54 protein-coding genes (2 of these 54 cut by a window edge) are annotated in these 57,671 nt (G+C 44.9%); 27 read left to right on the forward strand and 27 right to left on the reverse strand.

From position 1 onward, the window contains the following. The 5 genes from ABDV94_RS17820 to ABDV94_RS17840 all read left to right on the forward strand — a co-directional run. Window positions 1-979, forward strand: the final stretch of a protein-coding gene (locus tag ABDV94_RS17820) for a 3-hydroxyacyl-CoA dehydrogenase/enoyl-CoA hydratase family protein (RefSeq protein WP_343748570.1). The gene continues 1,427 nt to the left of window position 1, outside the view; 979 of the gene's 2,406 nt are visible here — the last part of the coding sequence; the start codon falls outside the window, past its left edge; the stop codon is at window positions 977-979. A 45-nt stretch (window positions 980-1,024) separates the two neighbouring features. Continuing rightward, window positions 1,025-1,375 carry a four helix bundle protein gene (locus ABDV94_RS17825; protein ID WP_343748571.1) on the forward strand — a complete coding sequence of 117 codons (351 nt, stop codon included), beginning with the start codon at window positions 1,025-1,027 and terminating at the stop codon, window positions 1,373-1,375. A 78-nt stretch (window positions 1,376-1,453) separates the two neighbouring features. Then, window positions 1,454-2,632, forward strand: coding sequence for an acetyl-CoA C-acyltransferase (locus ABDV94_RS17830; RefSeq protein ID WP_343748572.1), 1,179 nt, complete (start codon window positions 1,454-1,456; stop codon window positions 2,630-2,632). 162 nt (window positions 2,633-2,794) lie between these two features. Beyond that, window positions 2,795-3,817 (forward strand): AI-2E family transporter, encoded by a 1,023-nt coding sequence (locus ABDV94_RS17835; protein WP_343748573.1) that lies wholly within the window; start codon window positions 2,795-2,797, stop codon window positions 3,815-3,817. Then, complete coding sequence (locus ABDV94_RS17840; protein ID WP_343748574.1) at window positions 3,817-5,013, forward strand: WG repeat-containing protein; 1,197 nt, start codon at window positions 3,817-3,819, stop codon at window positions 5,011-5,013. Before ABDV94_RS17835 ends, ABDV94_RS17840 begins: the two co-directional genes overlap by 1 nt. A 153-nt stretch (window positions 5,014-5,166) precedes the next feature. Here the strand turns inward: ABDV94_RS17840 and ABDV94_RS17845 are convergent, their stop codons facing one another. The 14 genes from ABDV94_RS17845 to ABDV94_RS17910 all read right to left on the reverse strand — a co-directional run bounded on the left by ABDV94_RS17845 (window position 5,167) and on the right by ABDV94_RS17910 (window position 19,722). Further along, window positions 5,167-6,720, reverse strand: a complete 1,554-nt coding sequence (locus ABDV94_RS17845; protein WP_343748575.1) for an OstA-like protein — start codon at window positions 6,718-6,720, stop codon at window positions 5,167-5,169. A 58-nt stretch (window positions 6,721-6,778) separates the two neighbouring features. After that, complete coding sequence (locus tag ABDV94_RS17850; RefSeq protein ID WP_343748576.1) at window positions 6,779-8,050, reverse strand: adenylosuccinate synthase; 1,272 nt, start codon at window positions 8,048-8,050, stop codon at window positions 6,779-6,781. Next, window positions 8,047-8,400: an STAS domain-containing protein gene (locus ABDV94_RS17855; RefSeq protein WP_343748577.1), complete on the reverse strand. Its 354-nt coding sequence runs from the start codon at window positions 8,398-8,400 to the stop codon at window positions 8,047-8,049. The genes ABDV94_RS17850 and ABDV94_RS17855 overlap by 4 nt, the downstream gene beginning before the upstream one ends. Next, a complete protein-coding gene (locus ABDV94_RS17860; protein ID WP_343748578.1) occupies window positions 8,400-8,855 on the reverse strand; it encodes a transcriptional repressor in 456 nt (151 codons plus the stop codon). The genes ABDV94_RS17855 and ABDV94_RS17860 overlap by 1 nt, the downstream gene beginning before the upstream one ends. Window positions 8,856-9,264: 409 nt before the next feature. Then, a complete protein-coding gene (locus ABDV94_RS17865) occupies window positions 9,265-10,227 on the reverse strand; it encodes a hypothetical protein (protein ID WP_343748579.1) in 963 nt (320 codons plus the stop codon). Between the two features lie 97 nt (window positions 10,228-10,324). After that, window positions 10,325-12,535, reverse strand: a complete 2,211-nt coding sequence (locus ABDV94_RS17870) for a bifunctional (p)ppGpp synthetase/guanosine-3',5'-bis(diphosphate) 3'-pyrophosphohydrolase (protein ID WP_343748580.1) — start codon at window positions 12,533-12,535, stop codon at window positions 10,325-10,327. A gap of 132 nt (window positions 12,536-12,667) precedes the next feature. Further along, a complete protein-coding gene (locus ABDV94_RS17875; RefSeq protein ID WP_343748581.1) occupies window positions 12,668-13,402 on the reverse strand; it encodes an SIMPL domain-containing protein in 735 nt (244 codons plus the stop codon). A gap of 64 nt (window positions 13,403-13,466) precedes the next feature. Then, the gene (locus ABDV94_RS17880) at window positions 13,467-13,901 is read right to left on the reverse strand and encodes a hypothetical protein (protein WP_343748582.1); all 435 of its coding nucleotides are present in this window, start codon (window positions 13,899-13,901) and stop codon (window positions 13,467-13,469) included. A gap of 195 nt (window positions 13,902-14,096) precedes the next feature. Then, the gene (gene fahA / locus ABDV94_RS17885) at window positions 14,097-15,380 is read right to left on the reverse strand and encodes a fumarylacetoacetase (protein WP_343748583.1); all 1,284 of its coding nucleotides are present in this window, start codon (window positions 15,378-15,380) and stop codon (window positions 14,097-14,099) included. A 94-nt stretch (window positions 15,381-15,474) separates the two neighbouring features. Next, the gene (locus ABDV94_RS17890) at window positions 15,475-16,137 is read right to left on the reverse strand and encodes an SGNH/GDSL hydrolase family protein (RefSeq protein ID WP_343748584.1); all 663 of its coding nucleotides are present in this window, start codon (window positions 16,135-16,137) and stop codon (window positions 15,475-15,477) included. A gap of 121 nt (window positions 16,138-16,258) precedes the next feature. Continuing rightward, window positions 16,259-17,035, reverse strand: coding sequence for a dienelactone hydrolase family protein (locus ABDV94_RS17895; protein ID WP_343748585.1), 777 nt, complete (start codon window positions 17,033-17,035; stop codon window positions 16,259-16,261). Between the two features lie 178 nt (window positions 17,036-17,213). Then, on the reverse strand, window positions 17,214-18,254 hold the full coding sequence (locus ABDV94_RS17900; RefSeq protein ID WP_343748586.1) for a DUF4407 domain-containing protein: 1,041 nt from the start codon (window positions 18,252-18,254) through the stop codon (window positions 17,214-17,216). Window positions 18,255-18,496: 242 nt separating this feature from the next. Then, window positions 18,497-19,240: an aspartyl/asparaginyl beta-hydroxylase domain-containing protein gene (locus tag ABDV94_RS17905; RefSeq protein ID WP_343748587.1), complete on the reverse strand. Its 744-nt coding sequence runs from the start codon at window positions 19,238-19,240 to the stop codon at window positions 18,497-18,499. Beyond that, a complete protein-coding gene (locus ABDV94_RS17910; protein ID WP_343748588.1) occupies window positions 19,237-19,722 on the reverse strand; it encodes a hypothetical protein in 486 nt (161 codons plus the stop codon). The genes ABDV94_RS17905 and ABDV94_RS17910 overlap by 4 nt, the downstream gene beginning before the upstream one ends. A gap of 259 nt (window positions 19,723-19,981) precedes the next feature. On the opposite strand from ABDV94_RS17910, the gene ABDV94_RS17915 reads away from it, so the two are divergent. Further along, window positions 19,982-23,080 carry a PKD domain-containing protein gene (locus ABDV94_RS17915; RefSeq protein ID WP_343748589.1) on the forward strand — a complete coding sequence of 1,033 codons (3,099 nt, stop codon included), beginning with the start codon at window positions 19,982-19,984 and terminating at the stop codon, window positions 23,078-23,080. A 461-nt stretch (window positions 23,081-23,541) separates the two neighbouring features. On the opposite strand, the gene glyA is transcribed toward ABDV94_RS17915, so the two are convergent. The 3 genes from glyA to ABDV94_RS17930 form a co-directional block, all read right to left on the reverse strand. After that, window positions 23,542-24,816 (reverse strand): serine hydroxymethyltransferase, encoded by a 1,275-nt coding sequence (gene glyA / locus ABDV94_RS17920; RefSeq protein WP_343748590.1) that lies wholly within the window; start codon window positions 24,814-24,816, stop codon window positions 23,542-23,544. A gap of 143 nt (window positions 24,817-24,959) precedes the next feature. After that, window positions 24,960-25,718 carry an NlpC/P60 family protein gene (locus tag ABDV94_RS17925; RefSeq protein WP_343748591.1) on the reverse strand — a complete coding sequence of 253 codons (759 nt, stop codon included), beginning with the start codon at window positions 25,716-25,718 and terminating at the stop codon, window positions 24,960-24,962. After that, entirely contained in the window at window positions 25,715-26,293 is a 579-nt protein-coding gene (locus tag ABDV94_RS17930; protein ID WP_343748592.1) for a DinB family protein, read from the reverse strand. The genes ABDV94_RS17925 and ABDV94_RS17930 overlap by 4 nt, the downstream gene beginning before the upstream one ends. Window positions 26,294-26,390: 97 nt before the next feature. Here ABDV94_RS17930 and ABDV94_RS17935 point away from each other — a divergent pair, with 97 nt between their 5' ends. After that, window positions 26,391-29,966, forward strand: coding sequence for a T9SS type B sorting domain-containing protein (locus ABDV94_RS17935; RefSeq protein WP_343748593.1), 3,576 nt, complete (start codon window positions 26,391-26,393; stop codon window positions 29,964-29,966). Window positions 29,967-30,057: 91 nt separating this feature from the next. Then, on the forward strand, window positions 30,058-30,621 hold the full coding sequence (locus ABDV94_RS17940; protein WP_343748594.1) for a hypothetical protein: 564 nt from the start codon (window positions 30,058-30,060) through the stop codon (window positions 30,619-30,621). Window positions 30,622-30,624: 3 nt separating this feature from the next. On the opposite strand, the gene ABDV94_RS17945 is transcribed toward ABDV94_RS17940, so the two are convergent. The 3 genes from ABDV94_RS17945 to lpcA form a co-directional block, all read right to left on the reverse strand. Continuing rightward, complete coding sequence (locus ABDV94_RS17945) at window positions 30,625-31,047, reverse strand: TerB family tellurite resistance protein (RefSeq protein ID WP_343748595.1); 423 nt, start codon at window positions 31,045-31,047, stop codon at window positions 30,625-30,627. 463 nt (window positions 31,048-31,510) lie between these two features. Further along, the gene (locus ABDV94_RS17950; RefSeq protein WP_343748596.1) at window positions 31,511-33,289 is read right to left on the reverse strand and encodes a hypothetical protein; all 1,779 of its coding nucleotides are present in this window, start codon (window positions 33,287-33,289) and stop codon (window positions 31,511-31,513) included. After that, window positions 33,282-33,851, reverse strand: coding sequence for a D-sedoheptulose 7-phosphate isomerase (gene lpcA, locus ABDV94_RS17955; RefSeq protein WP_343748597.1), 570 nt, complete (start codon window positions 33,849-33,851; stop codon window positions 33,282-33,284). The genes ABDV94_RS17950 and lpcA overlap by 8 nt, the downstream gene beginning before the upstream one ends. A 114-nt stretch (window positions 33,852-33,965) precedes the next feature. On the opposite strand from lpcA, the gene ABDV94_RS17960 reads away from it, so the two are divergent. Beyond that, window positions 33,966-34,388 (forward strand): hypothetical protein, encoded by a 423-nt coding sequence (locus ABDV94_RS17960; RefSeq protein ID WP_343748598.1) that lies wholly within the window; start codon window positions 33,966-33,968, stop codon window positions 34,386-34,388. Window positions 34,389-34,431: 43 nt separating this feature from the next. On the opposite strand, the gene ABDV94_RS17965 is transcribed toward ABDV94_RS17960, so the two are convergent. After that, complete coding sequence (locus ABDV94_RS17965; RefSeq protein ID WP_343748599.1) at window positions 34,432-35,676, reverse strand: sensor histidine kinase; 1,245 nt, start codon at window positions 35,674-35,676, stop codon at window positions 34,432-34,434. A gap of 90 nt (window positions 35,677-35,766) precedes the next feature. Between ABDV94_RS17965 and ABDV94_RS17970 the strand changes: the two genes are divergently transcribed. After that, entirely contained in the window at window positions 35,767-36,549 is a 783-nt protein-coding gene (locus ABDV94_RS17970; RefSeq protein WP_343748600.1) for an SDR family oxidoreductase, read from the forward strand. 164 nt (window positions 36,550-36,713) lie between these two features. Here the strand turns inward: ABDV94_RS17970 and ABDV94_RS17975 are convergent, their stop codons facing one another. Further along, a complete protein-coding gene (locus ABDV94_RS17975; protein ID WP_343748623.1) occupies window positions 36,714-37,670 on the reverse strand; it encodes a phosphoribosylaminoimidazolesuccinocarboxamide synthase in 957 nt (318 codons plus the stop codon). A gap of 25 nt (window positions 37,671-37,695) precedes the next feature. After that, on the reverse strand, window positions 37,696-38,709 hold the full coding sequence (locus tag ABDV94_RS17980) for a PhoH family protein (RefSeq protein ID WP_343748601.1): 1,014 nt from the start codon (window positions 38,707-38,709) through the stop codon (window positions 37,696-37,698). Between the two features lie 102 nt (window positions 38,710-38,811). Here ABDV94_RS17980 and ABDV94_RS17985 point away from each other — a divergent pair, with 102 nt between their 5' ends. The 12 genes from ABDV94_RS17985 to ABDV94_RS18040 all read left to right on the forward strand — a co-directional run bounded on the left by ABDV94_RS17985 (window position 38,812) and on the right by ABDV94_RS18040 (window position 49,149). Then, the gene (locus ABDV94_RS17985) at window positions 38,812-39,660 is read left to right on the forward strand and encodes an SAM-dependent chlorinase/fluorinase (protein WP_343748602.1); all 849 of its coding nucleotides are present in this window, start codon (window positions 38,812-38,814) and stop codon (window positions 39,658-39,660) included. Window positions 39,661-39,764: 104 nt separating this feature from the next. Next, window positions 39,765-40,088, forward strand: a complete 324-nt coding sequence (locus tag ABDV94_RS17990) for an antibiotic biosynthesis monooxygenase family protein (RefSeq protein WP_343748603.1) — start codon at window positions 39,765-39,767, stop codon at window positions 40,086-40,088. Between the two features lie 71 nt (window positions 40,089-40,159). Continuing rightward, window positions 40,160-40,915, forward strand: a complete 756-nt coding sequence (locus tag ABDV94_RS17995) for an ABC transporter permease (RefSeq protein ID WP_343748604.1) — start codon at window positions 40,160-40,162, stop codon at window positions 40,913-40,915. Window positions 40,916-40,919: 4 nt separating this feature from the next. Next, on the forward strand, window positions 40,920-42,728 hold the full coding sequence (locus tag ABDV94_RS18000) for a Gldg family protein (protein WP_343748605.1): 1,809 nt from the start codon (window positions 40,920-40,922) through the stop codon (window positions 42,726-42,728). Between the two features lie 4 nt (window positions 42,729-42,732). Continuing rightward, entirely contained in the window at window positions 42,733-43,773 is a 1,041-nt protein-coding gene (locus tag ABDV94_RS18005) for a hypothetical protein (protein WP_343748606.1), read from the forward strand. 300 nt (window positions 43,774-44,073) lie between these two features. Then, window positions 44,074-45,192: a DNA polymerase III subunit beta gene (gene dnaN / locus ABDV94_RS18010; protein ID WP_343748607.1), complete on the forward strand. Its 1,119-nt coding sequence runs from the start codon at window positions 44,074-44,076 to the stop codon at window positions 45,190-45,192. 95 nt (window positions 45,193-45,287) lie between these two features. Continuing rightward, a complete protein-coding gene (locus ABDV94_RS18015; RefSeq protein ID WP_343748608.1) occupies window positions 45,288-46,046 on the forward strand; it encodes a DUF4476 domain-containing protein in 759 nt (252 codons plus the stop codon). A gap of 140 nt (window positions 46,047-46,186) precedes the next feature. After that, window positions 46,187-47,134 (forward strand): 1,2-phenylacetyl-CoA epoxidase subunit PaaA, encoded by a 948-nt coding sequence (paaA, locus tag ABDV94_RS18020; RefSeq protein WP_343748609.1) that lies wholly within the window; start codon window positions 46,187-46,189, stop codon window positions 47,132-47,134. Window positions 47,135-47,145: 11 nt separating this feature from the next. After that, window positions 47,146-47,433, forward strand: coding sequence for a 1,2-phenylacetyl-CoA epoxidase subunit PaaB (paaB, locus tag ABDV94_RS18025; protein WP_343748610.1), 288 nt, complete (start codon window positions 47,146-47,148; stop codon window positions 47,431-47,433). An 89-nt stretch (window positions 47,434-47,522) separates the two neighbouring features. Continuing rightward, window positions 47,523-48,275 carry a 1,2-phenylacetyl-CoA epoxidase subunit PaaC gene (paaC, locus tag ABDV94_RS18030; RefSeq protein ID WP_343748611.1) on the forward strand — a complete coding sequence of 251 codons (753 nt, stop codon included), beginning with the start codon at window positions 47,523-47,525 and terminating at the stop codon, window positions 48,273-48,275. Continuing rightward, a complete protein-coding gene (paaD, locus tag ABDV94_RS18035) occupies window positions 48,269-48,757 on the forward strand; it encodes a 1,2-phenylacetyl-CoA epoxidase subunit PaaD (RefSeq protein ID WP_343748612.1) in 489 nt (162 codons plus the stop codon). The genes paaC and paaD overlap by 7 nt, the downstream gene beginning before the upstream one ends. 50 nt (window positions 48,758-48,807) lie before the next feature. Then, window positions 48,808-49,149 (forward strand): hypothetical protein, encoded by a 342-nt coding sequence (locus ABDV94_RS18040; RefSeq protein WP_343748613.1) that lies wholly within the window; start codon window positions 48,808-48,810, stop codon window positions 49,147-49,149. Here ABDV94_RS18040 and ABDV94_RS18045 read toward each other — a convergent pair whose 3' ends face one another. Next, complete coding sequence (locus ABDV94_RS18045; RefSeq protein ID WP_343748614.1) at window positions 49,150-49,821, reverse strand: hypothetical protein; 672 nt, start codon at window positions 49,819-49,821, stop codon at window positions 49,150-49,152. Window positions 49,822-49,894: 73 nt separating this feature from the next. After that, window positions 49,895-51,523, reverse strand: a complete 1,629-nt coding sequence (gene pruA / locus ABDV94_RS18050) for an L-glutamate gamma-semialdehyde dehydrogenase (RefSeq protein WP_343748615.1) — start codon at window positions 51,521-51,523, stop codon at window positions 49,895-49,897. Between the two features lie 138 nt (window positions 51,524-51,661). Between pruA and ABDV94_RS18055 the strand changes: the two genes are divergently transcribed. After that, window positions 51,662-52,930 carry a tetratricopeptide repeat protein gene (locus tag ABDV94_RS18055; protein ID WP_343748616.1) on the forward strand — a complete coding sequence of 423 codons (1,269 nt, stop codon included), beginning with the start codon at window positions 51,662-51,664 and terminating at the stop codon, window positions 52,928-52,930. On the opposite strand, the gene apaG is transcribed toward ABDV94_RS18055, so the two are convergent. Beyond that, the gene (apaG, locus tag ABDV94_RS18060) at window positions 52,931-53,323 is read right to left on the reverse strand and encodes a Co2+/Mg2+ efflux protein ApaG (RefSeq protein WP_343748617.1); all 393 of its coding nucleotides are present in this window, start codon (window positions 53,321-53,323) and stop codon (window positions 52,931-52,933) included. Between the two features lie 207 nt (window positions 53,324-53,530). Between apaG and paaE the strand changes: the two genes are divergently transcribed. From paaE to ABDV94_RS18080, 4 genes are read left to right on the forward strand one after another with little or no spacing between them, the layout of a single operon-like run. After that, window positions 53,531-54,601 (forward strand): 1,2-phenylacetyl-CoA epoxidase subunit PaaE, encoded by a 1,071-nt coding sequence (paaE, locus tag ABDV94_RS18065; RefSeq protein ID WP_343748618.1) that lies wholly within the window; start codon window positions 53,531-53,533, stop codon window positions 54,599-54,601. A gap of 2 nt (window positions 54,602-54,603) precedes the next feature. After that, on the forward strand, window positions 54,604-55,680 hold the full coding sequence (locus ABDV94_RS18070; RefSeq protein ID WP_343748619.1) for a 2Fe-2S iron-sulfur cluster-binding protein: 1,077 nt from the start codon (window positions 54,604-54,606) through the stop codon (window positions 55,678-55,680). Then, window positions 55,673-56,344, forward strand: coding sequence for an SDR family oxidoreductase (locus tag ABDV94_RS18075; RefSeq protein WP_343748620.1), 672 nt, complete (start codon window positions 55,673-55,675; stop codon window positions 56,342-56,344). The genes ABDV94_RS18070 and ABDV94_RS18075 overlap by 8 nt, the downstream gene beginning before the upstream one ends. Before the next feature lie 6 nt (window positions 56,345-56,350). After that, window positions 56,351-57,280, forward strand: coding sequence for a tRNA-dihydrouridine synthase family protein (locus ABDV94_RS18080; protein ID WP_343748621.1), 930 nt, complete (start codon window positions 56,351-56,353; stop codon window positions 57,278-57,280). On the opposite strand, the gene ABDV94_RS18085 is transcribed toward ABDV94_RS18080, so the two are convergent. Continuing rightward, window positions 57,277-57,671 carry the 3' portion of an MBL fold metallo-hydrolase gene (locus tag ABDV94_RS18085; RefSeq protein WP_343748622.1) on the reverse strand. 304 nt of this gene lie beyond the right edge of the window, so 395 of the gene's 699 nt are visible here — the last part of the coding sequence; its start codon lies beyond the right edge, outside the window; it ends in the stop codon at window positions 57,277-57,279. The two genes, ABDV94_RS18080 and ABDV94_RS18085, sit on opposite strands and share 4 nt — an antisense overlap.

A 57,671-nucleotide genomic window follows, 5' to 3' on the forward strand; every position in this document is an offset into this window, starting at 1 on the left:
ACGTGAAACCAACAAAGTTTGGGGGAATTCAGACACCACACTGGTAGATTTGGGAGACGGAGTCCTGAACCTGGAATTCCACACCAAAATGAACACCATCGGTGGTGGGGTGATCGAAGGAATCAACAAAGCAATCGACCTGGCTGAAAAGGATTACAAAGGATTGGTTATTTCCAATACCGGCGGAAACTTCTCTGCCGGAGCAAACGTCGGAATGATCTTCATGATGGCTGCGGAACAGGATTACGATGAATTGAATTTCGCCGTGAAATCATTCCAGGACACGATGATGCGCATCCGCTATTCAAACATCCCGGTAATCGCGGCTCCACACAACATGGCACTTGGTGGAGGATGTGAATTATCTATGCACTCCGATAAAGTCGTTGCTCACGCAGAATTGTACATGGGACTGGTTGAATTCGGTGTCGGATTGATCCCGGGCGGAGGCGGATCCAAGGAATTCGCAAAACGATTCTCAGACGAACTGAGAGACGGAGACATCAAAATCAATCGTCTGCGCGAACGCTTCCTTTCCATCGGACAGGCAAAAGTTTCCACTTCTGCATATGAAGCCTTTGATTTAGGTTACCTGCGTCCCGGAACGGATGAGGTGGTCGTTTCAAGAGAATATCAATTGACACAGGCAAAAGCCGCAGCACTTGAATTGGCCGAAAAAGGCTACATCGCACCGAAGAGAGAGAAAAACATCACTGTTCTCGGTCAGGAAGGTCTCGGAATTATTTACGTTGGAGCAAACTCCATGAAATCCGGACACTACATGTCGGAACACGATCAGGTGATTTCCGAAAAACTCGGCTGGGTGATGTGTGGAGGTGATTTGAGTGAAAACACGGTTGTTTCGGAACAATACCTATTGGATTTGGAACGAAAAGCATTCGTGGAACTTTGTCAGCAACGCAAAACACTTGAGCGTTTGGAAAGTTTGGTGAAATCCGGGAAAATTTTGAGAAATTAAGACAATAGACTTCAGACGAGGGACAATAGACAATATTCAACAATAATGGCTAAACATAATTTTCGAAAGTTGGAAATCTGGATTATATCCATGGACGTAGTAAAAGATGTCTATGCTGTAATTTCTGATTTTCCTGTGGACGAACGTTACGGACTAAAGTCTCAAATGTCAAGATGTGCTATTTCCGTACCTTCAAATATTGCAGAGGGAAGCAGCCGGAGTTCAATCAAAGAGTTTTCACACTTTCTGGACATCGCACTGGGATCAAGTTTTGAATTGGAAACACAGTTGATAATTGCTCATGACCTGTTTCAGGCAGAGACTCATACAATTATTGAAAAGTGTCAAAATTTACAACGTATGATAATCGGATTCAAACAGAAAATAAATAATTAAAGAACGGTAGACGAAAGCAAAAGCATTTGATAACAAAGGTCTTTTGTCTTGCGTCTTAAGTCTCAAATCTTTAAAACAATGAACAAAGCATATATCGTAGCGGGATTCCGCTCAGCAGTAGGAAAATCAGGGAAAGGAGGATTGCGCTTCTTTCGGCCTGATGATTTGGCGGCACGCGTCATTGAACATCTCGTAGCAAGCGTACCGCAAGTAGAAAAAACACGTATCGATGATGTGATCGTGGGAAATGCAACTCCGGAAGCAGAACAAGGATTGAACGTCGGACGTTTGATCTCTTTGATGGGATTACACACAGACAAAGTTCCAGGAATGACCGTAAACCGTTACTGTTCATCCGGATTGGAAACCATCGCCATTGCACAAGCGAAAATCGAAGCCGGAATGGCCGATTGCATCATTGCAGGTGGAGTTGAATCCATGTCCGTAATGGCAATGGGAGGATGGAGAATTGTTCCGAACCCGAAAGTGGGAAAAGAAAATCCGACCTGGTACTGGGGAATGGGATTGACCGCAGAAGCTGTTGCATCACAGTTCAACGTGAGCCGTGAAGACCAGGATTTATTTGCGATGCATTCCCAGGAAAAAGCACTGAGAGCGTTGGCTGAAGGAAAATTCAAAGACGAAATCGTTCCGATCGAAGTAGAACACATTTTCCTGGACGAAAACGAAAAAAGACAGGTTAAAAATTACATCGTCGAAACAGATGAAGGCCCGCGCGCTTCGAGCCTGGAAGGACTGGCAAAACTAAGACCGGTATTCGATGCCCAGGGAAGTGTTACTGCCGGAAATTCCTCTCAAACTTCAGACGGAGCGGCATTCGTGATGGTGATGTCTGAAAAAATGATGAAGGAACTGAACATCGAACCGATTGCACGCCTGCACAGCTATGCTGTAGTTGGTGTAGAACCACGCATCATGGGAATCGGGCCGGTGGAAGCTATTCCGAAAGCATTGAAACAAGCAGGGTTGAGCCTGAACGATATCAGCTTATTCGAATTGAACGAAGCATTTGCTTCTCAATCGTTAGCCGTGATTCGCGAATTAGGCTTGAATCAGGATATCGTCAATGTGAACGGTGGAGCCATTGCCCTAGGACACCCACTGGGTTGTACCGGAGCGAAACTAACGGTTCAGCTCTTGAGCGAACTTCGCAGAAGAAAAGAAAAATACGGTGTCGTGACCATGTGCGTCGGAACCGGACAAGGAGCTGCTGGAGTGATCGAATTGCTGAAATAATTCATCCGAAATATCCGAAACGCCATCTGTTTCCCGAAAATCAACGGGATGACAGGTGGCGTTTTTCATGTTATAATTTTGTAAAACTAAAAACGTGGCGAGCTTTTTCTTATTTTCGAAAAGAATATGGAAAATACCCCTCAGAAAGTTTCAAAAGTCCAGATGACAAGCCACGCCTTGATCATTTTTTCGATTGTCGTTGTGATACTTTATTTGGGGCAGAGTCTCATTATCCCACTTATGTTTGCAACGATTTTGTGGCTTCTGATGCGGAAAATCCGTTCCCTGTTCTACATCATCGGGCTACGCGACAAGTGGTTTCCCAAATGGCTCAAAACCATCCTGAGCACCACGATCCTATTTTCTACCGTTTGGGTAATCGGGCTCATTTTTGAGAAAAACATCCAGGAACTGGTCAGATATTACGACGTTTACAACAAGAACCTGACGGCGATTATGAAAGATTTTGACCAGATTTCTCATTACAAAATCGAAGATCTGACCAGGAGTTTCAATTCGAATGACTTAATCAGCAAATACTTCACGTCGGCACTCAGCTCCCTGCAAACAATCATTTCCAATGTTGTGATCGTATTGATTTACATGCTCTTCATCATCATGGAAGAATCTTCCTTTAAATTTAAGGTGAAGGCATTGTTTCCGGAAAGAGCCGCTTACGACGAACGCATCGAAGTAATTCGCAGAATCGAAAAAGCAATTACCAATTACCTTGGAATCAAATCATTGATCGCCATGGTATCGGCTACAATCTGCTATTTGATTTTCGCACTTATGGGCTTAAACGCTCCGTTTTTCTGGGCTTTGCTAATCTTCATGTTCAGCTTTATCCCCTTCTTCGGAGTGTTAATCAGTTCCTTTTTACCTGCAATTTTTGCCATCGTCCAATACGGCTCCTACAGCGAATCACTGATTATCCTGTTCAGTACCGGATCCATCCAGTTTTTTGCAGGAAACATCGTAGAACCAAGAGTCATGGGAAATACCATGAACGTGAGCCCGATCGTCGTGATTCTGTCTCTTGGTTTCTGGGGTTTCATCTGGGGACTTCCCGGTATGTTCCTCAGCGTTCCGATTACCGTTATCATGGTGATCATCTTTTCCAAATTCAAGGCTACCCGGGGAATTGCTATTTTGCTTTCGGAGAGAGGAGAAATTGAACACTGATGAAGACTTTGTTAATCTCTTGTTTCCTGGTTGGTTCCCTGCATGCGTTTTCACAGTTTGAAGACGAAAACAAACCCGTTCCCGTTTTCGGAGGAACCAACGTCATTACAACCAATGCAGCCGGGCAGGTCGGTGTGAAATCTGCCAGCGGAAAAGAAATCATCCCGTTCGTATATTCCCGGATCATTGAAAACAACCTGGGGTTGTTCGTGTTCAAAATCAACAAGTCGAATGGCTACGAACGCTCGTATTCCCTGGGCTACTACAACAAACAGCTCAAACAGGTGCTTCCGTGCCAATACAACAGCCTGCTCGCACTAGACGAAGGTTATATCATTGCGTCCCAAAACAGCGACCGGAAATTCGGGCTGATTGACACAGTCGGGAGAATCATCATTCCGTTTGAATACGAAGAAATGGCCGCTCCGAGCGAAGGGCTTTACCTGACGAAACTGAAAGGGAAATACGGTTTCATCAACAAGAAAAATCACGTCATTGTTGATCACAAATTCACGTATGCCAGTCCATTTTCAGAAGGTTTGGCAGTTGCAAGCAGAGGCGGATTAATCGGTTATATCAACCGGAAAGGAGATTTCGAAATCCGGGAACAGTTTAGTTCAGCCGACGATTTCAGCTACGGCTATGCACAAGTTTTCTTCCACAATCAAACGAGCGTGATTGACAAAAACGGCGTTATTCTCTTCCCGTTTATTTTCAGAAGCATTCGCTCAGTCGGAAATGGCCAGTTTGTATTTGAAGCCGGAGATAATCTCCGAAAGACACTCACAACAACACTCCCCAAACTGGGCATTGCACAAACACCTGAAGAACTTGGTCAGTACGATTCCCTGGTGTCTTCAACGGATTCGGAAATTGATTCGGAAACACTCGAAGAAAAGTTCATGGGAGTGCTCAACCTGAACGGGCAATTGATCGGTGGAAATGATTTTCAACAGGTCATTGCGCTCATTTCGGAAGGCGAACATCAGTTATATGCCGTTCAGCGCAGAGCCAATCACGAAGAAAACGACAGTAAAGGCTATAATTTCGCATTGATGGACGGAACAGGCAAATTGCTGACAGATTTCCGCTTTTTTGAGGTCAAACCCGACGAAGGAATCGTGATCGAAGAAACCGAAAAGGGGTTTGTTTTATATCGCGCAGCTGTTGATGGAAAGTTGACACCTGTCAATTAATCCAGGATGATCACATTAACCCAAAATTAGATTAAATACTTATTGAATCAAAAGCCACGAATTCACGAATTTTGAGGCTCCTAACGATCGCCTCATATTTATACAACTCTTAAAACCAAACTTACACAAAGGTTTGTTCGCACCAGATAAGTATTAGTTGCCCGCATTTTTTCGTTTATTCTCCGAATCTTTCGGCTCTTCCTCCTTGATGATTTCACGCGGTTTCAGTAATTCCTGCCACGTTTTCGGGCGCAAGAGCGGATGCCATTTGAATTCAGGTAAAAACTGTTCTTCCTTATCGATCTGATCCATCGGGAAAAACTTACCATCAGGTTGATTGATGTACGAAACGCCGACCACTTCACCACTATCGAGATACACCTTGATATCCGATGAGAAAATGCGGTTCAGCCCCATTCGTTTCACCACAATGGCTGTGTCTGTTTTTTCTTCGTCTTCCGGGTAAAAGATGGTTTTCGCCTGACCGATTACATCTGATCGCACCAATTCATTGTTCTTGAAATACGACCAAATCTCTTTCCCTGCAAGCTGGTTGTAATATCTCCCGGAATCCAGTTCATTGGCTGCAAATGCTTTTGGATACAAGTGTGCTTTTTGAATTAAGGTGTCATTCACAATAAATACACGAATGGTATCACCGGTCAATTCCGAATTATAACTCCAGAAATGGGCATTCCCCCACAAATCCATGATTCCGTCTGCCTTTTTGTAATCCAATGAATCAGACACTCCCTGGATTTTATTCTGAAAAATCCGGACATCCTGCCCTCCCCTGATTCGCAGCGTTTTTTCCAGCGTGTCGCGCAGATGAACCAGCGTATCGGCTCGCAAAAAGAGCGTGTCCTTCGACTTCATGATCCGGATGAGCGGAAAATCCGTCAAAACATCCGTGAGTGTATTTCCATCCGAGGTGAAGTGTCCGGCATTGAATTGTACTTTCTGCGCCGTATCAACCATCTGTACATTTCCTTTTCCAAGCGCATATTTCCGCTTCGGGGCATAGAACAAACTATCGCCGGTAATGATCCGCGGAGCCTGGTCTATTTTCGCATTGTGAGTCAGTAAACCTTCTTCTGTTTCTACGTGATACCATCCCCGGTCGCAGTAAAATTTCGAATCTTTCGTTGTCCCGACAGTCGGGCCGTAAAAGAATACTTTATGCACCAGGTAGTTGTAATGCAGCGTATCGGTGGTCAATTTCAGGTTGTCGCTTTTATACACGACATCTCCCTTGAAAAAAGCCTCTTCCGTATTGGGATAAAAATATCCGAACTTACTCGTGAGTACTTCATTCGTGGTGATATTCTCGATTTTTCCTTTGTTCCGGTAAATTGCTTTCGAACTGGCTGCATCGTAATCCAGTGAATCCGAAGTGACTTTGTATTCCCGGTCACGGATTCGGACATGTCCCCACAACTTCGCCAATTTGGTTCTTCCGTTGTAATAAAGGGAATCACAAAACAGATTCAGCGTATCTGCTTTATTGATCTGCACTTTTCCATAAGCCCAAACCTCGTTGGTTTTTTCTTTGTAGTGCGCTGAATCACAAAACATGACATTTCCCTGGTATTTGAAATTCAGGAACCCCGTCAGGCGCTGTTTTCCGGTGCGTTCATCATACGACAGTTTTTTTGCTCCCGGCAAGAGTTCCAGCCAGTTCTGTCCATATGAAAAGTGTGTGCACACAAAAATTGCGCTTAAAAAAAGCGCAATTCGATAAGTATGTGCATGGAATAATTTCAATTTATTTTGTTGTCAAAGTTTGCTTGCGATCCGGACCAACCGAAACGGTTGTTACCGGCACTTGCAAATGTTGTTCCAAATAGTTTACGTAATCCTTCAACGCCTCTGGTGCATCGGAATAGGAAGTCAAACCAGTCAGGTCTTTGTTCCATCCCGGAAGGTCTTCGTAAATCGGTTCAATCGTCATTCCGTCAATGTCATACGGCATGTAATCCTGCTCCACTCCGTCTACTTTGTACTTCGTACATGCACGAATGGTTTCGAATGTGTCCAAAACATCTGCTTTCATCATCGCCAATTCGGTTACACCATTGATCATGATAGCATATTTCATTGCAGGAAGGTCGATCCATCCGCAACGACGTGGTCTTCCGGTTGTTGCACCGAATTCCCGTCCTTCTTTACGGATTTTCTCTCCGATCTCATCATCCAGTTCTGTTGGGAAAGGTCCTGAACCAACGCGGGTACAGTATGCCTTGAAAATCCCGATCACATCTCCGATTTTAGAAGGTGCGATTCCCAATCCGGTGCACGTTCCTGCGGTCACGGTGTTGGAAGAAGTTACGAACGGGTAGGTTCCGAAGTCGATATCCAGCATCGTTCCCTGCGCACCTTCTGCCAATACTTTTTTACCGGCTTTCATTGCTTCGTTCATGTATTGTTCACTGTCAACAGCTGTCAATCCTCTCAGCACTTCAATTCCTTCCATCCATGGGCCTTCCAGCTCAGACAGATCGAATTCGAATCCTTCGTAATGCTTCAGCAGGTTCAGGTGTTTCTCCACCAATGCCTGGTATTTTTCCTTGAACGAAGGCAACGAAATATCTCCGACACGCAGACCGTTACGGCCTGTTTTGTCCATATATGTAGGCCCGATTCCTTTCAAGGTACTTCCGATCTTGTCTTTTCCTTTGGAAGCTTCAGATGCCGCATCCAGCAATTTATGCGTCGGAAGAATCAAATGTGCTTTTTTGGAAACGATCAAACGTTGTTTTACGTCAATATTGAACGGAGCCAGTTTCTCCAATTCTTTCTGGAAAACAACCGGGTCGATCACTACTCCGTTTCCGATCAGGTTAATCACATTTCCGTGGAAAATTCCTGAAGGAATCGTGTGCAAAACATGTTTCACTCCTTCAAACTCCAGCGTATGACCGGCATTCGGCCCGCCCTGAAAACGAGCGATAATATCGTATTGCGGGGTGAGAACATCTACAATTTTTCCTTTCCCTTCATCTCCCCATTGTAATCCTAAAAGAACATCTACTTTCATGTGACTTTGTTAAATTTCGCTTCAACTTCTTCTGTTGAATTGAAGCAGCTAAAAATTTCGTTTAATTTGGATATTTCGAATAGCTTTTTTACGGACGGCTGTAAATTGACCAATACACAGTCAAGACCTGCTTTCCGTGATCTGGTCAGTATGCGTACAAAGAAATTCAAGCCGGTGCTGTTGCAGTATTCCAAGGTGGAACAATCGCACAAAACGGCTTTCAGATTGCCCGACAATACCTGTTCCGTCTGATTCAGTGCATCTGCCAAACCTTCATCGGAAATGATTCTTCCTGAAATTTTGACCAATACAAAATTCGACGACTTCGTTATGTCAAACTGCGCACTCATTATTGATTTTGTTCATCCTCTTCGCTTCTAACTCCATAGAAGTAAAGGGAATGGTGTTGAATTTTAACGCCGAAAATTTCTTCGATCGTTGCTTTGATACTTTGAATGCGGGGATCACAGAATTCGATCACTTCACCTGTATCCGTGAGGATAACGTGGTCGTGCTGTTTTGATCCATGAGATTTTTCAAACTGAGCCAGGTTTTTCCCGAACTGATGCTTACGAACCAGGTTGCAGGCCAACAGCAATTCAATCGTATTGTATAATGTTGCTCTGGAAACACGGTAGTTTTGGTTCTTCATTTTGATATACAGGGATTCGATATCAAAGTGTCCTTTGTAGTTATATATTTCAGAGAGTATGGCAAAGCGCTCAGGAGTTTTTCGGTGCCCGTTTTGCTCCAGATATGCTGAAAATATATTTCTGACCGTTAACTGCAGATCTTGTTGTTGCATCTGACCATGTTGAAAGGGCAAAAGTAGTTATTTTTTTCTGTTTTAGCATCATGAAGATTCCACATTGTGAGAAGTTTTCAACGTAATAACGGGTTTTCTGCACATTTCTTCCGGGTAAGTACCTGGATGATTCTTCCCCGGAGCATCGGTGATCGTTTCATTTCCGAATGAAATCTAAATTTTGCAAATTCGTATGATTACGAATCGTGTAAATTGTTTTACACAAATGATAACTATTGTTTCTTCACTGAAAACTAAAATTCAGGAGTAAAACAGCGGTGAAAAGAAAGAAAAAACTCCCGGCAAAAGGCCATTCAGCAAAAATATCATTTTGCAATTTTACGAATTCGCGCAAATCTCACACTCTAATCCTCTTTCGTATCGTAACGCTCTACACGTTTCACTCCTTCTACCTGTTCGACCCCAACCGGAAATAGAGCATGAACTGGATATACAAGGGATCGTATTTCGCCAAACCCTGGTCTCCGGATTTCACAATCGTGAACTTATTAGCTGCCGGACGACCATCGAAATTATAATGTGCAGCATCAAAATCGAAAGAATAGTTGGAATAAGTGTCTGCATCCCTGAAGTTGACCTTCGTCTGGGCCTGGTAACTCACCAGTGCTTTTAAGCCTATAAACTCGTATTCCCACCGGAAACCGATTCCCAAACCGACATTCAGCGAAGATGCCATTTCCCAATCAGAAACCACCATTTTACTGCAACCGCACGTATCCTGGTAATGAACATCCATGTAAGCCCTGTAAACGGTCATCCCCAAATCTGCACGTACAAATCCGTTGAAATGCGCTCCCATTTTCAGGAAATTGTATTCAGCATAGAGTGACGGTGTATAGGTTCGGGCTTTTAAACCCCACGCAGCAGTTAACGGAGTCGTTTTTGTCTGCTGACTTCCTGGCCCCAGGTAATCTTCCGGCTGATAAGTTCTGGAAAAAGCAAAATCCCCTAATTTCTGATAGGCAAATGAAACTCCAAGCCCCCATTTCTGGCTGACTCCCAAGCTTCCTGAAAAATCAAAAACATGAGCAACATGATCATTGAACCAGGACAAATCACGAAACCGCATGGTGTTCACCTGGTTTTGGTTCATTCCTACAATGGCATTGACTCCGTAACCGAAACGCAACACACCGTGTTTTTCAGGAGTAAGATTCCCCATGTGATTCGGGTCGAATCTCTCGGAATCCGGAGTTGCATCCTTGTTTTTTTCATCGGAATGAGAGCTACTGCTACTACTCCTGCCACTCCTTCCTGAGCTGCTTTTCCCACCAGAGCAACTTTGGGCATAGGCTTGGCTAAATCCCAAACAAAACAAGGAAATCAATGCAGGGATAACAATTCGCTTCATAAGCATTAGGTTTGAGCTAAATGTAGCAACCCTTTCGAAGTCAAAGTGTTAAACAGACGTTAAAATTCCTTAAATCCCGAATACCTGGACAATACACCTAATCCTCTTTCGTATCGTAACGCTCCACACGTTTCACTCCTTCTACCTGTTCGAATTTGCGCATCAGGATATCGAGGTGCTCCGTATCAAAAACCAATACATGAATCCGTCCTTCAAACAACCCATCATTGGCTTCGAAAGAAATCGATTTCATATTGACATTCAACTCGTTTGAAATGACTTCTGTGATTTTGTTCACGATTCCCACATCATCGATCCCGATCAGGCGGATTGCAGCAACACGCGCAACCAAATCCTGGCTCCTCCATCGTGCTTTGATGCAGCGGTAGGCCATCTTAGACTGCAAATGCTCTGCATTCGGGCAGTTGATACGGTGAATCTTGATTCCTTCCGAAATAGTGATAAATCCGAAAACAGGATCTCCCGGAATCGGGTTACAGCAACGTGCCATCTGGTATTGGATATTTTTGAAATCCTCCCCGATGATGATGGTGTCTTCTTTTTTATTGATTTTCGGATAAACATCAAGTTCGTGCTTATCCTTATTCGGAGTCACTTTTTTCTCCAGCTGCAGAAGTCCGTTTACATTATCCAGCTCACGCAGTTTGGATAAATCCAGTTTTCCTTTTGCAATGCGGATATACAAATCTGTAGCGGATGAAAATCCGTAAAAACGTTCCAGGGTCGTGATATTCTCTGATTTGAACTGGATGTGAAGCTGTTTGAATTTGCGCTCCAGGATTTCTTTTCCATCCGCAGCAATTTCTTTCCGCTCTTCGTTTAGTGCCGATTTGATCTTCTGACGCGCTCTCGCTGTTCCTGCCAGGCGTAACCAGTCTTCCGTCGGTTTTTGTTTCGACGAAGTAATGATCTCTAACTGATCTCCATTCTGAAGCTGGTAACTGAGCGGAACCAGGCGGTTATTCACCTTTGCACCGATACATTTGTTCCCGATATCGCTGTGAATGTCGTAGGCAAAGTCCAGGATTGTGGCTCCCACCGGAAGCACACGCAAATCTCCTTTCGGGGTAAACACATAAATCTCATCATGGAACAGGTTCATTTTAAACTCTTCCACGAAGTCCATTGCGTTCACATCCGGATTTTCCAGCAAGTCGCGGATTTCTGAAATCCAGCGGTCAAACTTACTGTCGTCCTTCTGATTTTCTTTGTACCTGTAATGTGCCGCCAACCCTTTCTCGGCAATCTCGTCCATCCGCTTCGTACGGATTTGCACTTCAACCCATTTCCCTTGCGGCGACATCACCGTCGTGTGCAGGGATTCGTAGCCATTTGCACGTGGAGTTGAAATCCAGTCTCTCAAACGATCCGGACTCGGCTGGTAGAAATCAGTCACAATAGAATACACTCTCCAGCAATCAGCCTTTTCCATTTCGATCGGTGTATCAAGAATGATACGAACAGCAAACAAATCAAATACTTCCTCAAAAGGCAGGTCTTTGCTATTCATTTTTCGCCAGATCGAAGAAATGGATTTCGTCCGGGCTTTGATCTCGAAATGGTACCCTTCCCGGTTTAGCCCTTCGCGAATCGGGTTGATGAACCGGCGGATAAAGCGGTTACGCACATCTTCCGTCGACTTCAGTTTCAACTGGATGTTCCGGTAAATATCCGGCTCAGTGTATTTCATCGCCAGGTCTTCCAGTTCCGTTTTGATGGAATAAAGTCCCAAACGGTGTGCCAGCGGAGCATAGAGGAATTTTGTTTCGGAAGCAATTTTGAGCTGTTGTTCCGGACTCATACTGTCCAGCGTACGCATATTATGCAAACGGTCGGCCAGTTTGATGAGCACTACACGCAAATCATCTGAGATCGTCAGAATCATCTTACGGAAGTTTTCTGCCTGAACCGATGTATTCTGGTCAAATACATCCGGAATTTTGGTCAAACCATCGATGATTCTTCTGGCTTTTTCACCGAAAAGATCTTCAACGTCCTGGAGTGTGATATGCGTATCTTCAACGGTATCATGCAGCAAGGCACAGGCAATGGATGTTGCTCCCAATCCCATTTCTTCGGCACATATACGCGCCACGGCAATCGGGTGATAAATATACGGTTCTCCCGACTTTCTGCGCATGTCTTTATGCGCCTCTACCGCCACATCAAATGCTTTTCTGATGTAGGCCGTATCCTGGCGGGTTCTGTTCTTTGTTGCTCTTAAAAGCCCTTTAAAAGCAGCTAAAATTTCCAAACGTTCCTTTTCCAGATCTATCTGAGCTTCCATATTTGCAGATTCCATTGAATTTACAAAAATAATGGGAAAAACGCTGCATAATCAGCCAATATTAAGAAGTGTTAACAGACTGCCGTTAATTCCGGGAAAAGCTGAAAACGAACCGCTCCGGAGGAAGGAAATTTAATGTATTTCGTACTTGAGGCGGATGGTGATATTGGCTGTTTTCTTTTTAGAACTCGTATTGAAATTTCCACCCCACGAGAATTGCTCAGAAGAATTTTCACCGGTAATCTGGAACACTCCCATATCTGCCGTTTTGAGTTTTCCCAAGCTTCCACCTGCGTTCAGCGCAATTTTCTCCGCCCGGTTTTTCGCATCCGTTGTAGCCGATTCGATCATTTTAAGTTTCAACTGAGCCAGTTTCGTGTAATAGTATTCCGGAGGATAAGAAGTTAGCTCCACACCTGCATCGATCAACTCAGTCACTTCCCGTGAAATATTCTCTACTCCGTCTACATTTTTCGATTGGATTTTCAGGTTCTGCGTCAGTTGGTAGCCGTTAAAAACCGTATTTCGAAGCTGTCCGTTCTGATCGTAATCGTACACAAAGTCTTTTTGAATATCTACGGCTTCAAAGATCAGTTCGTCAGCCTTGATTCCTTTTGAGATCAAATATTTTCGAATCGTCTGCTGGTCTTTATTCAACTCGCTGTAGGCCGTTTTGAGGTCGTAGTTCTTTTTGGAAAAACCGGCTCTCCATACGATCAGGTCGCTGGTAAAGTTTTCCTCCCCGGAACCAGTCACACTGATTGCATCTGCCACTTTCGACCGGTTCTTATACCCGTTCGCTAACAAAAATCCTGTAATAATCACTGCTACAGCAATGATAATCGTATTTACGCTTTGCTTCATCATACCGAAAGAAACTAAAAAAGCCGCAGTTATCCAAACTACGGCTCCTTTTATTCATCTTAGCTATCTAATCTGCCAGTTTGATATAGGCGGTGTATTCTTCTTTCTCTCCCGTAGAATTGTTGTAATCCGTTGTTTGAATGGTCATCTTATCCTTTTTGGGTTTATCCAGGATTTTGAACACCGACGCTTCACCGTTAAACATCATGGTAATCTGGTCTTTCGTATTCGTCCAGGTTCCCGAACTGGTCTCAGGCGAACCGTTTAAAACCAGCGTCATGACCACCGATCCTTTTTTGTCAAAAACAATATTGCCTGCATTCGGAATATTCGCAGACGACTGCAGCGTGTTGTTGACATAATACTTGTAATCAATCGACGTAACATCCCATTTTCCGTCTTTTCGTACCAACCAGTGCTCAATGCGCTTTTCTTTCGAGCAGGCGCTTAGCACAACCGTTAAAACAGACAGAAGAAACAGAACTTTTGCAATTTTTCTCATTGAATAAGGGTATGAAGTGAAATGCAAAATTACAGTCTTGTACAAACAAAAAAATCCACCTTTCGGTGGATTTTTTTTCAACGTTTCCGTTGTATGACTTATCTCTGAATCAGGGACGTCCGTTTTTATCGCACACGCAATCACACTTCAACTTAGCCAATCTTCGATATCCAGGCGATTCTCGGGAAACAGAATTTAATTCGCTTTCGCCGGAAGGATTTTCCCGGAAACTTCTCCGAATCCGATTCGAACTCCGTCTTTGGAAGAGAATCCGCGCATGATCACAGTATCTCCGTCCTGGATAAATTTACGTTCTGTTCCGTCATTCATTTGCAGCGGTTTTGTTCCTTTCCACGCCAATTCCAGCATCGATCCGTATGAATCCGGTGTTGGTCCGGAAATGGTTCCTGAACCCATCAAATCGCCACGACGAATATTACATCCGTTCACCGTATGATGCGCCAGCTGCTGTGCCATATTCCAGTACATGTATTTGAAGTTGGACGTACAGATTTTGGTTTCTTCCCCGTTTTCAGGCGCAATAAACACTTCCAGCTGGATGTCGTAGGACAACTGCCCTTCGTATTTCAGGTAAGAAAGTACTTCCGGATCTTGTACCGGACCGTCTGTTTTAAATGGCTGCAATGCATCCAGGGTCACGATCCACGGAGAAATAGACGATGCGAAGTTTTTCGCCAGGAAAGGTCCGAGCGGAACGTATTCCCAGGTTTGAATATCTCTTGCCGACCAATCGTTGAACAACACCATTCCAAAAATATAATCTTCTGCCTCTTCTGTCGAAATGGATTCTCCCAATGGCTTTCCGTCGAAGGTAATGAATGCTGTTTCCAATTCGAAATCCAGGTTTCTGCACGGAGCATAAATCGGCGGTTCATCCGGGTTCGGCTTGATTTGACCTTTCGGTCTGTGTACCGGTTCTCCCGAAATAATAATGGAACTGGCTCTTCCGTGGTAACCTACAGGCAGCCACAACCAGTTCGGAAGCAATGCATTTGCAGGATCTCGGAACATGGTTCCTACGTTCGTTGCGTGCTCTCTGCTCGAATAAAAATCGGTGTAATCGCCAATCTGAACCGGCATGCACATGTGCACATTTTCTATCGGAATCAAGACCTGTGCAACGTGCTGCTCGTTCTGCTGCAAATCCGGCTGGTTTACATCAAACAATTTTGACAAACGGTTTCTCAAATCCCGTACTGCTTTTTTCCCTTTTTTCATCATCGGATTCAGGGAGTCGGTATCGAAATCCGTTAACTCAAAAGGTAAATTCTCCAAATATCCTAATACATGAAGTGTTTTCAGATCAATGACTTTGTTCCCGATCCGGGATGCAACATGCGGAGTCAGGTTTTCACTCTTGACTACTCCGAAAGGGATGTTCTGAATCGGGAAATCCGAATCCGAAGAAACTTCGATCCAGGATTTCAAAGCGGGATTATTTGCAGGGATTTGTGACATTGTCTTTCATTTTTATAACAACAAAGATAATCCTTAATTGCAGGAAACCCGATAAAAATGAGGATAAAAGTCTCAACCCATCCCGTAAAAAGACTCACTTTATGTTCATGCTTTTGAGAATCTCTTCAACCCAAAGCGCATACATCCCTGCAGCTGGATGCAAACCGTCAGCAGCTACCAAACCGGTTTCATTCAATCCTCTTCTTGAAATTCCGGTGATGTCAATGTAATGCAGACTCAGGGAATCGGAAATCCGTTGATTGGATGCATTAAACAAATCAATTCGTTGGGAAATGCGTTCTCGGTTCTTTTCTCCAAAAGGAGTATAACCGTAATCCGGAATGGAAAGAATGTATACCCGATCTGTTTTGTTTCCAGCCAGTTCTATAGCCTTTTGACATAAGATTCTGAAATCCCGTTCATATTCCTGCAAAGATCTCCCCTGAAACTCATTGTTTACGCCAATCAGCAACGTCACCAGATCGTACTCCTTTTCGAGATGAGCTGATTCGACTGCCTTTATGAGCTGGTCAGTGCGCCAACCGGTGCGGGCAATAATCGAGGGACTTTCGTATTTCCTGCCGTTACGACTGATCGAGTCAGCCAACTGATAGGGAAAATTGTGGTTCACCGGCACACTTTCACCGATGGTATAGGAATCTCCCAATGCCAGATAAGAAACTCCTTTTCGGGATGTGGAACAAGCAGCCCCGATTAACATCAGGAATAGTCCGAAAATCATATTAGTCCATTTCATGACTCAGATACGAGCGGGAACCTGCTTTGGATTAAAAGCGGGAAGAAAACGCCTGAAAAGGCAAAAAGCGACTTCGACTCCGCTCAGTCTGCTTTTGCCTTTTCAATTTTCACTTTTGAATTTATTTGACTTTCTCTTTCATAAACTTGTTGAAGTCAATCCAGCTTTTTTTATCTGCTGCCGCGTTATAGGCAATCGGCATGGAGAATTTCTTTCCCGTTTCTGTTGAGTGTGGATTGGTAAAAGCATGGGTTGCATCTGCATAATTGATGAACGTGAAATCGGCTCCGGCATCCGCCATCTGTTTTTTAAATTCGACGATGTCTGTTTCCGGAACAAATGAATCTGCCGCACCGTTACACACCAATACCGCTGCTTTCAGCTTAGTCTTGTCGACCGGAATTCCTGCCAAACCACCGTGAAAACTTACCACTGCATCTACCGGAGCTCCCATTTTGGCAGCGTTCAAAACTACCGAACCTCCAAAACAGTACCCGATTGCAATGACTTTGGAAGCATCCACTCCCGGTATTGTCATAGCTTTGTTATAACCGGCCATGAAACGGTCGTAGGAAAATTGCGGATCAGTGTAAAAAGGTGTTGCCAATGCTTGCGCATCTTTCGGATTGGCAGCTATTTTGCCCGTTCCGTACATATCAATGCAAAAAGCAATGTTTCCTTCTTTGGCGATCTGAAGCGCACGTGTTTTAACATAATCGTTCAATCCCCACCATTCGTGAACGATCAGAACCGTCTTTGTTTTTTTACTCAGTTTTTCCGGCTTTGCATAAAATCCGGTGAATGATTGTCCGTTAATGGAATACTGTACGGAATCCAGTTTTTGTGAGAATACACTGTTTGCGCTGAAAAGCAATGCTAAAAGAATGAGTCGCTTCATACCAGTTAAAATTTGATGTTTTACGTTATCAAAGATACAACTGATTTTAATTCCTAACACTGAATTACGAATTACGAATTACGAATTACGAATTACGAATTACGAATTACGAATTACGAATTACGAATTCCTAAAACAAAATCTTTTTAACTCGTCATTCATAAATCAGCATTTGTCATTACACTGAGCGTATCTCCCGTTCTTTCGTTTCGAATGCTTTCTCAGATTCCACTTCCGCTACTTTCATTTCGTATGCTTCTCTCAAAGCTACTTTGGTATCGTATGCTCCGTATGAAAGAAATAGCTTACTGATGATCGGGATCAGTTCAAACAAGGTCAGAATCACCATCAAGAGGTAATATTGGTTCTGCAAACTGCGGGTTTTGTCTTTTTCGAAAAGCGATTGCAACGCTTCTTTCTTGATCAAAAAACCTTTTCCGTCGAGTGTTTTTTCAAATTCAGCCACACTTTTGGTCACTTTCTGGTTGATTTCCTCCAATTCGACATTGATTTTTTCCAATTCGGTGTTGATCGTTTTTCCCTGCTTTTCGAGGTCTTCTTTCGCAATGGCGTAACTGTTCTTTTTAGCCTCGGCAATTCCACCGATTCCGTATTTCCCGGAACCTCCCGTTCCGTCAATTTCTTTCAGGTAGTCGTTTTGTTTCTCGATTGCCAGGTCGTTCTTTTCTTTCAGTTCCGTTTCCAGCTTTTTCTTATTCGCCAGCAATTCCTCTTTCCGCGTTTGGTACACTTGTTCGATTTCCACCTTCTTCTCTGCCAGTTTTTTATCGAGCAAAAGCGGTACTTCGCGCTCCACATCCGAACTAAAAATGAAGAGAATGATCGGCTGTGCCAGGAAAGCACCAATACACAACGCCATAACGATCCGGAGGATGATAGCAACAATGTTGTTCTTCTTTTTATTGATCGATGAAATCAACACGCGGTCTATCGACAATACGAAACCTCCCATGAAAATTCCCAGGGTAACGAACAAAAACGGCGAATCAGAGTTGGTACTCCAGAAATAACCCCACGCCAGCGTAGCATAGAGCCAGGTAAAAAGCATTGCAGAGCCAACAATTTTATACCTGTTCCGGTCGACCGTACAATCCTGGATCAATTCCTTGATTGCTGTGGAAAACCACCACAACACTTCGGTTGTCTGGTCTGATTCAGATTCTTTTTTCTGTTTGATTTGATTTGAATTTTCCGCCATATAATCCGTTTAGCCCTATAAATGGGTTTGAAGAATTTAAGTTACAGCGAAATTAGAATCCTGTGAAAAGAAAATCGGTGAATGGTTGTTAATAAACAATAAAATACCTCCGGAAGGCCAACCTTTTGAAACACCGTTCGTTCTATGCGAGTTTAAACTTCGACTGACTCAACTTGCTCGATTCAAAAGGTTTAAAGGATAAAATTTGAACGTTCTCCCCTTTTAAACAATTGCAGCAGCATTTACTCATCCAATCCGCTGCTTCTTTTCGGCAAACCGTTCAGCTCTTCTTCTAAAAGAGCGATCAACGGATGCGCAGCGGTTTGTGGATTACCTTTTAACTCTTCAATGGTTCTGAGGATGGATGCTGCCGAGCGAACTTCTTTTTTCTCGGTTTCAAAACGGGATTTCGGCGCCTGGGCAAAAAACCATTCATCCGACCACGCGTTCCGTACTCCGTCAATGACTAAATGCACACGATCTTCCTTTCCCCGGTTTGCCACAGAATGCACGAAGTTGACGTTGGCATACCAACACTCTCCCGGAAGCATTTTCAGTTCTTCTCCGTCCAGGATAAATTCCACACCTGGATTGGTCACCACCGGAATGTGCAGGCGAAACTGGTTGTCTTCATAGCCCAGTTCGTGATCGCGGTGCGGCTTAATTTCAGCACCGGCTTCCAGTTTGAGCAGGCGAACCGAAAGAATCGGGAACTGAAATGTTTGGATTACTTCCCGAAAGTAGGCACAGTTTTTCATCAGCGGGGTTTCCGTGATCGATGCATCATCCGCCATCGGAACAAAAATATGCTGTGCATCGCCATTTTTGGCATACAGGGAAAGCGCATTCCAGTTTCCGGTATAGCCCCCGGTATTGAAATGCGGAACCCATTCGCTACCGAGAACCAAAGACAGGTCGTGTGCCAGTTTCTGTCCATCGAACTGAACCGGAAATTTGAGGTGTTTAATGACCGTATTTTCACTCATCGTACCCATTTTAACATGTCAGGAAAAGCCTTCGTCCCCGTTTTCGCCGCTTTTTCCGGCCCGTTGCATAGTCCCATCCATTCCAGCAGGGGAAGCCCGATGTAATTACCGGAGTTAAACGATTCGATCAGCCAGGCCGACTGACCTTTGTAACCTTCTGGATGAAAGACCACTTCCGGCTCAATTTCCAGGAAACGCAGCGCTGCATAAGACCATAAGATGGCCGCAATTTCGTCTCCCTGACTGGGCCATTCCGGATCCATTTCTTCTGTCCCGATTTTTGATCGTTGTTCCGGATCCGTCACTGCCAGATGTCCCGCTTCGTGAAGCAAATCTCCCGGGAATTTCAACTGTTCCGGATCCATGAGAATGGTATTTTGTCCCAGCGCAAGTCCGGGTAAGAAACAATCTCCGGGTAGTTCGGTTTCTACAACCTGAATTCCTGTTTGATGTAAAAATTGGATGATTTTTTCGCGTTCCATGGGAGGTGAATAGCTTTTCTGAGGATGAAAATACAGAAATTCTTCAGAACTTGTTGATATGTTGTTTTTTTCCACTTTTAATCCGCTTCAAAAGCATATTTTACGGGACTTGCGGGTCTTATGCTAAAATTTTACTAAATCGATTTAAATAATTGATTTTTAAACTTTTGAATGGAATTTAATACATATTTGACGTGGACTTAACCCCGGCGGAGCATTATCGTAATATCTTTGCGCCAAATTATTTGAGATTGCGTTTATGACCTGTCTTTATCCTATTCTGAACTTTTCATCCCGGTCTCAATCCGGAAAGCGATCACTCATTGCTTTGACAAAATATACCCTTGCACTGCTTTTCCTGCAAATCTCAGGAATCGCTTCATCCCAGGTTACCGTTGGTTTTCAAGGTGGTGAGCCGGGAGATCCCTGGGGATATACTTCTACCGGAGCAAGTTCACTCGCAATTTCTGAAGCAACCCAAACTCCCAACAAAGTTACCGGAACCACATCCCTCGTAGTGGGTGGAAATACAGGAGGTGGAAACTGTTTTGATACCGGATCCGGGAACGGACCTGCTACTCCACGCACTTTCACTTTTGACGTATTGGATATTTCTTCCAGCAATGCATCGGTCAGAACGCTGACATTTAATTGGGGAAACCGTTTTCCTGTATGCGTCGGAACGGGATGGGATTCGGGAGAGAATCTGGTGTTTACAGCCTACCACGACGGAACGCCTCAACCTTCCGTTACATTGGCTACCGGGAACAACAATGCACAATTCAGTATTTTATCGAACAGCTATACCTGGACCATTCCTGCCTGTGTGTCTCAATTCCGCTTCGTGCTTAGTATTACGACCAACCGTGCAGATGAATTATTGTTTGTTGACAACGTCAAAATGACTGCTCCTCAACTCAACGGTTCGCTGACAACAAGCCCGATTGCCGGAAACACGTCGGTGTGCCAGGGAAGTACACCAACCTACAGCGTGACTCCTCAATCCGGAATTTCCTACACCTGGAGCGGACTTCCTGCAGGGGCTTCTTTCACTACGACCAACGGAACAACTGCTTCTTCGTCGATAACTGTCAACTGGGGAACGGTTGCTCCAGGCACTTATTCATTCTCTGTTACTCCTTCCAATGCATGTGGAGTCGTCGGAACACCGCAATCCATTTCTGTTACGGTTCTTCCCGACCCGACTCCTGTAACGATTTCCGGCCCCACTTCCCTTTGCAACGGGGAAACAATTACTTTAAGTTCCAGTTACGCCTCGGGCAACAGCTGGACACCAAACGGAGAAACAACTTCTTCTATCACAGTTTCTGCACCGGGAACATATACCGTATCGGTCACAACGACCTGCGGCGTGGTAACAGCTTCACAAACTGTAACACTGAATCCTGTTCCGAATATTCAATCCGTAACGCCGACACCTATCAGCTGTTTCGGGGCTAATGACGGTGTTTTGACCATCGTTTCAACGGATTCCAACCTGGAATACTCACTGGACGGAACAACCTGGCAATCCGGCAACACATTTAGCAACCTGACTCCGGGAACGTATACGCCGCGTGTGCGTTTCGTAAACGGTTGTTCAACGACTCTATCTCCTGTCACATTCACAGAACCTGCCCAAGTAACGGCAAGTGCATCCAGCACCGGAACATTCTGCGACGGAGCACCGGTTTCGCTTCACGGATCAACCACTTCTACCGGAACACCTGCCTTCAACTGGACCGGACCGAACGGATTTACTTCCACGTTGCAAAATCCTACTTTTACAGGTCAAACCGGAACGTATACCTATCAACTGATTGTTTCAATCAACGGATGTCAAAGTGATCCTGCTTCGATCGCTGTTACCATTCAGCCAATTCCGGTAGCGAATGTCTCCAACACCGGGCCTTACTGCACCGGTTCACCGGTCGTATTGAACAGCTCAACGACTTCAACCGGAACCGTTACTTATTCCTGGACCGGGCCAAACAGTTACACTTCTTCCCTTTCCAATCCAACGAATGCAACGGAAGCCGGAACGTATCAATTGATCATCACGGAACACGGATGCCAGAGTTCTCCGGTAAGCACAACGGTTGTGATCAACCCGACCCCAACTGCACAAGCTTCGTATACTGCTCCTTTTTGTGTTGGAACACCACTTCAATTAAACGGATCAACTACCGCAACGGGAACAGTTACCTACTCCTGGAGCGGCCCGAACGGATATACTTCCCAGGTTCAAAATCCTACCGACGGAACTGAAGCAGGAACATACACACTCATCGTGTCACAATTGGGTTGCAACAGCACCCCTGCAACTGTCACCGTTGTTTCGGAAGTTCCTTCAATCTCTGTTTCCAACACCGGACCTTATTGTGAAGGAACAGCGATCCAGTTGAACGGTTCTTCTACCACGGCAGGAGTTACTTATTCCTGGAGCGGGCCAAACGGCTATGCTTCCCAGGTTCAAAACCCTTCAGATGCTACTGTCAGCGGTACCTATACCCTGATTGTAAGTTTGAACAACTGTACCAGTACCGCTTCGACCCAGGTGTCCGTGAGAGCGAACCCTTTTGCTGCTTTCTCTTCTTCTGCACCCTGTATGAACGACAGCGTTGTTTTTACATCTGCCTGTTCGGTGCCGGCTCCGGAAGTAATTACCAACTGGCACTGGGATTTCAACGACGGATTTACGTCTTCCGAACAGCATCCCAAACATTTGTTTGCAAGTACCGGAACGCATACAGTATTGCTGAAAGTAACCACCGCTTCGAATTGTGCAACAACGGTGGTACAGGACGTGGAAGTAAAGGAGGCGATCAGCGCGAATTTCTTTTTCTCGCCTGGCAGCGTTTCGACCCTGGATCCGACAGTTCATTTTGTGAATTCAAGTACGAATGCCACTTCCTACCTTTGGAACTTCGATTACGAAGGGGCACAGTCTACGGAAACATCTCCTAATTTTACGTATCCTTCACTGCCAGGTTTTTACAGCGTGAAGCTGATTGCCTACAACGATGAGGGATGCATGGACAGCATTACCAAGGTCATTCCGTTGAAGGACGAAATGATCTATTACGTGCCGAATGCGTTTACTCCTGACGGCGACGAATTCAACCAAACCTTCAAACCGGTATTTACCAGTGGATTTGATCCTCAAAACTACACCTTACTGATTTACAACCGCTGGGGCGAAACGGTTTTCGAATCACACGACGCAGATTCCGGTTGGGACGGAACATACCAGAACACAATGGTTCCGGAAGGAACTTACATCTGGAGCATCAAAGTGAAGCAGCTGTACAGCGATGCTTTCGAGGCATTTTCCGGACACGTATCACTTGTCAGATAAGTTTTCAAAAGTCTTTTTTTCACCTCATCATTCCGGGAATTCAACAGGGTTTCCGGAATTTGTTTTTTTATCTGAAATGAAGCGGAAAAACGCCTGAAAATCGTTTTTTTAAATATGAACTAAAAAAAGTGTTTTCAAATTAATGACATTAATTGTTTATGGAACGAAAAGTTCGTCCAGATGTCAGCTGTTTTGAACTATTTGGTAGATAACTTGAGGAGATTTAATCTTCAGGGAAGTATGTTTCAATAACTTCCTCGAACTCTTTTAAAACAATCGGGGCAATTGTTCGCGGATTTAAAATCGGGGTTACGTCATCCGTGATAGCGAATCGTACCATCGCATTTGTCAATACATGATTGATAATCCAAAGAATTGGAAAAAGAACAAATAGCTATAAACCAGTCGGGGCGGAAATTTTTCCGCCCCGACTGGTTATATCATGTAATTTACTTACTCTTTTACCACTTAAACAGTGGTCTTTCGCTCATCAATGCGTTTACTTCCGAACGAACCAGGTTAATGGTTTCTTCGTTGCCAATATTCATCAGTACGCGGTCGATCAGCTTCACGATTACCGGGATTTCTGCTTCGGTAATTCCTCTGGAAGTGATTGCAGAAGTTCCAACACGGATTCCGGATGTGATAAACGGTGACTCCGTATCGAAAGGAACCATGTTCTTATTCACTGTAATATCTGCCAGAACCAAGTTGTTTTCTGCATCTTTCCCGGTTACTCCTTTGGAGCGCAGGTCGATCAGCATACTGTGATTGTCTGTACCTCCGGAAATGATTTTGTAGCCCAGTTTGGTGAATTCTTCCGCCATCAACGCAGCGTTTTTCTTCACCTGCAGCATGTATGTTTTGTAATTGTCAGACAAGGCTTCCCCGAAAGCGACCGCTTTAGCAGCAATTACGTGCTCCAGCGGACCTCCCTGGATTCCCGGGAAAACAGCTGCATCCAGCAATGCTCCCATAGATTTCAGGTTTCCGTTGTTCCATTTCAAGCCGAACGGGTTTTCGAAGTTGTGACGCATCATGATCACACCTCCACGCGGCCCGCGCAGTGTTTTGTGCGTGGTTGTCGTAACGATGTGGCAATGCTCCAATGGATCGTTCAGCAAACCTGCTGCGATCAAACCTGCCGGGTGAGAAATATCAGCCAGGATCAAAGCCCCAACCTCATTGGCAATTTTGCGGATGCGTGCGTAATCCCAGTCTCTGGAATAAGCAGATGCACCACACACGATCATTTTCGGTTTTTCGCGTTTCGCTACTTCTTCCATCATGTCGTAATCAACACGTCCAGTTTCCTGGCTTACACCGTAAAAAACAGGTCGGTACAATTTACCTGAAAAGTTTACCGGCGAACCATGCGTCAAGTGTCCTCCGTGACTCAAATCAAATCCAAGAATGGTATCTCCGGGTTGCAAACAAGCCAGGAAAACCGCAGCATTGGCCTGTGCTCCGGAGTGCGGCTGCACATTTGCCCAGGTTGCCCCGAATAATTGACACAAACGATCGATCGCCAGTTGTTCTACTTTGTCAACCACTTCACAACCTCCGTAGTATCGTTTTCCCGGAAGTCCTTCAGCATATTTATTGGTTAACACGGAGCCCATTGCTTCCATCACCTCATCTGATACGAAGTTTTCGGATGCAATCAATTCGATTCCATGCTCCTGACGCTGTCTTTCTGCAGCAATTAAGTCAAATACTTCCTGATCGCGTTTCATGCTTATTTTTATTTTAATTCAAAGAGTTTAAAAAGTTCAAAGAGTTCCAAAGTTCGATGAATCAAAATGGAACCTTTTGAACCATTGAATCTTTCCTCTTCGCAGCAAATATAGTTTGATTTCATCAAAAAACGAGGCCTTCCTTACAATCGCTTAACGGAATGCAGACGATGCGAATGAACTCCGTCTATTTTCCGGAAAATTCCCTGCTCGTTGAAATCATCAATCCGCACATAACCATGGGCATGGATCACCTCCTCCTTGTTGATGAGTAGCCCGACATGATGAATGTTTCCCGAATCGGAAATGAAGAAAGCCAAATCGCCTGCTTCCCGGTCTTCAAAATCAATTTCCTGCCCCAGTTCTACCTGCTGCGAAGCATCACGCGGCAACTGGTAAGCAAAAACCCGGTGAATCTGCTGCATGAACCCGGAACAATCGATTCCGAACATGGTTTTTCCTCCCCACAAATAAGGCGCATTCAAATAAGTCAACGCAAAATCAATCAGGGAAGCCGGATCAGCATCTCCTTCACCATCCAAAAAACGGTATGTTGATTTTCCGATATGGAACGTTTCTTCTCCGTCTCCGGGACGAAAAATCCCCTTCGGCAAGATTTGTTTTCCTTCAGGCCCTTCCACAATCCGGAATTCCGAGTGCTCCACAACCAACCCGTCGAGCCAGCGGGAAACTTCTTTTTCTCTTAAATCCTGCACCTGCTTGGAGTCGATCCATCCTTCATATCCATCCATAAACGAACGGATTTTAAGCCATTGATTCGACACTTCGAGGATTTCAACCAATTCTCCGAACAGAAGCTGGGTTACCATTTCCGAACGATCGCTCGCTTCAGCGCGAACCGGTGCAATACTTGCTTTACAAAAGGCGTGTGTTCTGCTCACTTTTTCGGAAATTGAGGATGTTTAGTCAATTTAAGCGCCTGTTCCATATGCCGGTCGTTGTGATACGCCACAAACAACAAGGCATCCCCCAGCCTCAGGCGAACCAGTTTGGAGATCGAAATCGGAACCTTGACCTTTTTCAGGTTCACGGCAACCGATTTTTCAATGATTGTCAAGAACTCCTGCTGGCCTTGGAGCAAGGCGCTGATTTCATTTCCCGTCACCAATGAAGGATTCACGGTCGGATTGTATTCATTGGGAGCATTGAACTTGCGTTTCACATTGCGCGCATTTCCGAGTTTCATCGACACCCAGGCGGATTTCCCGAGTGGTGAAGATGTATAATTGATCCGGGGAGTGCGAAAACGCGTCCGGTCAATGCGGTCATTCAGCGTTTGATGGTAAAATTTCGCATACGCATTCAAATGTGCGAAAACCTCTGCCAGACTCCAGGTCTCAGGGTTAGGTTTCCAGGTCAATTGGTTCTCCGAATAGTGCGAAAATTTCGATTTTAACTGTTGAATATTTCTCTCTGTGATTGTTGCAACTTCGTTGAAGACCCATTGAGTTGTCATATGCTCGAATTTATATCAAATATAACCACACCAATTTGAATAGCAAAAGTTCTAACTGAAAATGCAACCTTTTTAAACATTTTCATATCTTTCAATTATGAAACAAATAATACTATTCTTTTGTATCAGTGTTTTTTACGTTCAGCTGGCTGCTCAGGAGATTGAACATGCTCAATCAACGCATTATGCCCTGGTTGAAAATAAAGGACAGTGGGCAGAACAAGTCTTGTTTCAATCGCGTTCACAGGGAAGTAATATCTGGGTGCAGCAGCACGGCTTCATTTACGACATCCGGGATTATTCCGGGGTCAAAAAAGCACACTCGCAGCGCATTGCAGATGAAAATAGTGCACAATTCCGCGGTACACTCGTCGGGGTGGAATTCATCAACTCCCGGGAAGTACAGGAAATCCGCAAAGAAAAACCCCTCGACTATTACTACAATTACTTCATCGGGAACGATTCTACGAAATGGACACACGATGTCCGTAGTTTCCAGGAAGCCACCTTGGTGGATTTTTACCCGAATGTAGACCTGAAAGTCATCGACGCGGCATCTGAATTCAAATACGAATTGTGGTGTGCCCCGGGAACGGACTACAAACAAATCCAGCTCCGGATGAAGGGTTTTTCGGACCTGGTGCTGGATAAAGCAGGAAACCTGGTTCTTTCCACTCCATTGGGAAAAATCACGGAGAAAAAACCGGTTGCTTACCAAATGCTGCACGGAAAACTGAGTCCCGTTTCGTGCAAATTCATTCTAAAAAAAGACATTGTGTCTTTTGAATTGGGAAAATACGACCCGGCGGCAACACTCATCATCGATCCGGTACTCATCTTTGCAACGTATTCCGGTTCACCGACAGATAATTTCGGGATGACGGCGACTTACGGCTACGACGGATCGGCCTATTCCGGGGGAACTATTTTCGGAAACGCCTACCCGACGCCTGATCCGCTGGCTTTTGATGTCACTTCGAATTTCACCACGACATACAACGGTTTGACCACTACCGATGTGTTTATTTCCAAATATTCCCCGGACGGAACCACGATGATCTGGACCACTTTTCTCGGCGGCGGAAACACCACGCAGGGAACCGAAACTGTTCACAGTCTGATCTGCGACAAACTCAATAACATCTATGTTTTCGGGATTACCGCATCTACTGATTTTCCACTCCAGAACCCGTTTCAAAATGCTCACGGGGGAGGTTCAATGATCAACGTGCAATTCAACGGAGCCTATTTCGGAAGCCAGGGAACAGATATTTTTGTTTCCAAAATCAGTTCCAACGGACACAATCTCCTGGCTTCCACCTATGTCGGCGGAGCACAAAACGACGGGATCAATTACAAACTCAGTTCCGGAAACTACAATTCCGTAGCTGCATACGATTCCCTGACGACCAATTACGGAGACCAGTTCCGGGGTGAAATCATGATCGATTCTGCCGGAAACTGCCTGGTTGCATCTTGCACGCGATCTACCAACTTCCCGACTTTGAATCCGTTCCAGGCTTCTTTGGCCGGACAGCAAGACGGGGTGATCTTCAAGCTTTCTTCCGACCTGAGTACCATGCTCTGGGGAAGTTATTTCGGAGGAAGCAATAACGACGCGTGTTATTCCGTGAAAATCGATTCGAGCTACAACGTCGTATTTGCGGGCGGAACTTCCAGTACGAACCTTCCCGGAACTGCAGGTGGTTTAAACCCGAATTACCTCGGCGGTAAATCAGATGGTTTTGTGGGAAAATTAACTCCGAACGGACAAACACTGACGCAGAGCACTTACATCGGGGCGAGTTTATACGACCAGGCATTCTTCGTTGAAATCAACCGGAATGACGAAGTATTTGTGCTAGGTCAGTCGGTAGGCGGAAACTTCCCGGTTATCAATTCTCAAAGTTATCCCAACAGCAGCCAGTTCATTGCAAAACTGAACCCTACACTTACATCCATTGTGAATTCGACCGTTTTCGGAAACGGCAACCCGAACATTAACATCTCGCCTTCGGCATTTTTGGTTGATATTTGCGGAAATATGTACGTTTCGGGATGGGGAGCAAACATTTTACAGTCGACTCCGCTGAACGGAATGCCCGTTAGTTCGGATGCTTTTCAGAGCACACCGCCAAACGGATTTGACTTTTACCTGTTCGTTTACAAACGGGATTTTTCCGGTCTGCTCTACGGAAGCTACATCGGGGGGAACCAGGCAGAAGAACACGTAGACGGCGGAACTTCCCGCTTTGACAAAAACGGGGTGGTTTACCAATCGGTCTGTGGCGGCTGCGGCGGACACAGTGATTTCCCCACAACGCCCAACACCTGGTCGAACGCCAACCTGAATTCCGGGCCGGGAACGAACAACAACTGCAACAACCTCGTATTTAAATTCGATTTCCAATTGCTTCCGAAAGCAGACTTTACGACCAACGACCTGCTGGGATGCGAAGATTTCACCGTGACTTTGACCAACACCAGTTCCCCTTCAGACAGCTATGAGTGGGATTTCGGAAACGGACAGGGAACTTCTACGGAGTATTCTCCGACGGTTACATTTACCGTTCCGGGAGTTTACAATGTTCAATTGACCGTAACAGACTCTGTTTGTCTGCTCACGGATACGGCTCAGATTCAAATCACCGTACTTCCGGAAATCCAGTTAACGGTATCAAACGACACGATTTTATGTTCACCGCTTCCATTGGTGTTCACCGCAAATTCAAGCGGATCAGCGGATTATTTTATCTGGTCTTCTTCGAATCAATTTTCCGACACATTGAACCCCAACGTGGCCGATTCGGTACTTCACGTCACTCCGGGAAGCACAACAACTTATTACGTCCAGGCAGGAAATGCCGCTTGTTCCAAAGTAGACAGCGTCACGGTCTATTTCGTCGGGGGAAGTCTCGTTATTTCCGGCAATGATTCTATTTGTTTGAACGATCCCACAACGCTCACGGCTTCTATCCAGATTCCGAATGTGAGTTTCACGTATGTGTGGAGTCCGATGTCTGTTTTAACGACTACCCCGCAGGAAAATGTAGTCATTGCAAATCCGCCGACCAGCCAATGGATTTATGTCGATGCAAACGGATCGAACGGATGTTTTGACCGTGATTCGATCTTCGTGACCGTCGGTAATATTTCCGGAACGATCAGTGCCCAGGCCAATCCGCAATATGTTGTTCCGGGAAATTCCTCCACCTTGACCGCATCTCCGGCCGGTTATGCCTATACCTGGACTCCTGCTGCCGGATTGTCCAATCCACACGGGCAAATTACCCAGGCAACGCCAACCGAGACAACGAATTATACGGTTTTCATCACCGACGGAATCTGCGTCAAATCGGCATCCGTGAAAGTCAATGTACTGGAAGTGGTTTGCGACCGGACGTATGTGTATGTTCCGAATGCATTCTCCCCGAACGGAGACCATGAGAACGACGTGTTGTATGTGCGCAGTGTGATTGCAACCGAAATCCTCTTCCGCGTCTTTGACCGCTGGGGAGAAATGGTGTTCGAAACCCGCGATCAGAATATCGGTTGGGACGGAACCTTCCGGGGCAAACTCCTGAAACCGGACACGTACGATTATTACCTGGAAGCAAAATGTGTTCAGGGCGAACAAAAGATCATCAAAGGAAACGTGACCTTACTGCGTTAATGCAGCGATCAATGAAGCCGGGGAAGACAAAATCGTCTTTCCTTTCTTGTTTTGTGCTTTCCCAAGTAGGTAAAAGCATTATTTTTGCGGTATGAAGTGGATTGGAAAAAGAATCAGTTATCTCGATGATCAAAGTAAAACAACATTCATCATTACTCCCGAACAGGTTGGTGTGGTGAAAGCTTTGATGGGCGCATGGTTTTTCATGTGGTTTGCAATCGGTGTAACGATCAGCTGGGCTTACTTCACGTTCACCTTTACCCAGCAGGAAAAAATCATCCTGGGGATTTTCATGGTTTTCTGGTTTTACTACTTTATCCGCGTCGGAAGAAGTTTTTTGTGGATCCTATACGGCCGGGAATACATCAAAGTTGACACCATTTCCATGACGATCAAAACCGGCATCAAAAGCTACGGAAAGGCAAAAGAATACTACCTTGAAAACATCAAAAAAGTGCGCGTTTCCGTTCCGAAGGAAAATTCATTCCAGGCTGCATGGGAAAACTCTCCGTGGATTCGCGGTGGAGAACGCATCGAATTTGAATACCTGGGGAAAACAATCCGTTTCGGGAGAAAACTCTCTCCGCAGGACTCCAAATTGCTGTTCCAGGTTCTGACCAAACGGATCGAAGACCAGCTAAAAAAGAAGAAATAAGGGTCAGATCACGATCCTCAAAACATCTTCGCGGTTCATTCCTTTGCGCAGGTGTTCCAGGATAATCGGGAATTTCTCATCAATCCGTTCCGGGGTAAATCCCAGCTCCACCCCCATGCGTCTCACCAGGCGGGTTTCATTGGCATCCATATTGCCATCTACTCCCAAAAGCTGGATCAATTGAATGAAGCGCTCGTAGCGCTCTTCCCGTGTAACCGGCGGAATGAAAGGATAATCTTCCGGGTTCTCACAAATCTCCTGCACCTGTTCTTCTGTCAGGGAAAGTTTCGTCGCAATACGTTTCAGCAGCTGATTCTCTGCCGGACTGATTGTTCCGTCGACTCTTGCGAGCATCACCAGGTTTCTGAAATGACCTTTCTGGCGAGCCTGTTCGCCGGAATCGAAGATATGTGAAAACGAACTCATAATACCGATTTGATTTTTTACTAAGCTAAAAGATAATTTGTTTTATACTCCAGGTATCGGACCAAAAATCGTTAAATTAAAAAGTCTTTTCGATTATCAATTAACGGATGCCTGTCTCGATACCCGTTTCGTACCTCACGGACTCGACATGACATCCTCAGAATCTCCTCTTTTCAATTCTCCATTAAAAAATAGAGCGCCTTGATCTAAATATTGGCAACAAGTTTCCTGAATTGTATCAAACCAATTTGAAGAATTAATAATCAGCTACTTATCCCAATACCCGGCGTACCTCACGGACCCGACATGACATCCGGAATTAAAAAACCTTTTTACCTTCTTAATACTGAGCGACCTGTAGTGAGCACTTGCAATGAGCTTGTCGAATTGTGTCGAACTAAGTCGAAGTATCAATTTTCCATTCTCAATTCTCAATTGTAAAATACGGAGTGGAATCGAACTCTTATTTTCGGATCAAACTCAGTGCCTTTATTTTGAGTGACCGGATCTCGATCTCTTTACTTCCCGGGTTCACAACATACGTCTGCAATTGATCTCCTTTGTGATGAATCACCGGCAGGTTGAAGCGCACGTGCAATGTGTCCGTAGTACCTTCTTTTTTCAGGGAGTTCAACACCCAGGAGTTCCAACTGTAAGTACCGTGTTCACTGAATGCTTCAAAATGAATACTTCCGGGATGCAGGCTGTCGTTATTCTGGTAAACAACCTGGATATCCAGCAGTGTTTCATCCGTTTTCAATGTTGGAAAAAAGGATTGTTTTTCAATCGAAAGGCTTGTACTCCCTGCAATTCTGATGTTTTTCCGATCGCTAAACACTTGTTCTTCCACGAAAGCAAAATCGGGTTTTGTGTTCCGGAATTCCTCCGGCCAGTTCAGGTTTCCGCGATCAATTTCCAGGCGGTTTGATTGGTAATCCGGGATATATAGTTTTCCGAAAATGTACCAATACTGTTCCTTCGTCATCCGGTCCGGGTGGAGCAATCCCAGCGTAAATTGTTTTGACTGGAAAAGGGACAGCGAAGTAGTCAGCAACAGGAAAACTACCGTTCCACCGGCCATGATCTTATTTCTCCCCAGGTAAACCAATGCCAATCCGAGCGGAACTGCCAGCAGCGGGTATAAATCGACCATTGCTCTAGAACTGAAAGAAGCGGCATACCACCAGCATTCCCAGGAAGCAAAAATCCAGGTACACATCCCGACAGTGGAGAAAACACCCCAAAAGAGGGATTTTTGCTTTTTATAAAGTTGCACAAATCCCGGAATCAGCAAAAGGAAAACCGGCGTATAGAGGAGCCAACCCTTTTTGTAGCTGAACAGGAAATCAAACAGGTGCGGATCCGTAATGACCACATTTTCCACATGCATATTGGGAATCAGCCAGCTTCCGCCGAGTATTTTCCAGTACAGGATCTGTGGCAGATTGAACAGCAGTCCCGCAAGCGGAAAAAGCAGGATTGATTTCCAATAACGTACGTTAGTCGTGTAAACTCCTCTCAGGAGGAACACCGGCAGCAAGCCAAGCAATACGTGCGTAGGTCGAATCGCCGAAATCAATCCCAAAGTCAAAGCCGCGGTGATGAGGTATTTCTTTTTATCCGGGAATTCCCTGCATTTCAGGAGTGCGTAAAAAAGCAATCCGATCAGCGCAAAAAGGTAAATATGCTGTAAATGATACGAATGAATGGCTGTTACCCAAAAGTTCGTTCCGAAGTAAACAAGTATCAGTAATAAAGCACTAAGCTGTTCGGAAAAGAATAAACGCAGGATTTTAGATAGAAAAACGAGTCCCAGTAAAATAAAGAAAAGTGCATTCAACAGGTACGTAATGTGATACGGTTTGCTAAATCCATCCTTCGGATAACCCAGCATTTTCGCAAATCCATGCCCGATTGCGTAAGCGGGAAGTTCCAGGTAAGCCTGTCCCATGTGGTAAATATCCAGGTTATTTCCATTTTCCTGGAGTCTCAGCTGATACACCACTGTTCCATTGCAGTATTTGTTCTGAACCTCCTGTAATTCCTGCTGTTGAAAATTCAGATTCCGGTACTGGAACAACTGGGTCAGGTACATGTAGTACCCGTAGCCATCGTATGCGCAAACGCACGTGGACTCACCACGGACAACCTCCTGTATTTTCGACGAAAACTGAAGCGTAAAAACTCCCGCTATGAGGAAAATGGTGATTTGGCGGATATGTGATTGCAGGAATTTAAGCATTCAGCTGGTGTTCGATAAAGTCGATTAGCGTATGGATGACTTTGATGTGGATTTCCTGTGCACGATCGGCATACTCCGCATAAGGAGCACGAATTTCGACATCACACAGACCGGCCATTTTTCCACCGTCTTTGCCCGTCAGTCCAACGATTTTCATCCCTTTGGTTTTAGCTGTTTCTACCGCACGAAGCACATTCTTCGAATTACCGGAAGTCGAAATAGCCAGCAATACATCTCCCTGATTTCCCAAAGCTTCCAGGTAGCGCGAAAAGATGAATTCATAACCGTAATCGTTTCCGACACAACTGATATGCGACGGATCGGAAATACTCAGCGCCGGGATTGCTCTCCGGTCATCGCGGTATCTTCCCGTCAACTCTTCTGCAAAATGCATCGCATCACACATGGAACCTCCATTCCCACACGAAACAATTTTGCCCCCGTTTCGGATCGCAGAAACCATGAGATTTCCTGCCTCCTGAATCAGCTGATGATTCGCTTCGGTGTTAAATTTTTGCAAAATTTCTAATGCTTCGTTAAAATGGTCTGCTATTTGTTTCATGCCTTCACAAATGGGATTTCCTGCCAAAAATAAATAATTATTGAGTGCGGTTACCATTTTGGATAAACTTGTTATATTTGAATTCGGAGTTGGCTCCATAACACAAAAACAACTATGAAAAATATTCTACTTGCCATTCTAGCCTTAAGTTTAGGATTCAGTGCATCGGCCCAGAATGACTGTTTTAAGAAATTGGAAGATGCTTTTGCCAAAAGAGGGTCTTACACCGTTGCTGATGACATGCATAGAAATGTGATTGTAAGCTTTTTCACACCTGAAGGAACCGAATGTCTAACCGGAAAAGCACGCGTTGAAAACGGTACGGTTGTTTCCGTTTTTCTTCAATATGACGATGGAACCTACTACCTGCTGGAAAAGAAATTTTACAATGCAAAAAAGACCAGCCCGGTGGTAACCAATGGAATTTCCGAAATGATTTTTACAGTAGACGGAGAAAAATTCAGAGTAGTTTTCATCGATAAACTGAAGCCGAAAGCAAAATCTTACAAACCGGCAAACTTACCAGACGATTTATAAACGACAATATATTTTTCAAAAAGGAGGCTTCGGTCTCCTTTTTTTATGCCAGAACATCCCGCTCATCCGGATTCTGAACCAGGATCACATAGGTGGTTCCGTGAGGCTCCATTCGCACTTCCTTACTCCCGTCGAGTTGTTCGATCAGGGTATCGATCAGTACCAGCCCGAACGACGAAGGGCCAACTTGCGGTTTCCAGGTTCCGTTGTCAAAATACGTAATCCGCAGCCAGCCATCATCTCCTTCCCGTTGAATATCGATTTGAATACAAGCCGTTGAAAGATCCTCAAAAGCGTGTTTGAGTGAGTTCGAAACAAGCTCATTAATCAACAATCCCACCGGGATCAATGTTTTCAGGCCGATTTTACCAACTCCCGTTTTCACTTCGTAACGTACCCCCTGCTCATTCGCACTCAGGTTTATGATTTCATTGATCAGTTCGTTCAGGTAATCGCCGATCCGGATTTGCGACAAGTTATCATTTTGATACAATTTCTGGTGAATCAGAGACATCGCCATGATGCGGTTGATGGATTCCTGGAACAGCGTGCGGAATTCGGGATTATCCACTTCCTGGCTCTGCATCCGGAGCAAACTGACCACAATCTGCAGGTTGTTCTTCACGCGGTGATGGATTTCCTTTACCAGGGTGGTTTTTTCGTCATTCTGAAGCGAAATCTTCACATTTTGCTCTTTCAACCGTTCCACCGCTTCGATCAGTTTCCGCTCCGAATAATGATTCAGATCGAGATACAGGTAAACGAGGTAATAATTCAGCGAGAAGCCGGCAATTAGTTCAATCACCAGGGAAACCTTCTGGCTCACTGTGCGTATCTGCAGTTCTTCGATGTGGATGTTTAAGGAATAGAATACAAAAATGGCCAGGCTAACCAGGGAAACAAACAGAAGCACAAAGCCAAAAACCCTTCCGATACAGAAAAAGGCCAGCGATATGGCCGCAAGCATCCACAACAAATCCGTCAGGTGGATTGTATTGTGAAATTCAATCAAAACGTAACTGCTGATCATAACACCGCTGATTGAGTAGATATAAAACACCAAAGCCGGGTTTCGCGTAAGCCACACGATCACCAAACACATGCCGCTGATCACCAAACCGAACAGCATGGGAAGAAAGTTCTCCCTGGTATCGAAGAAATAGGCGCAGGCGAGAATCAGGAAGACAAATACGAATAGAATCGATACGCGAAATGCCAGTTTCACTTTCAATTCCTCGAAATAGTTCTTTACCTCGTCAGGGATGGAAATAAGCTCTGTAGCACTCAATTTAGTCAGTTGTTCGTTTCTCCTAATGTAAGGAGATTTTCTTTAGATTGTTAACCTTTAAGTCAAATCAAATTGCGTACTTTGTGAATCATGAAACAAGTCGCATGGATTACGGGAGCTTCATCGGGAATCGGTGAGGAAATCTGCAAACAACTTGCCCGAAAAGGAGTGAAACTGATTCTATCGAGTCGCAATGAAGACAAATTGCTGGCATTGCAAAAAGAGCTGGCTCACCCGGAGGAACACCTCATCGTTCCGCTGGACCTGGAGCACTCGGAAAACTTTGCAGAAGTGGTCAAACAAACCCTGGAACAAACCAAACGCATCGATTACCTGTACAATTGCGGCGGACTCAGCCAGCGTGCAGAAGCCAGCGAAACATCCATCGAGACAGACCGGAGAATCATGGAAATCAATTATTTCGGAACCGTTGCACTGACGAAAGCGATATTACCCTACATGCAGGCTCAGAAATCCGGACACATCATTGCGATTTCCAGTATTGCCGGAAAATTCGGTTTCTACCTGCGATCCGCATATAGTGCGAGTAAGCACGCTATTCAAGGTTTTTTTGAAAGTTTATTGCTGGAGGAAGCGAAAAACAATATTTCGGTAACGATTGCCTTTCCCGGAAAAATCAACACCCCGATTTCCATGAGTGCATTGGGGAAAGACGGAAAAGCACACGGGGAAATGGATCATAACCAAGCCACAGGAATGCCGGTAGCAGAATGTGTTTCCATTTTGCTGAAAGCAGTGGATAAAAAGAAAAAGGAAATCCTGATTGGAAATAAAGAAATCAATGCGGTGACGCTCAAGCGTTTCTTTCCGAAGTTATTCTGGAAGATTATTGCGAAACAGAGTGCTACCTAGAGATTTGTTAGAGGGAAGACTTTTTTAGAGACAGGAGGCAAGACTTTTGGAGACAAAACTGATAGAGTCAAGACATGAAGACTAAAGGAGTCAGGAAGTAAGACCGTTCAGAATGAATCTTAGTCTTGTCTCCTGACTCTCATTATCTTGATTATCTCTAAAGTCTAAATAATCCCTTTATCTGACAAAAACACCGCTACATTCGTTTCAATGCGCTTGTTGATATTGGACGTATCGCTTTTCATGAATTTGTTACCTGTAATTTTCTCGTATAGCTCGATGTAACGTTCCGTAATGGTGTCGACAAATGAATCCGGCATATCCGGCATCACCTGCCCTTCCAGTCCCTGGAAACCGTTTTCGATCAGCCACTGGCGCACAAATTCTTTCGAAAGCTGCCGTTGCTGCTCACCGTTTTGCTGTCTTTCTTCGTAACCTTCCGCGTAGAAGTAACGGGAAGAATCCGGTGTGTGGATTTCATCGATCAAAATCACTTCTCCGTTGCGAATTCCAAACTCGTATTTTGTATCTACAAGGATCAAACCGCGTTCAGCTGCCATTTCGGTTCCGCGTTGGAACAAAGCACGGGTATATGCTTCCATCTTCTCATAAATCTCCTGCGGAACGATTCCTTTTTTCAGGATGTCTTCTTTGGAAATGTCTTCGTCGTGACCTTCGTCTGCTTTCGTAGCCGGAGTAATGATCGGTTCCGGGAAACGGTCGTTTTCTTTCATTCCTTCAGGCAAGGTAACCCCGCAAAGCGTTCTTTTCCCCAAAGCATATTCTCTTGCAGCGTGACCTGCCAGGTATCCCCTGATCACCATTTCAACACGAACCGGTTCGCAGGCATAACCAATCGCCACAGAAGGATCCGGAGTACCGATCAGCCAGTTCGGAACGATATCCCGGGTCGCTTCCAGAAACATGGTTGCAACCTGATTCAAAACCTGTCCTTTGAAGGGGATTCCTTTCGGCAGAATGTGATCGAAAGCCGAAATGCGGTCTGTTGCCACCATCACCATGATATCGTTATCGATGGTGTATACTTCGCGCACTTTTCCGCGGTATACATTCGTCTGCTTCGGAAATTTAAAATTGGTACTTGTGATTGTTTCGTTCAACATGTTCTAAATTTTGAATCGTGTATTACTTCCTTCTTGATCTTGGCTTCGGTTCGTCTTCGTCGTCTCCTTCTTTCTCGAATTTCTTCGCTTTTTCAATCGCTTCTGCTTTATCGAAAGCGTCGATGATGCGTTTCACCAGGGAGTGTCGGATCACATCGCTCTGTGTCAGACGGATGATCTCCAGCCCTTCCACGCCGTTCAGAATATCCAATGCATAGGACAATCCGGAGCGCTGGCGGTGAGGTAAATCTACCTGCGACATATCTCCCGTGATCACAAACTGGGCGGTCTGTCCCATTCGCGTCAGGAACATTTTCATCTGCATCACCGTTGCGTTCTGTGCCTCATCCAGGATCACAAATGCTTTGTCAAGCGTTCGTCCGCGCATGAATGCCAAAGGTGCAATCTCAATGATTCCGAATTCGATCATGTCTGCCAGTTTCTCCGGGGGAATCATATCACGGAGCGCATCGTAAAGCGGCATCAGGTACGGGTCGAGTTTTTCCTTGAGGTCTCCCGGAAGGAATCCCAGGTTTTCTCCCGCTTCCACTGCCGGACGCGTCAAAATAATCCGTTTTACTTCTTTCGCCTTCAAAGCTCTTACCGCCAAAGCAACTGCCGTGTAGGTTTTCCCTGTTCCGGCCGGACCAACGGCAAAAACCATATCGCTTTTATTGACTGCCTGAACAAGCTTACGCTGGTTGAGTGTCTTGGCTTTGATTTTTACACCGCCGTTTCCATGCACCAGCGTTTCCGTCCCGTCGGAAGAAAGCATGGCAGAACCATCGTCCAGCATCAGGTTGTCGATGTTGTTTTCTGTTAACACGTTATATTGGTTGAAATGTGCTAAAATCAATTCAAACTTGCGTTCGAACTCTTCCATCACTTCCGGATCACCAATAATCGTCAACTCATTTCCACGTGAGTTGATCTTCAATTTTGGAAAAAAAGATCGGATATGCTTTAAATTCGAATTGTTTACGCCAAACAATTCGGCCACATTCACCCCTTTTATTTCGATTTTCTTCTCTGTCAATGTGAATAAATCTTTCGTTTCTAAGTCCCGGTTGTATTATTAACCCGTATTTTTGAAACAAATTTAATTAATTTTTTATCGGATAAGGACAGTGTTTATCAAATGGGAATTATCACTCTGACTACAGATATGGGATTAACCGACTACTATGTGGCGGTTTTAAAGGGAAATTTGTTCAAACTGGCTCCCGGAGCGTCTGTGGTGGATATTACTCATCAGGTAAAACCATTCGATATTGCGGATGCCAGTTATTACATCCAGGCTTCTTTCCGTGAGTTCCCCGAAGGGACGGTTCACATCATCGGTGTGGACAGCGAACCCATCATCAATTCCAGTAACGGTGCTTATCCGAGCATCCTCCTGTTCAAGGGACATTACTTCATTTCGAACGATAACGGCATTTTTGCGTTGATTCTGCGGGGTGAAAGTCCGGAAGGATTCTGGCGGATCGACAACGTACTTTCCAATCCGAAAGGCCTGCGCTTTCCGGTGAAAAATATTTTTGTGCCGACCGCAGCACGCATTGTTGCCGGAGAACCGCTCGACACCATCGGGTCGGAAGAAACCAGCTGGCGCGTGGCGCACACGGTCAATGCCGTGATCGAGGAAAACCTCATCAAGGGATCTATTGTCCACATCGATCATTACGGTAACGCGATCACGAACATTACAAAGGAAATCTTTGCGCGTTTCGATGATGCTCCTTTCACGATCCTGTTCCGCAAACGGGAATATTACATTGATGAGATTTCCAGCACCTACAACGACGTCGCTCCGGGTGAACGACTGGCTTTTTTCAATGACAACAACCTGCTGGAAATCGCGATCAACAAAGGTGCAACCGGAAACGGAGGCGGAGCAGATTCCCTTTTCGGGCTGCGGGTTCACGACCTCGTACGGGTTGAATTTACACCGCGTGGTTCTGCCAAAACCATTGACTCCCTTTTTTAAATTGAGAATTGAAAAAGAACACTGAGCGGCCTGTGGTGGACTTACCGAACTAAGTCGAAGTACTTTTCAATTTTGACTTTTAACTTTTGAATTATATTAAACATATGCTGACACGAATTGTGAAACTCACGTTCCAGGAAGAAAAAATCACGGACTTTCTCGCTTATTTCGATACGATCAATACACGGGTAAGCACCTTTGAGAATTGCTATGGTATGCGTTTGATGCAAGACATCCACCAGCCGCATATTGTGTTCACATACAGTAACTGGAAAGATGAATCTGCGTTAAACAAGTACCGGGATTCCGAATTATTCGGAGGAGTTTGGTCTACGATCAAACCCTGGTTCGGAGGAAAACCCGAAGCATGGAGTGTTGAAACGTATTTCGAAGATGGTACTTTTTTACCCAACCATCCCGAAAATTAAACGTTTATAGCTACCTGTGCAAATAGGGGTTTTCTCAATATTGTTCTTATTTTTGCCGAACTTAAATAGATATGAAAGCACTTTACTGGAAAGAAATCAGGAGTTTTTTAGGCTCGATCATCGGGTATATTTTCATCGTCATATTCCTCATCAGCTCGGGGATTTTTCACTGGATTGTAGCTGAGGACACGAACCTGCTAAACGGGGAAGAAGTGGATATGATTCCCTTCTTTAATTTATCTCCCGTTATCTTTTTGATCCTGATCCCGGCTATTACCATGCGGATGATTGCCGAGGAACGCAAAACAGGAACCATCGAATTGCTTTTCACCCGTCCGATTACCGATTTCCAGATCATTATGGCCAAATACCTGGCCGGGGTTACCCTATTAATTATCTCGCTTCTCCCTACGTTGATCTACTACTTCAGTATGGTTCACCTGGGAGCGGATGCCATGGATGAAAACGGAATTTCAAAGACTGTGATCGACGAAGGCGCTACGTTTACGTCTTATTTAGGATTGATTTTACTGGGAGCAACCTTCATTGCCATCGGGATTTTTTCGTCTTCTGTTACGAGTAACCAGATCGTTGCATTTATCGTTGCGATGTTCCTGTGCTGGTTGTTTTACGACGGATTCGAACTCCTGGGCTCCTTCAACCTGATGGGAGATTTCGACATTGTGTTCCAGTATATCGGCTTGACTTCGCATTACAAGAGTATCATGAAAGGGGTGATTGACACCGGCGACCTTATTTATTTTTTCGGGATGATTGCAATCTTTTTAGCTGCAACACTCACCGTTGTTAAATCTTTGAAACGTTAATCCGATGGCTGAAAATAACGGAAAAATCAAAAAGTTCTATAACTGGGTTCTCCTTGCAATCATTGTGGGGATTGTGATCTTCCTCAACATTATCGGAACCTTCCTGTATTCCCGTGTCGATATGACCGAGGATGAGCGTTATTCCCTTTCAAGCGGTTCCATCGAGTTCCTGGAAAAAATGAACGAATCATCGAAAGGAAGTAAAAAATCGAATCGTTTGTTCCTGAAAATCTACCTGGAAGGAAAACTACCCGCAGAGATTAAGCGTTTCCGCAACGCGGTAGAGGACAAACTGGATGAATTCAAGGAAATTGCAGGAGACCGCATTGAATTCCAGTTCATTGATCCGCTGGAAGGAACGGAAGCAGAACGCAATGCGCTCTTTCAAATCCTGTACAACAAGGGACAGGGAATTGTTCCGCTGGAAATCGTTTATCAGAAAGACGGTTCTCAATCACAGATGATCCTCTGGCCGGGAGCTGAAATCGAATACGAAGGATTTACCAAAAACTACGTGCAGTTGCTTCCGGGTTCTCCACAGGGACAACCGGCTCAATTGTCGAAAGAGTTTTCCGAAACAACGATTCAGAATTCCATCAACAACCTGGAATACATGCTGATTTCGGCGTTGAGAAGAACCATTCAGAAGCAAAAACCGCGCATCGCTTTCATCGGCGGACACGGAGAGCTTCGTTTCCAGGAAACACAGCGTGTGCGCGCACTGCTTGAACCGTATTACTCCGTTGAAGATGTAACCTTGAAAGATTCACTGAAAGCACTCGACGGATTCACCGGAGCAGTTATCGCCCGACCGCGGACGGCTTACTCGGATAAAGACCTGTACATCATTGATCAGTTCGTAATGCGCGGAGGTCGACTCATGTGCTTCTTCGATAAACTGACTTTCCCACAGGATTCCCTGAATAAAACCGGAATGACCAGCACCGTCAGAACACAACTTGGGCTGGATAAATTATTATTCGATTACGGAATCAAAACCAACGACAATTACGTCATGGATGTGCGCTGTGCTCCTATCCAGACACCATTTGCCAAGCAAAGTCTTCTTCCGTGGTTCTTCTATGTTGCAGCCACTCCGACCAAGCATCCGATTGCACGAAACATCGAACCGGTCATGCTCCGGTATGTATCGCAAATCCAGCTGATCCCAAGCGACAACCGCCTGGTTTCACCGATCCTGACCAGTTCCACCAATTCGCGGGTGAGTGTCATGGCTCCGATGATCAGCCTCGGAATGCCGATGAATTATGGAAAAGTGCCGGTTTTAGCAGACAATCCGTCTTCTGAGAGCAACAAAATCTGTCTGGCAGGTTTGTCTGAAGGAAAATTCGATTCACACTTCAAGAACCGTTTGACGGAAGAATTTGCCAAGAACCCGGAATCCGGTTTCCTGACTACCAGCAGCGAAGAAGGAAAAGTACTCGTAGTGACAAACGGATCGTTTATTGCGAATTACTACGATTCCATGCCGAATAAAGCCGGTAAGATGATGTATCGCCCGATTTCATTCAACAACCTCCGCTACGACGAGGTGATGGCACAGATGCGCATGCAGCCGCTGATTTACGGAAACCAGGAGTTCTTCCAGAATATTGTCGATTACATGATGGGCGACAACTCCGTTCTGGACATCCGAAGCAAGCAGATCGATATTCACCCGATTGACAAGGAAAAAGTGAAAAATCAGCGTACGAAATACATCCTGATCAATGTGGCTCTGCCATCGCTTTTAATTATTTTACTGGCAATTTTGCTGTTTTACTTACGCAAACGCCGTTACGCACGTTCTTAGAGATATGAAGAAAATTGTTATCATCGTTTTAGGGATCGCACTGTTGGTGGGATTGGGAATTTTTACAGCTCGCCTGATGAATAAAAAAGGGAAGTCGGATGAGCAAATTGCGGCATTCAACTTCGACATCAAGGATACCGCTTCCGTCGATAAAATCATCATTACGGAGCCAAACGGAATGGAAATGACCCTGGTCCGGTCCGGTAAAAACTGGACGGATGACAAAGGAGGTTGTGTACAGCCGGTACAGGTGTTCAACATCCTGGAAGCGCTTTACAACGTGCGTTTCAAAGGATATGTTCCGGAAAATGCTGTGAAAACGGTGATCAACCGCATGACGACTATCGGAATCAAGGTCCAGTATTTCCAAAACGGAGACTGGAGCAAAACCTGGTATATCGGCGGGTCAACTTCTGACCACCACGGAACATATATGCTCGTAGAATCTGCAGAAGCCGGAAAAAGTGACTTGCCGGTTATTGCCGAGATCAAAGGTTTAAAAGGAATTATTGAACCGCGTTTCTTCGCTGACCCGAGAAAATGGCAGTGTTCCGAAATTTTCGCTTACCAGATGGATGAAATTGCGGAAGTGAACGTGAAATTTACGCAAAGACCGGATAGAAGTTTTGAGGTTCGCAAAATCAAACAGGATTACCTGGTGAAATTCGGCGGGAAATACCTGACGAGTCTCGACACAAACATGGTATACCGTTACCTGTTGAATTTCAAGCGCATCAACTTCGAGAACCCGAATTACGAACTGAACGACAAACAGCTGGATAGTTTGAAACATTCCACTCCGTTCTGTGTGCTGAAAGTGCGTTCGACCAAAGGTGTGAAAACGCAACTGCGGATGTTCAGACGTCCATCCGTTTCTGGTGAAAAAGAAGTCGATGATTTCGGTGATGAATCGCCTTACGATATTAACCGATTCTGGTGTGAACTCCCAAGCGGACAAGTTGTTAAATGTCAGTATTTCACGTTTAACCCGATCTTGATGGGGCACATCTATTTCAACCCCGACAGGTACAAAAACGTCCAATAAACGACGGGATTAATCTTGTTTAATGCGTAAAAAAGTTCAAACGTTAAAAGGTTTTTCCGGTTTAAACTTTTAAACATTTTGAATGTTCCCCGGTAGGATTCAAAGAATCTAAGATCAATTTTGAACTTTTGAACTTTTGAACTTTTATATCATTCTCAAAGCGTAAAAAGGCAAGATTACATTCTTTTCGGACACTTCCTAAAGTTAATATCTCGTTGAAAACTGTCTTCAAAAGAGTTCGTCTTCGGCCAGTCTACGGAGTAAAAATTGGTATATTTGCTTCGTAAATAACCAAATTGTATGAATTTTATCGTATCCAGTACGAATTTGCTCCGTCATCTTCAAAGTATCAGCGGTGTGTTGAGCACCAGCAATACTTTACCGATTCTGGACAACTTTTTGTTCAACATTTCAGACAGCCAGCTGATTATTTCTGCTTCTGACCTGGAAACTACCATGCAGACCACCATGGAAGTAGAAGCAACGGAATCCGGAAAAGTGGCTATCCCAGCTAAAATGCTTTTGGATGTATTGAAGAATCTTCCGGATCAGCCTTGTACTTTCAAAATCGACCCGGCAAGTTTCGGCGTCGAGATTGCGTACGATAACGGTAAGTCTAAAATGGTTGGTTTCAACGGAGAGGAATTTCCAAAAACTCCGGGGATTGAAAACAGCACCAGCATCCGCATTTCAGGAGAGATTATCTCCAGCGCGATCAACAAAACGCTGTTCGCTGCCGGAAACGATGATCTGAGACCGGTTATGAGCGGGATGTACTGCCAGTTTAGCCCTTCCGATATTACGTTCGTAGCAACGGATGCACACAAACTGGTTCGCTACCGCAGAACGGACGGACAAGCGACAGGAGGTTCAGCATTCATTCTTCCTAAAAAACCATTGAATTTGTTGAAATCAAATTTGAGAGGAGACGAGGAAGTATTGGTTGAGTACACTGACTCCAATGCGATTTTCACCTTCAACGATATCATTTTGATGTGTCGTTTGATTGATGGAAAATACCCGAACTACGAAGCAGTTATTCCGAAAGAAAACCCGAATATCCTGATCGTTGACCGTGCACAGTTCCTTGGAGCAATCAAACGTGTTTCGATCTTCGCCAACAAAACAACACACCAGGTAAAACTGAAAATCGCGGGCAGCGAATTGAACATTTCCGCAGAAGATTTGGATTTCTCCAACGAAGCAAACGAACGTTTGACTTGTAACTACGACGGAACAGATATCGAAATCGCTTTCAACAGCCGTTTCCTGATGGAAATGCTGAACAACATCGATGCGCCGGAAGTGAAAATTGCCATGAGTGAGCCAAGCAGAGCAGGTTTGCTGATGCCGAACACTTCAGATAATGAGCACGAAGACATCCTGATGCTGGTAATGCCGGTAATGATAAACAGATAAGAATCAATCTATTGAAAACAGAGGGGCGGAAAATTTTCCGCCCCTCTGTTTTTTGGCACGAATTTTATTGTACTCTTTTTATAAAATTCAAAGTCATGAAAAATATCTACTTCGCATTCGCACTCGTACTCATCAGCAGTACACTCGCACATGGTTCTGAATTCATCCTGCGGGTAAAAAGAAATGGGCAACACATTGTAAGCGCTTCTAACCAAACGCAGACAAACACTATCAACAATTACCAATTTTACAATTTGTATGGCGGAAATACGCCGGTAAAAGTGGTTGATAAATATACCGGAAACATCATTTTCAAAAACAACCTGAATATTCCGGAAGGCTACCAGGTCATTGCAGAGCTTGATGCATACGGAAATATGACTATCCTGGCAAACAACCTGATTGCAGGAACAAACGGTGGATGGGGAGGAAACAACAACGGAAACGTGGGAACCATCAACTATGGAAACAACGGGAATGGCAACTACGGAGGAAACTATCCGGGCGGGCATTGCGGAACCCCGGTTCCTTACCCGAACAACGGCGACGGGTACTACAACCAGGGACAAGGTGCAAACAACCAATATTTCAGCCAGTTTGTGAGCAGCCTGAAAGCAGAAAGCTTCGACAGCAACCGTTTGCAGAATGCGAAAGTATATGCTTCTAAAATGAATTTGTCTGCACAACAGATCAAAGAGATCGCGGCAACGTTCACTTTCGACAGTAACCGCCTGGACTGGGCAAAAGCAGCATACAGTACTTGTTATGACAAAGCAAACTATTTCTTACTGCGCAGTACCTTCACTTTTGCTTCTAACTACAGCAGCCTGCAGGATTACATCAGCGTACAATAAGCAAACCCTCATTTTGATTTCAGAATCAAAATAATTCCAATAACCAACCCGAAATGCCGGATCCTTCAAGGTCCGGCTTTCCTTTTTTATACCGAAAATTTCTGCAAAATTCCCTATCTTTGAAGTTCATAACTAGCTATATGGAAGAACAAAATTTAGCCGAATTAGAGGCAGCTTTCAATCGCAAACTCGAAAAGGATGTTCGTATCGAGCCGAAAGACTGGATGCCTGATGCGTATCGCAAAACGTTGATCCGCCAGATTTCCCAGCACGCTCATTCCGAAATTGTCGGGATGCTTCCGGAAGGGAACTGGATTACACGCGCTCCGAACCTGAGACGAAAAGCCGTTCTGCTGGCAAAAGTTCAGGACGAAGCCGGACACGGCCAGTATTTGTATAGCGCCATGGAAACGCTTGGGGCTTCCCGGGAACAAACCATTGACGACATGCATGAAGGAAAAGCAAAATACTCTTCCATCTTCAACTATCCGACTTTGACCTGGGCCGATATGGGCGCTGTGGGCTGGTTGGTTGACGGAGCAGCTATTATGAACCAGGTGCCGCTGTGCCGGACTTCTTATGGTCCTTACGCCAGAGCCATGGTGCGGATCTGTAAAGAAGAATCGTTTCACCAACGGCAGGGGTATGAAATCATGTGTACCCTGATGAAAGGTACGGAGCTTCAGAAAGAAATGGCGCAGGATGCCCTGAACCGCTTCTGGTGGCCGGCACTGATGATGTTTGGCCCGAGTGATGCAGAATCTACTCACAGCCAGCAATCCATTGACTGGAAAATCAAACGCCACACCAACGACGAGCTTCGCCAAATGTTTGTGGATGCAACTGTTCCACAGGCAGAATTAATCGGGCTGACAATCCCGGATCCGAACCTGAAATGGAATGCCGAAAAAGGCGGGTATGATTTCGGTGAAATCGACTGGACTGAATTCTGGCAGGTGGTAAGCGGAAACGGGCCTTGTAACGCAGAACGCATCGAAGCACGCCGCAAAGCAAAAGAAAACGGCATGTGGGTTCGCGAAGCGGCTATGGCACACGCAGAAAAGAAAAAAGCACGTAAAGCATCTTAATACCGAAAGCAATGACAGGAAAAGATTGGCCTCTCTGGGAGGTATTCATCAGAAGTAAACAAGGTTTGAATCACAAACACGTAGGAAGTATTCACGCTGCAGATGCTCAAATGGCGGTAGAAAATGCCCGTGACGTGTATACCAGACGCAGTGAGGGCATTTCGATCTGGGTGGTTGAATCATCCCAGGTTTTCGCATCAGATCCTTCTGAAGCGGATGCGTTGTTTGAACCGGCAGACAGCAAAATTTACCGCCACCCGACTTTTTACGAAGTTCCGGATGGGGTTGGGCACATGTAATTGTCAGACGATAAGACTCCTGGCAAAAGACAACAGACTACTGTTTGGCTTTCATCTCAGGTCTTTTTGTCTCAAGTCTCTCAAAGAAAATGAAAAACAACTTATTTACATATACACTGCGCATTGCTGATGACAGCCTGATTTTGGGTCAACGGCTTTCGGCATGGTGTGGTCACGGGCCGGTTATCGAAGAAGATATCGCGATGACCAATATTGCGCTGGATCTGATCGGTCAGGCAACTTCCCTGCTCGAATATGCGGCGGAAGTTGAAGGAAAAGGAAGAAGCGCGGATGACCTGGCGTTTCTACGCTTCGAACACGAGTATTTTAATACGCAATTGGTGGAACAACGCAACGGTGATTTTGCCGTAACGATGGTTCGTCAGTGGATTTTCGATACGTTCCGACTTCCTTTTTACGAAGCATTGCAACGATCTGCAGACAAACAATTGGCTGCTATTGCGGAGAAATCGCTGAAAGAAACCAAATATCACTGGAAACATTCCTCTGAATGGATTATCCGCATGGGTGACGGGACGGAAGAATCCAACAAGCGTGTGAATGACGCGCTGACTCTGCTGTGGAAGTTTTCCGACGAATTGTTCTACATGGACCAGGTGGATCAGGATTTGATTGAACAGGGAATTGCGATTGACCTGGAAACACTCAGACCGGCATTTGATGAACGCGTTCAGCTGGTTTTACAGGAAGCAGGTTTGCAACTGCCGGATTCCAAATGGAAACTAAACGGTGGCCGCGTTGGAAGACATACCGAACACTTCGGGCATTTATTAGCTGAAATGCAGTATATGCAACGAGCTTACCCGAATATGGAATGGTAGACGAAAGCACCATATGGCATTATTTAGAAGAAGTACCGGATCCTGAAGTTCCGGTACTTTCGGTTATAGACCTCGGAATTGTCCGCGGCGTGAAGGTCATTTCGGATCAGGAGGTCGAGGTGACAATCACTCCTACCTACTCCGGTTGTCCGGCGATGAATTACATCGAACAGGCGATCCGGGAAGTATTGTCTGAAAAAGGAATCGGGGAAATTCATGTACAAACTGTTTTATCTCCGGCCTGGACTACCGACTGGATGAGTGAAAGTGGGAAAGAGAAATTGCTGGCTTATGGAATTGCTCCGCCGGTTAATGAAACGGATAAACTGGTACTTTTCGGCGACGCTCCGGTGGTGAAATGTCCGCAATGCGGCTCTGAACATACCAAAATGCTCAGTTTGTTCGGAAGTACTGCTTGCAAGGCGCTGTATCAATGCCAGGATTGCCTGGAACCCTTTGATTACTTCAAGTGTTTACGATAAGCTAACTCTCAGTTAATCACAGGAAAATATCGTTCATCTATTTTAGCAGCATGATGCGGTATTTATGCTTATTTCCCGTAATAATTGCTTTTTCCTGTACTAAGGCAAAAGTTCCTGTTCCGGTAAAACCGGATTCAAAAGTACATTATCAGACAACCGTCAAACGCTTTATCAATGCCAACTGCATCAACTGTCACGATACAGGTTCTTCTTTTCCCATGGACACCCGGCAAAAGGTGATCGCTGTCATGAATTCAGGACAATTTTTGGGCGCGTTGAAAACACCGATCGGACAAGAATCTCCTTACCTGCATATGCCACCTTATTATGTCATTCAACAAGCAGACCTCGATTCTCTTCAAAACTGGAAGCAGGAAGATTATCCGGATTAATTAAATCTTCCCGTCCAACAACCCCTCGTTGTAAATTCCTGTTCCATCAGCAAACTTCCGGTGTTTTGTCACTCCAACAGCGTATTTGATATTGGTTATCAGGAAATAAAGAATCACCAAACGGACAATATAGGCTATCAGGAACACAATACTTCCGGAAAAAACAGTCAGTAGTCCCAGTAAAGTCCAGAAACAAAATACCGAAAACCCCAGGTAAAACGCCCATGGTCTTGATTTGCCGGTAAACACAGCAGCGATGAAATACAAAGTAACTGTTATTCCATTTATGATTGTTGTTATGGTTCCAATCGTCAGGGAATCACCCAGGTAAATTCCTTCAATGACACTTGCGATAACGGCAAAAACGGCAATGATCCAGAAATAAGCACTGGCGCCTTTCAGTTGTTTTGCGGGATGTGAAACATTGTTGACACAGTGATACCCATCTACTATTACATCCAGCACAACCGGTTTTTCCGATAATTTCAAAACAATCGTTCCCAATTCCGTGGTGGAATAACTTACTCCTTTTTGCAAAGTTCCACTATTTTCATGCTTCAGCAGGAGTTTTCCCTGGTAATATACTTCAATACTCCGGTAGCCCCTTGTCCACATGACCTGAAGTGTTTCTCCGGGAAATTGAGTCAGGTGATATTTTTTTTCGAAATCCATATTTCTTCAGTCAGATGATAAACAAAAAGGGTACTTGCAATAGCAAATACCCTTTAAATATACTGACAATTTCTTATCCTAAGAACGGATATTTGTAATCTGTCGGCGGAACAAACGTTTCCTTGATTGTTCTGGCAGAAACCCAGCGCAACAGGTTCATCGCAGCTCCCGCTTTGTCATTCGTACCGGAACCTCTTGCTCCTCCGAAAGGCTGTTGTCCTACAACTGCTCCTGTCGGTTTGTCATTGATGTAGAAGTTTCCTGCCGCATTTTCCAACGCTTTCGTAGCCGTTTGGATCGCGTAGCGGTCATTCGACATGATTGATCCTGTCAATGCGTATTCAGATGTTTCATCCAACAATTTCAACGTTGCTTCGAATTCATTTTCCGGGTACACGTAGATCGTCAATACAGGTCCGAAGATTTCCTCAACCAATGTTCTGAATTTCGGGTTGCTTGTAACGATTACAGTTGGTTCGATGAAATATCCTTTGGATTTATCATACGATCCTCCCACGATGATTTCTGCATCAGACTGCGCTTTTGCATAGTCGATATAGCCTGAAATTTTGTCAAACGCACGCTCGTCGATCACCGCATTGATGAAGTTTGACGAATCTTCCGGAGATCCCATTTTGAATGATTTCACCTGGTTCACCAATATTTCCTTCACCTCATTCCACAAGTTAGAAGGAATGTAAGAGCGGGATGCCGCAGAACATTTCTGCCCCTGGAATTCGAATGCTCCGCGAGACAATGCCGTTGCAACTTCTGCCGCATTTGCCGATTTGTGCACCATCACGAAATCTTTTCCTCCCGTTTCACCTACGATACGTGGATATGTCCGGTAGTTTTCAATGTTGTTCCCGATTTCTTTCCACAAGTGGCGGAATACTCCGGTTGATCCTGTGAAATGCAATCCTGCGAGGTGTTTGTTTTTGAAGACTACGTCTCCTGCAACCGATCCCTCAACAGAAATCATATTGATCACTCCGTCCGGTACGCCTGCAGCTCTGAACACTTCCATGATCACCTGTGCCGAATACATTTGAGATTCTGCCGGTTTCCATACGATTACGTTCCCCATCATGGCAGGTGCCGCACACAAGTTTGCCGCAATCGAAGTGAAGTTGAACGGAGTCACTGCAAAGACAAATCCTTCCAGCGGACGGTATTCCAAACGGTTCCACATGCCAGGAAGTGATTCCGGCTGGTCTTTGTAAATCTGAGTCAGGTACTGAACGTTGAAACGGAAAAAGTCGATCAACTCACATGCCGCATCGATTTCAGCCTGCATGACGTTTTTCGACTGAGCAAGCATCGTTGCCGCATTCATTTTGTTTCTGAACGGTCCTGCAAGCAGATCAGCCGCTTTTAAGAAGATTGCCGCACGCTGTTCCCAAGGCAGGTTTGCCCACTGCTCACGTGCGTTCAATGCTGCTTCGATCGCTTTCGAAACATGAGACGCATCACCGTAATTGTAGTGTCCCAATACTTTTTGATGGTCGTGGGGTGGTGACATCGGTTTCTTATTGTCCGTACGAACCAGCTCCGAACCGATATACATCGGAACATCAATCGGATCCTGGTTCAACATTTTTTTATACTCTGAAATCAAAGCCGTATGCTCCGGAGTTCCGGGGGCATATGCTTTCACAGGTTCGTTAATTGCTTTCGGAACCGTAAATAATGCGTTTGACATATGATACTTTTTTGCCTTACAAATGTACGCATTTATGTTTCCAGTTCATACATCACAATCGGTGCTTCTGTTGGACTTTCACTGGCACAATTGAAAGATTGTTCTTATGTTTGGTAAAACCATTACTCACATGCACTTATGAAAGCCGCAATTCCCGCTATTCTTCTCTTTTTTGCTCCGATTCTCTTTCCTGCCGCATTCGCTCAATCCATTCACACGAAGGAAAAATGGAAGCTATTATCCACCGGAAGTGAAGCTGAACGAGTCGAAGCTGCACGAGTACTGAGCAAATACTATCAATCCGAATCGATGGATTCCCTCCGCTTAGTGGGTGAATCCTTGTTCTTTTACGGAATCGACAATCATTATCAGCCTGCCATTGAATTCGGGAAAATCACCCTGGCCGAGTTTTACGTTTTGACCGGCAGGATCAACGATGGAATCGTGATGGCAAAATCAACAATCCAGGCATTGCAGGAACGCGGCGATGTGAAAGAATTGTGCAACGTCTTCGGAATCATTTCAGCGGGCTACCGAAAACTGGAAGATGGAAATTCGTCGCTGCTTTGGGCACAAAAAATCGTTGCTTATGTGAAAACGGATCCGGAAATAACCGATAAAACAATTGGAACGGTTTACCTCGCAGAGGCATATTTGCTGAAAAACAAGGAAAAGGAAGCCGTTCAAATTTATAAGGATTACATTCAAAAAGCGGCCAAAATCAAAAATTATCATGGGTTGAGTACGGCTTATTCCCGTTTGGGAGACATTTACCGGATTTCCAAAAGGCTTGATCTCGCTGAAAAATACTTTCATTTAGCTTTCCAGGCAACGCAAAAAGTGAACCTGAAATCTCCGAAAGCACACGCTTTAAATAACCTGGCGATCATGTATTTCGAAAAAGGCGATACGGCCAAAGCTCATGCTTACTTCAAAGACGCTTTAGCGATCCGTGAAGCTGTCAACGATCTGAAGGCAATTTCGGAAAGCTATTACAACCTGGGAGATTATCATTTTTTCCTCGATCAGTATTCCGAAGCGCTTTGGTGGTATAAAAAATCAACTGCATTTGCGGAAAGAAACCAATTACTGAGTGAAGAAAAAGACGGCTTGCTGGCAATGGCCGAAGTCTACAGGCAGACAAATGTTTCTGAAGAAGCCGTTCGCTGTCTTGAAAAAGCGGTTTCCATCCTGTCGGATCTCAAACTCAGACAAAATGCGGACACCGAAGATCTGACCAGTTTGCAACATGAAATCTGGAAAGCGGATTTTGAACAAAAAGAGGTCAAAGAAATGAAGCAGGAATCGTCTTTCCGTTTTTATACCTTGCTGGTTCTGACAGCAGGATTGTTCATAACGGTGATTCTTTTAGCCGTGAAATTAAATCAGCTTAAGAAGCAGGCTTAATTAATTGAGTTTCCCCGGGAAATTCAGCTGGAATACAGGAATATCTACTTTAAACAACTGCCCTGTTTCCATGTTTCTGAATGTGTAAAATCCGTGCATGGAACCAATCTCGGACTTCAATTCGCAACCACTCGTATACTGGTACAACTCTCCTGCTTCCAGGATTGGCTGCTGGCCAACAACACCTTCGCCACTCACGTGCAGCGTCGGATTCAGCGAATCAAAAATAAACCAGTCGCGGTGCAGTAATTGCACGGTAAACTGATTTTGATTTTCGATATCTATGCGATAACTGAAAAAATAGCTCGACTCGGTTGTTTGAGAAACGTCAGCACGAAATTGAGTAGAAACCCGAATCAAAACTCCTTCCGTAAGTGCTGTTATCTGTGTCATACTTTTTGACTTGTAACGAAAGAAAGGTAGTAACTTAAATCAAGATAGACAAATTTTTCACATTTTTTATTGATCTGGCAAGTACAAAATCATGGTTATCAGCCCTGTGAGAAAATCGGTAAATAATCGGTAGAAATGACCCGGGGACGCTGAAATAAATACGATTCAAGCGAATTAAATCCTATTTTTGTATTCAAATAATTAGAAATGACTCCGAAATTTCACCCTTTGGTTGTTCAGGATGTTCGAAAAGAGACCAGCGATACGGTTTCGATTGCTTTTGAGATTCCTTCTGAACTTGCCGGCGATTATCAATTTGTATCCGGACAATACATTACGATTAAAAAAGTAATGAACGGAGAAGAGTTGAGACGTTCGTACTCGATTTGTACAACGCCTTCGTGCGGTGAATTGCGGGTTGCGGTGAAACGCGTCGACGACGGATTGTTCTCTTCCTGGGCAACCAGTGAACTGAAGGCCGGTGAGGTTTTGGAAGTAATGACTCCGACAGGGCATTTTCAATTGGTTCCGGATATTTCCGCGACAAAAAATTATGCACTCTTTGCGGCTGGAAGCGGTATTACGCCAATCATGTCGATTGCTCAAACGATCCTGGAAAACGAACCGATGAGCACCGTCACATTGGTTTACGGAAACAAAGGTTTTTCCAGCATTATCTTCAGAGAAGAACTGGAAGGATTGAAAAACCGTTTTATCAATCGTTTTCAGCTGATTCATATCCTGAGTCGTGAAAGCCTGGGGAATCCCCTGCAGAAAGGCCGCATTGACCAGGAAAAAATTGAACTCATCGGGAAAACACTGCTTCGCGGTCAATCCATTGATGCGGTTTATACCTGCGGGCCGGAGGAAATGATCCACGCCGTGAAAAAAACGATGATGGATTCCGGAGTCGAAGAAAGCAAGATTCATTTTGAATTATTCGGAACCAAAACTGCCGGCTCACAAACCAAAGCAGTGATTCCGCAGGATCAGAATGTGTTGGCGAAGGTGACCATTATCCTCGACGGAGACCGGATCGAAGTAGATCTGAATACCGCGGGAACTTCGATCCTGGAAGCAGGTTACCAGGCCGGGGCAGATCTTCCTTTCGCATGTAAAGGAGGGGTTTGCTGTACCTGCAAAGCAAAGATTTTAGAAGGAAGTGCTGTAATGGATGTCAATTACGCACTCGAAAAAGATGAAGTGGAAGCCGGATATATCCTGACTTGTCAGGCACACCCTACTTCCGAAACATTAACAGTATCATTTGACGATTAATTATGGGATTATTTTCCAAATTCAAGAAAGACTCCGGGAAAGACGCGAAGAAATTGCGTTCCGGTATGGTGAAGGTTGCCAACAATGAGCGGATTACCGCCGTAGGAAGCCGCATTCACTTCGATATTCCGCAGGAATTGCAAAGTCAGTTTGCACATATTCCGGGACAGTATGTGAATGTTCATGTAACGTTGAACGGTACGAAACACACCCGCTCCTATTCCATTTGCAGCAGTCCGGAGGAAAAACTGGCGATTGCCGTAAAAGCGATTGACAAGGGGCTTGTTTCCAATTATCTGGTAAACGAATTGAAAGCCGGTGATGAAATCGAGTTGGATTTTCCGCTGGGGAATTTCAGATTGGATGCCAAAGCTCCGAACATTGTTTGTTTTGCAGCAGGAAGCGGAATCACTCCGTTTATGGCCTTTGCAAAATCCTTGGCTCCGGATCAGCACATGCGCCTGTTTTACGGGAATTCAAAAATCGATACGACCTTCTTTTTTGAAGAAATCAAACAGATGACGAACGTTTCCACAACGTTTTATTTCAGCCAGGAAGCAAATGAAGGACATAAGGAAGGTCGTCTGGATAAATTGCATGTCAGCGAACTGATCAAGGCAGAATTACCGCTTTTGAGAGCCGATGGTTTTTACATCTGCGGACCGGAAGAAATGATCATGGGAATCCAGGAAGTCCTGAGTGTTTTCGGAATTGCGAAAGAGAAAATCCATTTCGAACTCTTCACGACTCCTGTTCTGATGAAACCGGAAGAAACAACTGTTGTAGGGAATTTCAAAGGTGTTTCGCAGGTAAGTGCGATTCTCGACGGCGAAGTACAACGGATCGAACTCAGTACAGATGGAAAAACGATCCTGGAAGCACTGGATCAATCGGGAATGGATGTTCCTTATTCCTGCAGAGGTGGTGTCTGCTGTACGTGTAAAGCTAAAATCATCGAAGGAAGTGCCCAGATGACGATCAACTATGCATTGACCGATGAAGAGGTGAAAGAAGGCTATATCCTGACTTGCCAGGCACATCCTACGAGTGAGGTTCTAAAACTGGATTTCGATGTCTAAAAACGTATTGGTGGTCGGAGCCAGCCGGGGGATTGGAAAAGAACTGGTGAATCAATTTGCAGCACACGGGCTCGAAACCTATGGTTTTGCCAGAAGTTTCGGCAATAGTTCGGACAATAAAATACATTATATTCACCTGGATTTGCTGAGCCCGACAATCAAAAGTGATTTCGAGCAGGCCATTTCCGGGATTGACCAGATTGATTACCTGATTCACAATGCCGGTTTTATTGCCGTGAAGCCTTTTCTGGAATTAAGCCGGGAAGACATGCACAAATGCTACCAGGTCAATGTGCTTTCGGTGATGGAAATCACCCAGATCTGTATTCCTAAAATGAAGCCGGGCGGACACATCGTGATGATTTCATCCATCGGTGGATTCCAGGGAAGTTTGAAATTTCCGGGGCTTGCAGCTTACTCGACATCCAAAGCGGCCTTGGTTTCTTTAACCGAATTGCTGGCGGAAGAGTTCAAACAATCCGGAATTGCGATCAATTGCCTGTGTCTGGGCGCTGTTCAGACCGAAATGATGGAAGAAGCTTTCCCGGGTTATAAAGCGCCTCACCAACCTGCTGAAATTGCAGAATTCATTGTTGATTTTACGTTAAACAACGGAAAGTACTTCCACGGGAAAATTATCCCGGTGAGCGTTTCAAATCCGTAATACTGCATGCAATTAGCCTTAGCGCCTTTGCAGACATATACCGACTATCATTTCCGGAATGCGCATCTGGCCGTTTTCAGCGGCGTGGATAAATTCTATGCGCCGTATTTAAAACTCAATAACGACGGGACGATTAAAAGCGCTCCCAAAATAGATATTCTCCCGAAGAACAATCCAACCATTTCAGTCATCCCACAATTGATGGCCTGTAGTGTGGAAGAGTTCTTCGTGATGGCAGATTACATCGAATCGCTGGGATACCAGGAAGTCAACTGGAATATGGGGTGTCCCTACCCGATGGTTACCAACCGGAACCTGGGAGCAGGTATTTTAAACAAGCCGCAGGAAATTTTCGGGATGCTCGATCGTATCATTCCGAAGTCGAAACTAAAACTTGGAATCAAAATGCGCATGGGGCTTGAAAGTACGGAGGAAATTCTGGAAATTCTTCCCAAACTCAATGACTATCCATTAACCGAAATCATTATCCATGCACGGTATGCCAAACAGTTGTATAACGGTACGTGCGATCATGAACGTTTCCGGGAATGTATTTCGCTGACAAAACACTCCTTGACTTATAACGGAGATATTACCACGCGGGAGGAATTCGAGGAATTGAGCCGGCAATTCCAAACGATCGATTCCTGGATGATCGGACGTGGTGCGATGATGAATCCTGGTCTTTTCGAAGAAATCAAATTCGGAGTGGTGGATTCCAGTGAAGTATACCGGAACAAACTCATGAGCTTTTCCCGTCATTTGGAAGAAAGCCTGCTTTCCTGTAACCCGGATAGAGGTTATGCACTGAGTAAATTGAAATCGTATTGGGAATACCTTTGCGAAGGCCTCTCTGACGGAAAACAATTATACCGCAAACTAAAAAAGGCAAAAGCTGTAGAGGATTTCAATGCCTTTATTACAGAAATGCTTTAATCCATCGAAACCTGTTCTCCGGCTTTCAGATAAGTCACAAATGATGCATCGGTTGTATATTCCTTGACAGCCAGTTTTTCGACCAAACCAGTTCCGCGCTTCTTTTCATCATGAGTAGACAGGAATAATTTCGCTCTACATTGCCTGTAAAGCGATTCTGCGGGACCCATTCCTAAATTGACTGTACCACCCAACCAGAACGGCAGATGATAGCGTGTCGTGGTCGTAATCAACACATCGGCTTTCGGTGCACTTTTCGGACTGGCTCCGTGTGGTGCAAATAAGACCTTCCCTTCTTCCGATTCAATCAAATACATGCTGTGCACCAGATCCAGGAATTTACCGGGTTTGTATTCTTTTATTGCTACCGGAGCATCCTCCAATTCCACCA

The sequence above is a fragment of the Fluviicola sp. genome (genome assembly GCF_039596355.1).
GTDB lineage: Bacteria > Bacteroidota > Bacteroidia > Flavobacteriales_D > Crocinitomicaceae > Fluviicola.

Coding starts and splice junctions, on each gene's coding strand:
- ABDV94_RS18040 (WP_343748613.1), top strand. CDS start 48,808: ATGATGCGGTATTTATGCTTATTTCCCGTAATAATTGCTTTTTCCTGT.
- ABDV94_RS17835 (WP_343748573.1), top strand. CDS start 2,795: ATGACAAGCCACGCCTTGATCATTTTTTCGATTGTCGTTGTGATACTT.
- ABDV94_RS17840 (WP_343748574.1), top strand. CDS start 3,817: ATGAAGACTTTGTTAATCTCTTGTTTCCTGGTTGGTTCCCTGCATGCG.
- ABDV94_RS17830 (WP_343748572.1), top strand. CDS start 1,454: ATGAACAAAGCATATATCGTAGCGGGATTCCGCTCAGCAGTAGGAAAA.
- ABDV94_RS17880 (WP_343748582.1), bottom strand. CDS start 13,901: ATGAGAAAAATTGCAAAAGTTCTGTTTCTTCTGTCTGTTTTAACGGTT.
- ABDV94_RS17900 (WP_343748586.1), bottom strand. CDS start 18,254: ATGGCGGAAAATTCAAATCAAATCAAACAGAAAAAAGAATCTGAATCA.
- ABDV94_RS17875 (WP_343748581.1), bottom strand. CDS start 13,402: ATGATGAAGCAAAGCGTAAATACGATTATCATTGCTGTAGCAGTGATT.
- ABDV94_RS17960 (WP_343748598.1), top strand. CDS start 33,966: ATGAAAAATATTCTACTTGCCATTCTAGCCTTAAGTTTAGGATTCAGT.
- ABDV94_RS17905 (WP_343748587.1), bottom strand. CDS start 19,240: ATGAGTGAAAATACGGTCATTAAACACCTCAAATTTCCGGTTCAGTTC.
- ABDV94_RS17990 (WP_343748603.1), top strand. CDS start 39,765: ATGCTGACACGAATTGTGAAACTCACGTTCCAGGAAGAAAAAATCACG.
- ABDV94_RS17890 (WP_343748584.1), bottom strand. CDS start 16,137: ATGAAATGGACTAATATGATTTTCGGACTATTCCTGATGTTAATCGGG.
- ABDV94_RS17850 (WP_343748576.1), bottom strand. CDS start 8,050: ATGAAAGTAGATGTTCTTTTAGGATTACAATGGGGAGATGAAGGGAAA.
- ABDV94_RS17915 (WP_343748589.1), top strand. CDS start 19,982: ATGACCTGTCTTTATCCTATTCTGAACTTTTCATCCCGGTCTCAATCC.
- ABDV94_RS17985 (WP_343748602.1), top strand. CDS start 38,812: ATGGGAATTATCACTCTGACTACAGATATGGGATTAACCGACTACTAT.
- paaD (WP_343748612.1), top strand. CDS start 48,269: ATGGTAGACGAAAGCACCATATGGCATTATTTAGAAGAAGTACCGGAT.
- ABDV94_RS18080 (WP_343748621.1), top strand. CDS start 56,351: ATGCAATTAGCCTTAGCGCCTTTGCAGACATATACCGACTATCATTTC.
- ABDV94_RS18045 (WP_343748614.1), bottom strand. CDS start 49,821: ATGGATTTCGAAAAAAAATATCACCTGACTCAATTTCCCGGAGAAACA.
- paaB (WP_343748610.1), top strand. CDS start 47,146: ATGACAGGAAAAGATTGGCCTCTCTGGGAGGTATTCATCAGAAGTAAA.
- ABDV94_RS18000 (WP_343748605.1), top strand. CDS start 40,920: ATGGCTGAAAATAACGGAAAAATCAAAAAGTTCTATAACTGGGTTCTC.
- lpcA (WP_343748597.1), bottom strand. CDS start 33,851: ATGAAACAAATAGCAGACCATTTTAACGAAGCATTAGAAATTTTGCAA.
- ABDV94_RS17945 (WP_343748595.1), bottom strand. CDS start 31,047: ATGAGTTCGTTTTCACATATCTTCGATTCCGGCGAACAGGCTCGCCAG.
- ABDV94_RS18070 (WP_343748619.1), top strand. CDS start 54,604: ATGGGATTATTTTCCAAATTCAAGAAAGACTCCGGGAAAGACGCGAAG.
- glyA (WP_343748590.1), bottom strand. CDS start 24,816: ATGAAACGCGATCAGGAAGTATTTGACTTAATTGCTGCAGAAAGACAG.
- ABDV94_RS18005 (WP_343748606.1), top strand. CDS start 42,733: ATGAAGAAAATTGTTATCATCGTTTTAGGGATCGCACTGTTGGTGGGA.
- dnaN (WP_343748607.1), top strand. CDS start 44,074: ATGAATTTTATCGTATCCAGTACGAATTTGCTCCGTCATCTTCAAAGT.
- ABDV94_RS18055 (WP_343748616.1), top strand. CDS start 51,662: ATGAAAGCCGCAATTCCCGCTATTCTTCTCTTTTTTGCTCCGATTCTC.
- pruA (WP_343748615.1), bottom strand. CDS start 51,523: ATGTCAAACGCATTATTTACGGTTCCGAAAGCAATTAACGAACCTGTG.
- ABDV94_RS17855 (WP_343748577.1), bottom strand. CDS start 8,400: ATGAGTGCGCAGTTTGACATAACGAAGTCGTCGAATTTTGTATTGGTC.
- paaC (WP_343748611.1), top strand. CDS start 47,523: ATGAAAAACAACTTATTTACATATACACTGCGCATTGCTGATGACAGC.
- ABDV94_RS17895 (WP_343748585.1), bottom strand. CDS start 17,035: ATGAAGCGACTCATTCTTTTAGCATTGCTTTTCAGCGCAAACAGTGTA.
- ABDV94_RS17930 (WP_343748592.1), bottom strand. CDS start 26,293: ATGACAACTCAATGGGTCTTCAACGAAGTTGCAACAATCACAGAGAGA.
- ABDV94_RS18075 (WP_343748620.1), top strand. CDS start 55,673: ATGTCTAAAAACGTATTGGTGGTCGGAGCCAGCCGGGGGATTGGAAAA.
- ABDV94_RS17940 (WP_343748594.1), top strand. CDS start 30,058: ATGAAGTGGATTGGAAAAAGAATCAGTTATCTCGATGATCAAAGTAAA.
- ABDV94_RS17970 (WP_343748600.1), top strand. CDS start 35,767: ATGAAACAAGTCGCATGGATTACGGGAGCTTCATCGGGAATCGGTGAG.
- ABDV94_RS17995 (WP_343748604.1), top strand. CDS start 40,160: ATGAAAGCACTTTACTGGAAAGAAATCAGGAGTTTTTTAGGCTCGATC.
- paaA (WP_343748609.1), top strand. CDS start 46,187: ATGGAAGAACAAAATTTAGCCGAATTAGAGGCAGCTTTCAATCGCAAA.
- fahA (WP_343748583.1), bottom strand. CDS start 15,380: ATGTCACAAATCCCTGCAAATAATCCCGCTTTGAAATCCTGGATCGAA.
- ABDV94_RS17870 (WP_343748580.1), bottom strand. CDS start 12,535: ATGGAAGCTCAGATAGATCTGGAAAAGGAACGTTTGGAAATTTTAGCT.
- ABDV94_RS17860 (WP_343748578.1), bottom strand. CDS start 8,855: ATGCAACAACAAGATCTGCAGTTAACGGTCAGAAATATATTTTCAGCA.
- ABDV94_RS17825 (WP_343748571.1), top strand. CDS start 1,025: ATGGCTAAACATAATTTTCGAAAGTTGGAAATCTGGATTATATCCATG.
- paaE (WP_343748618.1), top strand. CDS start 53,531: ATGACTCCGAAATTTCACCCTTTGGTTGTTCAGGATGTTCGAAAAGAG.
- apaG (WP_343748617.1), bottom strand. CDS start 53,323: ATGACACAGATAACAGCACTTACGGAAGGAGTTTTGATTCGGGTTTCT.
- ABDV94_RS17910 (WP_343748588.1), bottom strand. CDS start 19,722: ATGGAACGCGAAAAAATCATCCAATTTTTACATCAAACAGGAATTCAG.
- ABDV94_RS18015 (WP_343748608.1), top strand. CDS start 45,288: ATGAAAAATATCTACTTCGCATTCGCACTCGTACTCATCAGCAGTACA.
- ABDV94_RS17950 (WP_343748596.1), bottom strand. CDS start 33,289: ATGCTTAAATTCCTGCAATCACATATCCGCCAAATCACCATTTTCCTC.
- ABDV94_RS17935 (WP_343748593.1), top strand. CDS start 26,391: ATGAAACAAATAATACTATTCTTTTGTATCAGTGTTTTTTACGTTCAG.
- ABDV94_RS17865 (WP_343748579.1), bottom strand. CDS start 10,227: ATGAAGCGAATTGTTATCCCTGCATTGATTTCCTTGTTTTGTTTGGGA.